This window comes from Allobosea spartocytisi, from assembly GCF_014764685.1.
GTDB classification, from domain to species: domain Bacteria; phylum Pseudomonadota; class Alphaproteobacteria; order Rhizobiales; family Beijerinckiaceae; genus Allobosea; species Allobosea spartocytisi.
The window spans coordinates 1-57,671 of the sequence record NZ_JACXWY010000018.1 but is presented as its reverse complement, the minus strand read 5'-3'; the positions used below and the strand labels follow the sequence as shown (position 1 = coordinate 57,671).

Annotated in this window: 48 protein-coding genes (1 of these 48 running past the window's edge); 17 read left to right on the top strand and 31 right to left on the bottom strand. The window is 65.5% G+C overall.

The window, feature by feature from the left end; translation table 11 throughout:
* Positions 1-821, bottom strand: the 5' portion of a protein-coding gene (locus IED13_RS22245) for a branched-chain amino acid ABC transporter permease (protein ID WP_191125502.1). It extends 355 nt beyond the left edge of the window; 821 of the gene's 1,176 nt are visible here — the first part of the coding sequence; the start codon lies at positions 819-821; the stop codon falls past the left edge of the window.
* 4 nt (positions 822-825) lie between these two features.
* Positions 826-1,743, bottom strand: coding sequence for a branched-chain amino acid ABC transporter permease (locus IED13_RS22240; protein WP_133562748.1), 918 nt, complete (start codon positions 1,741-1,743; stop codon positions 826-828).
* A gap of 292 nt (positions 1,744-2,035) precedes the next feature.
* Between IED13_RS22240 and IED13_RS22235 the strand changes: the two genes are divergently transcribed.
* From IED13_RS22235 to IED13_RS22225, 3 genes are all read left to right on the top strand, one after another.
* The gene (locus tag IED13_RS22235) at positions 2,036-3,172 is read left to right on the top strand and encodes a branched-chain amino acid ABC transporter substrate-binding protein (protein ID WP_142021618.1); all 1,137 of its coding nucleotides are present in this window, start codon (positions 2,036-2,038) and stop codon (positions 3,170-3,172) included.
* A 337-nt stretch (positions 3,173-3,509) separates the two neighbouring features.
* A complete protein-coding gene (locus IED13_RS22230) occupies positions 3,510-3,764 on the top strand; it encodes a hypothetical protein (RefSeq protein WP_191125501.1) in 255 nt (84 codons plus the stop codon).
* Positions 3,765-3,791: 27 nt separating this feature from the next.
* Positions 3,792-3,950 carry a hypothetical protein gene (locus IED13_RS22225; protein WP_191125500.1) on the top strand — a complete coding sequence of 53 codons (159 nt, stop codon included), beginning with the start codon at positions 3,792-3,794 and terminating at the stop codon, positions 3,948-3,950.
* Positions 3,951-4,059: 109 nt separating this feature from the next.
* Here IED13_RS22225 and pgm read toward each other — a convergent pair whose 3' ends face one another.
* Both pgm and IED13_RS22215 read right to left on the bottom strand, forming a co-directional pair.
* Positions 4,060-5,709, bottom strand: a complete 1,650-nt coding sequence (gene pgm / locus IED13_RS22220; protein ID WP_191125499.1) for a phosphoglucomutase (alpha-D-glucose-1,6-bisphosphate-dependent) — start codon at positions 5,707-5,709, stop codon at positions 4,060-4,062.
* 153 nt (positions 5,710-5,862) lie between these two features.
* The gene (locus tag IED13_RS22215; protein ID WP_210323720.1) at positions 5,863-6,024 is read right to left on the bottom strand and encodes a hypothetical protein; all 162 of its coding nucleotides are present in this window, start codon (positions 6,022-6,024) and stop codon (positions 5,863-5,865) included.
* A 144-nt stretch (positions 6,025-6,168) separates the two neighbouring features.
* On the opposite strand from IED13_RS22215, the gene IED13_RS22210 reads away from it, so the two are divergent.
* From IED13_RS22210 to IED13_RS22200, 3 genes are all read left to right on the top strand, one after another.
* On the top strand, positions 6,169-7,515 hold the full coding sequence (locus IED13_RS22210) for a UDP-glucose dehydrogenase family protein (RefSeq protein ID WP_191125497.1): 1,347 nt from the start codon (positions 6,169-6,171) through the stop codon (positions 7,513-7,515).
* Between the two features lie 104 nt (positions 7,516-7,619).
* Positions 7,620-9,038, top strand: a complete 1,419-nt coding sequence (locus IED13_RS22205; protein WP_191125496.1) for a mannose-1-phosphate guanylyltransferase/mannose-6-phosphate isomerase — start codon at positions 7,620-7,622, stop codon at positions 9,036-9,038.
* A 462-nt stretch (positions 9,039-9,500) separates the two neighbouring features.
* Positions 9,501-10,928, top strand: a complete 1,428-nt coding sequence (locus IED13_RS22200) for a phosphomannomutase (protein WP_404801906.1) — start codon at positions 9,501-9,503, stop codon at positions 10,926-10,928.
* Positions 10,929-10,950: 22 nt separating this feature from the next.
* On the opposite strand, the gene IED13_RS22195 is transcribed toward IED13_RS22200, so the two are convergent.
* Positions 10,951-11,922, bottom strand: coding sequence for a Bug family tripartite tricarboxylate transporter substrate binding protein (locus IED13_RS22195; RefSeq protein ID WP_191125494.1), 972 nt, complete (start codon positions 11,920-11,922; stop codon positions 10,951-10,953).
* A 200-nt stretch (positions 11,923-12,122) separates the two neighbouring features.
* Between IED13_RS22195 and IED13_RS22190 the strand changes: the two genes are divergently transcribed.
* Both IED13_RS22190 and IED13_RS22185 read left to right on the top strand, forming a co-directional pair.
* Positions 12,123-12,824: a GntR family transcriptional regulator gene (locus tag IED13_RS22190; protein ID WP_191125493.1), complete on the top strand. Its 702-nt coding sequence runs from the start codon at positions 12,123-12,125 to the stop codon at positions 12,822-12,824.
* Positions 12,814-13,731: a dihydrodipicolinate synthase family protein gene (locus IED13_RS22185; protein WP_112762819.1), complete on the top strand. Its 918-nt coding sequence runs from the start codon at positions 12,814-12,816 to the stop codon at positions 13,729-13,731. The genes IED13_RS22190 and IED13_RS22185 overlap by 11 nt, the downstream gene beginning before the upstream one ends.
* A 6-nt stretch (positions 13,732-13,737) precedes the next feature.
* On the opposite strand, the gene IED13_RS22180 is transcribed toward IED13_RS22185, so the two are convergent.
* Both IED13_RS22180 and IED13_RS22175 read right to left on the bottom strand, forming a co-directional pair.
* Positions 13,738-15,132, bottom strand: a complete 1,395-nt coding sequence (locus IED13_RS22180; RefSeq protein WP_191125492.1) for a DUF2793 domain-containing protein — start codon at positions 15,130-15,132, stop codon at positions 13,738-13,740.
* Positions 15,133-15,229: 97 nt separating this feature from the next.
* The gene (locus IED13_RS22175) at positions 15,230-15,979 is read right to left on the bottom strand and encodes an aspartate/glutamate racemase family protein (protein ID WP_191125491.1); all 750 of its coding nucleotides are present in this window, start codon (positions 15,977-15,979) and stop codon (positions 15,230-15,232) included.
* A gap of 211 nt (positions 15,980-16,190) precedes the next feature.
* On the opposite strand from IED13_RS22175, the gene IED13_RS22170 reads away from it, so the two are divergent.
* Both IED13_RS22170 and IED13_RS22165 read left to right on the top strand, forming a co-directional pair.
* Entirely contained in the window at positions 16,191-16,565 is a 375-nt protein-coding gene (locus tag IED13_RS22170; protein WP_038359386.1) for a hypothetical protein, read from the top strand.
* A 208-nt stretch (positions 16,566-16,773) separates the two neighbouring features.
* Positions 16,774-18,222, top strand: coding sequence for an undecaprenyl-phosphate glucose phosphotransferase (locus tag IED13_RS22165; protein ID WP_191125490.1), 1,449 nt, complete (start codon positions 16,774-16,776; stop codon positions 18,220-18,222).
* A 73-nt stretch (positions 18,223-18,295) separates the two neighbouring features.
* Here the strand turns inward: IED13_RS22165 and IED13_RS22160 are convergent, their stop codons facing one another.
* The 21 genes from IED13_RS22160 to IED13_RS22060 form a co-directional block, all read right to left on the bottom strand.
* The gene (locus IED13_RS22160; protein WP_191125489.1) at positions 18,296-18,871 is read right to left on the bottom strand and encodes a WecB/TagA/CpsF family glycosyltransferase; all 576 of its coding nucleotides are present in this window, start codon (positions 18,869-18,871) and stop codon (positions 18,296-18,298) included.
* A 200-nt stretch (positions 18,872-19,071) separates the two neighbouring features.
* Complete coding sequence (locus tag IED13_RS22155) at positions 19,072-19,296, bottom strand: hypothetical protein (RefSeq protein WP_191125488.1); 225 nt, start codon at positions 19,294-19,296, stop codon at positions 19,072-19,074.
* A gap of 176 nt (positions 19,297-19,472) precedes the next feature.
* The gene (locus IED13_RS22150) at positions 19,473-21,020 is read right to left on the bottom strand and encodes a DHA2 family efflux MFS transporter permease subunit (RefSeq protein ID WP_112762823.1); all 1,548 of its coding nucleotides are present in this window, start codon (positions 21,018-21,020) and stop codon (positions 19,473-19,475) included.
* Positions 21,021-21,075: 55 nt separating this feature from the next.
* On the bottom strand, positions 21,076-22,329 hold the full coding sequence (locus IED13_RS22145; RefSeq protein ID WP_191125487.1) for an HlyD family secretion protein: 1,254 nt from the start codon (positions 22,327-22,329) through the stop codon (positions 21,076-21,078).
* Positions 22,322-22,792 carry a MarR family winged helix-turn-helix transcriptional regulator gene (locus tag IED13_RS22140; RefSeq protein ID WP_038360230.1) on the bottom strand — a complete coding sequence of 157 codons (471 nt, stop codon included), beginning with the start codon at positions 22,790-22,792 and terminating at the stop codon, positions 22,322-22,324. Before IED13_RS22140 ends, IED13_RS22145 begins: the two co-directional genes overlap by 8 nt.
* 129 nt (positions 22,793-22,921) lie before the next feature.
* Entirely contained in the window at positions 22,922-23,884 is a 963-nt protein-coding gene (locus IED13_RS22135) for a carbohydrate kinase family protein (RefSeq protein WP_191125486.1), read from the bottom strand.
* Positions 23,885-24,111: 227 nt separating this feature from the next.
* Positions 24,112-24,900: a LuxR C-terminal-related transcriptional regulator gene (locus tag IED13_RS28960; protein ID WP_185747923.1), complete on the bottom strand. Its 789-nt coding sequence runs from the start codon at positions 24,898-24,900 to the stop codon at positions 24,112-24,114.
* A 595-nt stretch (positions 24,901-25,495) separates the two neighbouring features.
* Positions 25,496-26,518 (bottom strand): glycosyltransferase family 2 protein, encoded by a 1,023-nt coding sequence (locus IED13_RS22125; protein WP_191125485.1) that lies wholly within the window; start codon positions 26,516-26,518, stop codon positions 25,496-25,498.
* On the bottom strand, positions 26,515-27,975 hold the full coding sequence (locus IED13_RS22120) for a polysaccharide pyruvyl transferase family protein (protein ID WP_191125484.1): 1,461 nt from the start codon (positions 27,973-27,975) through the stop codon (positions 26,515-26,517). Before IED13_RS22120 ends, IED13_RS22125 begins: the two co-directional genes overlap by 4 nt.
* Positions 27,972-29,312 carry a protoporphyrinogen/coproporphyrinogen oxidase gene (locus IED13_RS22115; protein ID WP_260368396.1) on the bottom strand — a complete coding sequence of 447 codons (1,341 nt, stop codon included), beginning with the start codon at positions 29,310-29,312 and terminating at the stop codon, positions 27,972-27,974. The genes IED13_RS22120 and IED13_RS22115 overlap by 4 nt, the downstream gene beginning before the upstream one ends.
* 37 nt (positions 29,313-29,349) lie before the next feature.
* Positions 29,350-30,504 carry a CDP-glucose 4,6-dehydratase gene (gene rfbG, locus IED13_RS22110; protein ID WP_191125482.1) on the bottom strand — a complete coding sequence of 385 codons (1,155 nt, stop codon included), beginning with the start codon at positions 30,502-30,504 and terminating at the stop codon, positions 29,350-29,352.
* Positions 30,505-30,597: 93 nt separating this feature from the next.
* On the bottom strand, positions 30,598-31,926 hold the full coding sequence (locus tag IED13_RS22105; RefSeq protein ID WP_191125481.1) for an NAD(P)H-dependent oxidoreductase: 1,329 nt from the start codon (positions 31,924-31,926) through the stop codon (positions 30,598-30,600).
* A 36-nt stretch (positions 31,927-31,962) separates the two neighbouring features.
* The gene (rfbC, locus tag IED13_RS22100) at positions 31,963-32,532 is read right to left on the bottom strand and encodes a dTDP-4-dehydrorhamnose 3,5-epimerase (RefSeq protein WP_191125480.1); all 570 of its coding nucleotides are present in this window, start codon (positions 32,530-32,532) and stop codon (positions 31,963-31,965) included.
* A 188-nt stretch (positions 32,533-32,720) separates the two neighbouring features.
* Positions 32,721-34,175 (bottom strand): lipopolysaccharide biosynthesis protein, encoded by a 1,455-nt coding sequence (locus IED13_RS22095; RefSeq protein WP_185747922.1) that lies wholly within the window; start codon positions 34,173-34,175, stop codon positions 32,721-32,723.
* A gap of 20 nt (positions 34,176-34,195) precedes the next feature.
* On the bottom strand, positions 34,196-34,846 hold the full coding sequence (locus tag IED13_RS22090; RefSeq protein ID WP_038359412.1) for a PIG-L deacetylase family protein: 651 nt from the start codon (positions 34,844-34,846) through the stop codon (positions 34,196-34,198).
* A gap of 2 nt (positions 34,847-34,848) precedes the next feature.
* Complete coding sequence (locus IED13_RS22085) at positions 34,849-35,703, bottom strand: glycosyltransferase family protein (protein ID WP_208112876.1); 855 nt, start codon at positions 35,701-35,703, stop codon at positions 34,849-34,851.
* Between the two features lie 51 nt (positions 35,704-35,754).
* Positions 35,755-37,038: a tyrosine-protein kinase family protein gene (locus IED13_RS22080; protein WP_191125479.1), complete on the bottom strand. Its 1,284-nt coding sequence runs from the start codon at positions 37,036-37,038 to the stop codon at positions 35,755-35,757.
* Positions 37,039-37,629: 591 nt separating this feature from the next.
* Positions 37,630-39,042 carry an O-antigen ligase family protein gene (locus IED13_RS22075; RefSeq protein WP_191125478.1) on the bottom strand — a complete coding sequence of 471 codons (1,413 nt, stop codon included), beginning with the start codon at positions 39,040-39,042 and terminating at the stop codon, positions 37,630-37,632.
* A complete protein-coding gene (locus IED13_RS22070) occupies positions 39,039-40,052 on the bottom strand; it encodes a glycosyltransferase family 2 protein (protein WP_191125477.1) in 1,014 nt (337 codons plus the stop codon). Before IED13_RS22070 ends, IED13_RS22075 begins: the two co-directional genes overlap by 4 nt.
* A gap of 41 nt (positions 40,053-40,093) precedes the next feature.
* Positions 40,094-41,440 (bottom strand): glycosyltransferase family 4 protein, encoded by a 1,347-nt coding sequence (locus tag IED13_RS22065; protein WP_191125476.1) that lies wholly within the window; start codon positions 41,438-41,440, stop codon positions 40,094-40,096.
* A gap of 18 nt (positions 41,441-41,458) precedes the next feature.
* Positions 41,459-42,811: an exopolysaccharide biosynthesis polyprenyl glycosylphosphotransferase gene (locus IED13_RS22060; protein WP_191125475.1), complete on the bottom strand. Its 1,353-nt coding sequence runs from the start codon at positions 42,809-42,811 to the stop codon at positions 41,459-41,461.
* Positions 42,812-43,360: 549 nt separating this feature from the next.
* On the opposite strand from IED13_RS22060, the gene IED13_RS22055 reads away from it, so the two are divergent.
* The 4 genes from IED13_RS22055 to IED13_RS22040 are packed head-to-tail and all read left to right on the top strand — an operon-like array spanning position 43,361 to position 47,671.
* Positions 43,361-44,134, top strand: a complete 774-nt coding sequence (locus IED13_RS22055; protein ID WP_162720046.1) for a WecB/TagA/CpsF family glycosyltransferase — start codon at positions 43,361-43,363, stop codon at positions 44,132-44,134.
* A gap of 12 nt (positions 44,135-44,146) precedes the next feature.
* A complete protein-coding gene (gene wecB, locus IED13_RS22050; protein WP_191125474.1) occupies positions 44,147-45,472 on the top strand; it encodes a non-hydrolyzing UDP-N-acetylglucosamine 2-epimerase in 1,326 nt (441 codons plus the stop codon).
* A gap of 5 nt (positions 45,473-45,477) precedes the next feature.
* Positions 45,478-46,659 (top strand): glycosyltransferase family 2 protein, encoded by a 1,182-nt coding sequence (locus tag IED13_RS22045; RefSeq protein ID WP_133562697.1) that lies wholly within the window; start codon positions 45,478-45,480, stop codon positions 46,657-46,659.
* Between the two features lie 37 nt (positions 46,660-46,696).
* Positions 46,697-47,671 (top strand): hypothetical protein, encoded by a 975-nt coding sequence (locus IED13_RS22040; protein ID WP_142021591.1) that lies wholly within the window; start codon positions 46,697-46,699, stop codon positions 47,669-47,671.
* Between the two features lie 108 nt (positions 47,672-47,779).
* Here IED13_RS22040 and IED13_RS22035 read toward each other — a convergent pair whose 3' ends face one another.
* Positions 47,780-47,932 (bottom strand): hypothetical protein, encoded by a 153-nt coding sequence (locus IED13_RS22035; protein WP_191125472.1) that lies wholly within the window; start codon positions 47,930-47,932, stop codon positions 47,780-47,782.
* A 349-nt stretch (positions 47,933-48,281) separates the two neighbouring features.
* On the opposite strand from IED13_RS22035, the gene IED13_RS22030 reads away from it, so the two are divergent.
* The 3 genes from IED13_RS22030 to IED13_RS22020 all read left to right on the top strand — a co-directional run bounded on the left by IED13_RS22030 (position 48,282) and on the right by IED13_RS22020 (position 55,424).
* The gene (locus IED13_RS22030; RefSeq protein ID WP_191125471.1) at positions 48,282-51,011 is read left to right on the top strand and encodes a hypothetical protein; all 2,730 of its coding nucleotides are present in this window, start codon (positions 48,282-48,284) and stop codon (positions 51,009-51,011) included.
* A 120-nt stretch (positions 51,012-51,131) separates the two neighbouring features.
* Complete coding sequence (locus tag IED13_RS22025; protein WP_248312714.1) at positions 51,132-53,399, top strand: type I secretion system permease/ATPase; 2,268 nt, start codon at positions 51,132-51,134, stop codon at positions 53,397-53,399.
* Between the two features lie 90 nt (positions 53,400-53,489).
* Complete coding sequence (locus IED13_RS22020; protein WP_081925179.1) at positions 53,490-55,424, top strand: HlyD family type I secretion periplasmic adaptor subunit; 1,935 nt, start codon at positions 53,490-53,492, stop codon at positions 55,422-55,424.
* A 218-nt stretch (positions 55,425-55,642) separates the two neighbouring features.
* Here IED13_RS22020 and IED13_RS22015 read toward each other — a convergent pair whose 3' ends face one another.
* Entirely contained in the window at positions 55,643-56,248 is a 606-nt protein-coding gene (locus tag IED13_RS22015) for a sigma-70 family RNA polymerase sigma factor (protein WP_051987556.1), read from the bottom strand.
* A 98-nt stretch (positions 56,249-56,346) separates the two neighbouring features.
* Positions 56,347-57,591, bottom strand: a complete 1,245-nt coding sequence (locus IED13_RS22010; RefSeq protein WP_191125469.1) for a polysaccharide biosynthesis/export family protein — start codon at positions 57,589-57,591, stop codon at positions 56,347-56,349.
* Positions 57,592-57,671: the final 80 nt, after the last annotated feature.

The following is a 57,671-nucleotide window of genomic DNA, read 5'->3' as shown; positions in this document are numbered from 1 at the left end:
TCGTCGGCCCTGAGCGCGTTCCAGGCCAGGCCGATCCGCGAATGGTGCAGGCGCCCGGCGAACAGGATCGAGACGCCGACGAGCAGCGCCGAGAGATAGTAGAAATTCGCCTGCGACGGCAGCGAATGCCCGAAGATGACCAGCGGCGAGGCAAAGGAGTGTCCGAAGAGCTCCGGCGCCGGAATGCCGACCAGCCCGTTGGGACCGCCGGTGAATTCCAGATTGTTGAGGAGCTGGTGGACGACCACGCCGAAGGCGATCGTGACCAGCGCCAGATAGCTGTCGCGCGTGCGCATCGAGGGGATGCCGAGCAGGAAGCCGAAGATGGTCGCGACCACCGCCGAGGCCGGCAAGGCGAGCCAGAAGCTGACGTCCCAGTTCAGGGCAAGCAGCGCCGAGGCATAGGCGCCGATGCCGTAGGAGGCGCCGGTGGCGAAGTTCGGGATGTTGGCGCTGCCGAGCTGGAAGTTCAGCGCCAGCGCCAGCACCGCGTAGAGCTGGGCGATGATCAGGAGGTGCAGCGCATAGCTGCTGTTCTGCAGCACGAAGGGAAAGGCGAGCACGATCGCCGTGCCGAACAGCATCGCGAAACGCCGGTTGGCGCCGAAGGCCTGTTCGATATTGGCCTCGATCACCGGCAGGCGCTGCATCGCGAACAGCGCACCGGCGAACAGGGCGAGCAGAGCGACCACCGCGCGCCAGTCGTCGACCAGCAGGAATTGGCGCAGGAAGGCCGCGCCGGCGATCTCCGTCAGAGCGACCAAAGCGAGGCCGCCGGCGGTGCCGAGCGTCGCGCGGGCGGGAATTGTCATATCCGTCATCGGCTCAGACCTTCTCGACGACGGTGCGGCCGAAGAGGCCGGCCGGCCGGAACACCAGCACGCCGATCACCAGCAGAAAGACGAAGACGAGGCGATAGGCCGCGCCGTTCGGCACCACCGCCTGCACCAGCGTGTCGAGCCCGGCGATCACCAGGCTGCCGATGATCGCACCCGGCATCGAGCCCAGCCCGCCGACGACCGCGGCCGAGAAGCCGATGAGGCCGACATCCACGCTGAAGTCGAACCGCACGATGCCGGCATAGCCTGCGAAGAACAGGCCGCCGATGGCGCCGACCGCCGAAGCGATGAAGAAGGTGATCCGGAAGATCCGACCCGGCGCGATCGAGAGCAGGCGGGCGGCGTCGCGGTCCTGCGAGACGGCCTTGATGTGCAGGCCGAGCCGCGTGCTGCCGAGCAGGTAGAAAAGCCCGGAAACGCAAAGCCCGGAGACCGCGATCGCGACGAGGTTGAAGGCCGGGACCGTCACCCCGAGCAGGTCGACGCTGCCCTGGACGAGGCGTGGCACCGCATGAGGGTTGGAGCCGTTGGGGAAAAGATGGCGGATCAGCTCGCGCAGCACGATGCCGAGCGCAACCGTCGCGACCAGCGCCATCATCGCAGGCGCATTGCGGAAACGCTGGATGACGAGCAAATCGAGCAGGACGCCGAGCAGCCCGGTGAGCGCGATTGCGAGGGCGACCGCCAGCAGCATGACGCCGGGCGAGGCCGCGGCCCCGATCGCGGTCGCGAAGGTCTGCACCAGCGCCAGCGCCAGGAAGGGCGCCATCAGCGCCACGTCGCCATGGGAGAAATGGATAATGTTCAGCACCCCGAAGAGCAGGCTGAAGCCGACCGCGATCAGGGCATAGATCGAGCCGAGCGTGATCCAGTTCAGGATCTGTTGCAGGAGCTGCTCGGTCATTCCGGTCCCTCTCTTTGTCTTGGCGGCCATGTCGTGGCCGCTTCCTGGGCTGTGCACCAGCCCGCAAGCGGACAGGAGTCGTAATTTCGGAATCTCTGCTTTGCTTGTCTTGAGGCAGGGTGCCGGACCTGCTCGCACCCCGTCCGGCCAGCTACTTAGGCAAAGCTAGGCCGGGGCTTCCAAATATCCGATTTGCTTCCCCTTTCGGGAAGGACGGATTGTCCGCCGAGGCATCCTAGGCCCGCCTGCCCGGCTGACCGCGGGAGCTCCAAAATCCGTCCTGGAGGGGATCATGAATTTCAAGTTCGGCGCCGGAAACGGCTCTTTTTCGGCATTGCTGCGCGTATCGGTCGTCAGCACGGCGGTCGTGGTCGGGGCCATGGCCGCCTCGGCCCAGGAGACCGTCAAGATCGGCTTCATCGGCCCGCTCAGCGGCGGCAATGCGCAGCAGGGCCTCTCGGCCCGCAACGGTTTCCAACTCGCCATCGACCAGGCGAACAAGGCCGGCCTGCCCTTCAAGCTCGAGGCCGTGGTCCTCGACGACGCTGCCAACCCGCAGACCGGTGTCGCCGCGGCGCTGAAGCTCACCAACGATCCGCAGGTGCTGGCCGCCACAGGCCACTGGAACAGCGGCGTCGCGCTGGCCACGATCCCCGTCTTCCAGCGCGCCGGCGTGCCGTTCGTCGTCTGGGGCGCGATCTCGCCCAAGATCACCGAGCGCAACAACCCGATGGTGTCGCGCGTCGTGACGACGCTGGTCAACACCAACGAGCCCCTGGCCAAGTGGGCGGTCGAGAGCGTCGGCAAGAAGATCGCCATCGTCTCCGACACCTCCGATTACGGCGTCGCCAACACCCAGAACTTCGAGAAGTTCTACAAGGCCGCCGGCGGCACCATCCTGGCCGCCGAGGCCGCCCCGGTCGGAACCACGGACTTTCGCGCGCTGCTGACCAAGATCAAGGCCGGCGCGCCGGATGCGATCTATTTCGGCGGCGTCGTCACCGAAGCCGGCCTGGTGCGCCAGCAGATGGTCGAACTCGGCATGACCGTGCCGATGATCGGCGTCGACGGCTTCCATGACGCCGACTTCATCAAGATCGCCGGCCCGGCTGCCGAAGGCACCGTCTCCGGCATCGTCAAGGAAAAGGGCAATCCGCAGCTCGAGAAGCTGACCAAGGATTACCAGGCCGCGAACTTCGCCGAACCGGCGACGACCTACACCAAGAATGCCTTCGACGCCGCCAACATCATCGTCGCAGCGATCAAGAAGGCCGGCACCAAGGACAAGGCCGCCATCGCCAAGGCGATCCGCGAGACCCAGTACGACGGCGCCATGGGCCATACCAGCTTCGACGAGAACGGCCAGACCAAGCTGCCGGTCGAACTCGAGCTTCGCACGGTCAAGAACGGCGCCTGGACGACACGCTGACGCCGATGTCCGGCCGCGCTTTGGCGGCCGCTTTCTCCAGGCAATGGGCTCGCGCAAAGCGCGGGCCCATTTTTCTTTGCGACGTTCCTGGCCTTCTCTCACGGAGGCGCCGGCGATTGGCGTAGCCTGCCATCCGGCGATGCCTTGCTTGCCGTGATCGAGCGCGCCGTCTCGGCCGCCAGCCGTCCCCACAGAAGCACGGCATTCGACATGGCCGCCGCAGCCCGCCCGTCCATCGCACCAGCCTCCTCGGTCCCGCCCCGCCTCGGTGCTCGCAAGGAGGAGGGCGCGCCACGGATCGGAGCGTTCAGGCGCCAGTCATCTGCCATGCCGGTTCATGGCGCCGACGAGCCGGCCCGGGCTCGGTGAGTTTGAGGAGATCGTGATGGGGCGGGACGGCTTTCAGTGCGACACCTGCGGATCGGCGAGCATTTCGGTTCCCGGCCGGCTGGAGCAGAACAGCGACGTGACCTGCACCAAATGCGGACGCATCCTTTCTTCGTGGGATGAATACAAGCGCAAGATCGGCTCGATGCTACGCGAGACCACGCCGGGCCGCCGCCCGACGATCTCCGACCCCATCGACTGGTGAGAAGGGCCAATCCTTCGATCGCGGACCATGACCGACCGAACGCCCCTTCCCGTCAACGCCTCGCCTGAGACGCTCACCACCAAGGTCGTTTCGGCCGCCTATCTCGCCCTGGTCGGCATCGTCACGACGGCCTGGATCGCTTTCCTCGTCTGGATCGCCTGGCGCTTGTTCGCCGCGAGCGTCTGAGGCCCGGGCGCGCACCGATTTCAGCCAGCCTTCGCGACGACGGACGAAGGACGGCCGTCAATCGCAACCATTGAGGTTATTGCGCAACCGGAGACACCCCGGCGGCTGGTCAGGCCTCCGTGAAGGCCGCGCCGACGATCTGCCGCGCCTCTTCCTGGATGCGGGCGAGATGCGCCTCGTCGCGGAAGCTCTCGGCGTAGATCTTGTAGACCTCCTCGGTACCGGAGGGGCGCGCGGCGAACCAGCCATCGGCGCTCGTCACCTTGAGGCCCCCGATCGGGGCGCCATTGCCGGGAGCGTCGCTCAGGATCGCCGTGATCGGCTCGCCCGCCAGCTCCTTCGTCGTGATCTGGCTCGGCGAGAGGTTCTTGAGCACCGCCTTCTGGGTCGATGTCGCGGGAGCGTCGACGCGCGCATAGCAGGGCTTGCCGAGCTCGGCCGTCAGCTTGTCGTAGAGCACGCCCGGGTCATTTCCCGTCTTCGCGGTGATCTCGGCGGCGAGCAGGCCGAGGATGAGCCCGTCCTTGTCGGTGGTCCAGACGGTGCCGTCCTTGCGCAGAAAGGAGGCGCCGGCGCTTTCCTCGCCCGCGAAGCCGAAATCGCCCGAGATCAGCCCCTCCACGAACCATTTGAACCCGACCGGAACCTCGACCAGCCGGCGCCCGAGCTTGCCCGCGACGCGGTCGATGATCGCGCTCGACACCACCGTCTTGCCGATGGCCGCGTCGGCACGCCAGCCGGGGCGGTTGGCGAAGAGATAGGCGCTCGCCGCGGCGAGGTAGTGGTTCGGGTTCATCAGCCCGCTGCTGCGGGTGACGATGCCGTGCCGGTCGGCGTCCGTGTCGTTGGCGAAGGCGACGTCGAAGCGGTCGCGCATGCCGATCAGGCTCGCCATCGCATAGGGCGAGGAGCAGTCCATCCGGATCTTGCCGTCCCAATCGGCGGTCATGAAGCCGAAGGTCGGATCGACCGCCTTGCTGACGATGGTCCCCTTCAGGCCGTAGCGGTCGATGATCGGCTGATAATAGTCGAGCCCGGCACCGCCGAGCGGGTCGATCCCGATCGAGACGCCCGCCCGCGCGATCGCCTCCATATCGACGACATCGGCGAGATCGGCGACGTAACCGCTGATGTAGTCGTACCGCCGGACATGCTCGCTCTTCAGCGCCTTGTCATAGGGAATGCGGGCGATGCCGGCGAGCTTGTCGGCAAGAAAGGCATTCGCCTTCTTCTCGATCCATCCGGTGGCATCGGTATCGGCCGGCCCGCCATGAGGGGGGTTGTACTTCAGCCCGCCATCGGCGGGAGGATTATGCGAGGGCGAGATGACGACGCCGTCCGCCTTCCCGGAGGAGCGGCCGCGGTTATAGGTCAGGATGGCATGGGAGATGACGGGCGTCGGCGTGAAGCCGAGCTTCTCGTCGATCATCGTGGTCACGCCATTGGCGGCGAAGACCTCCAGCACCGTCTCGAAGGCGTTGCGCGAGAGCGCATGGGTGTCGATGCCGACGAAAAGCGGCCCGTCGGTGCCCTGTTCGCGGCGATAAAGGCAGAGCGCCTGGGCGATGGCGAGAATATGCGCCTCGTTGAACGATCCGGAGAAGGCCGAACCGCGATGGCCCGACGTGCCGAACGCCACCTGCTGCGAACGCTGCGACGGATCAGGCTGGTCGAAATAGGCCCTTTGCAGTGCCGCGACATCGACGAGCATGGAGGGGTCGAGCCGCTTTCCGGCGTAGGGGCTCACGGTATCGGTCATTGAGTATCTCGGTTGCAGGCCAGCCAATGCGCCGCCCGTTATAGACGGCAGGTCCGCAAAGTCGCGAGCGAAAAAGGCCGGAGCACGGCAGCTCGCGAGCGCGCTTCTGCCAAGCGCCCGGGAGCGAAACCCGCGCCGGGCCGATCGGCCGCGTCAGCCTTCGATTACCGGAGCGCGGTCGGCGAGTTCGAGAAAGATGGCGGCGCAGCCGAGCCAGACGATGCCGAGATAGATGAGCACGAGACCAGACCCCGAGAAACTGATCTCGGTGTAGCCCCTCCGGATTTGCACTTCGGTGCAGGCAATCGCTCGCATTTGAGCGATGTGTGGGAATTCCGACCGGTCCCCGCGGTCGGCAGGACAGGCTGCGCCCCGCGACGAGATACGGTTGGCCCTCGTACTGACGTCCAAGGCAATATATGTGTCGCAGGCGCGAAATAGGTTTCTTTGGAGTTGGCGATGAAGATCGTGATGGTCGGATCGGGTTATGTCGGCTTGGTATCCGGCGCCTGCTTCGCGGATTTCGGCCATGAGGTCGTCTGCGTCGACAAGCAGGAGAGCAAGATCGCAGCGCTGAAGCGCGGCGAGATTCCGATCTTCGAACCTGGCCTGACGGAACTGGTGCGCAGCAACGCCGCCGCTGGCCGGCTGTCCTTCACGACCGACCTCGCCGGCCCCGTGAGCGCAGCGGACGCGGTCTTCATCGCGGTCGGCACCCCCTCCCGCCGCGGCGACGGTTTCGCGGATCTGTCCTATGTCTATGCCGCCTCCCGCGAGATCGCGCAGGCGCTGGGCCGCTACACGGTGATCGTCACCAAGTCGACGGTCCCGGTCGGCACCGGCGACGAGGTCGAGCGGATCGTGCGCGAATTGCGGCCGGACGCCGAGTTCGCCGTGGTCTCGAACCCGGAGTTCCTGCGCGAGGGCGCCGCGATCGAGGACTTCAAGCGCCCCGACCGCATCGTCATCGGGACCGAGGACGCCCGCGCCCGGCAGGTGATGGCGGATGTCTATCGTCCGCTCTATCTCAACAGCGCGCCCATTCTGAACACCAGCCGCCGCACCGCCGAGCTGACGAAATACGCCGCCAACGCCTTCCTGGCGACGAAGATCACCTTCATCAACGAGATGGCGGATCTGTGCGAGCAGGTCGGCGCCAACGTCCAGGACGTGGCGCGGGGCATGGGCCTCGACAACCGCATCGGCGGCAAGTTCCTGCATGCCGGGCCGGGCTATGGCGGGTCCTGCTTCCCCAAGGATACGCTGGCCCTGATCAAGACGGCTCAGGATTACGGCACTCCCGCGCGCATCGTCGAGACGGTCGCCGCGGTGAACGAGCAGCGCAAGCGCGCCATGGGCCGCAAGGTCGTGGCGGCCTGCGGCGGCTCGGTTCGGGGCAAGACCGTCGCGGTGCTCGGCCTCACCTTCAAGCCGAACACCGACGACATGCGCGATTCCCCCTCGATCTCGGTCATCACCGCGCTGCAGGACGCAGGCGCGACGATCCGCGCCTTCGATCCCGAAGGCATGGAGCAGGCGAAGGCAGTCCTGCCCGGCGCCGTCACCTATTGCGGCAATGCTTATGAATGCGTCGAAGACGCCGATGCGGCCGTGATCGTCACCGAATGGAACATCTTCAGGGCGCTGGATCTCGATCGGGTCAGGACGCTCATGAGGTCGCCGGTCCTGATCGATCTGCGCAACATCTATCGTGGCGAGCAAGTCCGCGAGAAGGGCTTCGTCTACGCCGATATCGGCCGCGGCATTTCCGACCCGGTCTCCTCCCACGCCATCGACGCAGCCTGATCGAAATCTGAACAGTCTGTAGGTCCTTGCCGGCATATGGCATGAAACATGCCCCTGCCCTGAGGCCGACGCGGCTAAAACCTGATTTGGAGTCCGATACTCTGATGACCTCCCGCCTCATCACCCCCTTGATCATGGCCGGCGGCGCTGGCACGCGGCTTTGGCCATTGTCGCGGGATTCCATGCCCAAGCAGTTCATCACGCTGCTCGATGACGGGCTTTCCACGTTCCAGGCGACCTTGCTCAGGGTCAAAGGAGACGGTTTCGCCAATCCCATCGTGGTGACCAACAACGAATTCCGCTTCGTCGTCGCCGAGCAGATGCGGGCCGTCGGCGTCGTCGGCGACATCGTGCTGGAGCCCGAACGTCGCGATTCCGCTCCTGCGATCGCGATCGGCGCGCTGCTGGTCTCGCAGAAGGACGAGAAGGGGCTTTGCCTTGCGCTCGCGGCCGATCACGTCATTCCCGATGTCGAGGCCTTCCGCCGCGACTGCGGGCGCGCCGCGAGTCTTGCCGCGGACGGCCCGATCATGACCTTCGGCATCGTCCCGACCGAGCCTGCCACCGGCTATGGCTATATCGAGCCCGGCAAGCCGCTGAAGAGCGAGGGCGCCAACACCGTCGCCCGCTTCGTCGAGAAACCCGACGCCGCAACCGCGCGCGGCTATGTCGAGCAGGGCTTCCTCTGGAACAGCGGCAACTTCATCTTCTCGGCCGAGCGGATGCTCGCAGAGCTCGAGGCTTTCGTGCCCGAGGTGCTGTCCGGCGCAACCCGGGCATTGGCGGCGGCCACCAAGGATCTCGACTTCCTGCGGCTGGACCCGAAAGGCTTCGCCGAGGCCACCAAGGTTTCGATCGACTATGCCGTGATGGAGAAGACGCGCCATGCCGGCGTGCTGCGTGCGACCTTCGGCTGGTCCGATGTCGGCAGCTGGGATTCGCTGCAGGCGATCCGCCCGCAGGACGAGGGCGGCAATGTGCTGGAGGGTCCGGTCGTCGCCATCGGCACCCGCAACTCGCTGATCCGCAGCGACGAGATCTTGACGGCGGTCATCGGCCTCGATGATGCCGTGGTCGTCACGACGCGGGACGCCGTCCTGGTCACGACCAAGGCGCGCGCCGCCGAGGTCAAGGGGCTGGTGGAGCGGTTGAAGAAAGAGGGCCGCCGCGAGGCGACCGAGCATCTGCGCATGTACCGGCCCTGGGGCTGGTATCAGCGTATCGACCTCGGCGGCCGCTTCCAGGTGAAGCGCATCAACGTCAAGCCCGGCGGCCTGCTGAGCCTGCAGAAGCACTTCCACCGGGCCGAGCACTGGGTCGTCGTCTCGGGGACGGCCGAGGTGACGCTGGATGGCACCGTCTCCTACATCCACGAGAACGAATCGATCTACCTGCCGATCGGCTGCACGCACCGCCTGGCCAACCCCGGCAAGATTCCGCTCGAACTGATCGAGGTCCAGGTCGGCTCCTACACCGGCGAGGACGACATCATCCGGATCGAGGACATCTACGCACGCGCCTGAGCAAGACGCGCCGGAGCGCCACCACCGCGACGTTGTCGCCCGCCCTCAAGCGCGTGCGACGCAAGCCTTTCCGTCGCCGCGATGCGCTAGCGACGGACGACTCAGTCGTGCCAACCCAGCTCCGGAGCAGAATCGGCGAGCTGCAGGAAGATCGCCAGGCAACCCAACCAAATCGTCGCGATCGTGAGCATCGATGCCGTCTCCCTGGCAGCAGGCGCGACATCTGCCGCGCCACGATGTTCTGCACGATCAGGCCCTAAAGCCGGGTGAATCGATATTTCAATTTTAACGGACCTCTCCGAGGCCCTGTAGCAGCCATTGCGGCGCCGAGGCGTACGGCGAATATCTTAAGGCCGGAACCGCTCTAGCCCTTGTTCCGTGGCATTTTCTTCACCCGAACCGGTATCCTCCCCACTCGAAGATGCTCTACCCTGCAGCCGCGAACCGCGAGATCTTGGTATCCTGTCCATGACCAGCCTGAAATTCGGAACCTCCGGCCTGCGCGGCCTGGTGAGCGAGCTCATCGGCTTGCCGGCCTACAGCCATGTCCGCGCCTTCTGCGCCATGATCCGCGAGGACGATGCAGCGGGGCCGGCCGGCGAGGTCCTGATCGGGCGGGATCTGCGCTCGTCGAGCCCGCTCATCGCCGCCCAATGCGCGCAGGCCGTTTCCGACGCCGGCCTGGTTCCGGTCGATTGCGGCGCCCTACCGACCCCGGCCTTGGCGCTCGCCGCCATCCAGCGCCGCGCCCCCGCCATCATGGTGACGGGCAGCCACATCCCGGACGACCGCAACGGGCTGAAGTTCTATCGCGCTGCCGGTGAGATCGACAAAGCCGACGAGGGACGCATCCTGGACTGGCAGGCCCGCCTCGCCCTCTCCTCCGTGCCCGAAGCAACAGTGGCGACGGACACATATGAAGCTCTGGCGGCCTACAAGGCGCGCTATCTCGACGTCTTCGGGCCCTCACCGCTGGGCGGCATGGTCGTCGGCGTCTATCAGCACTCTTCCGTCGGCCGCGACGTCATCTGCGACGTGCTCGCGGGGCTCGGCGCCACGCCCGTTCCGCTCGGGCGCAGCGAGCACTTCATCCCGGTCGATACCGAGGCGCTGCGGCCGGAGGACGAGGAGCTCGCGCGTCGATGGGCGGGCGAGCGGGCGCTCGATGCGATCGTCTCGACCGACGGCGATGCGGACCGGCCGCTCGTCGCCGATGAGAACGGCCGCTTCCTGCGCGGCGATCTCGTCGGAGCCCTGACCGCGCGCTTCCTCGGCGCCGATGCGATCGTCACGCCGGTCACCTCCAACTCGGCGCTCGACCGTCCCGGCCTGTTCGACAAGGTCGTCCGCACCCGCGTCGGCTCGCCCTATGTCATTGCGGGCATGGAGCAGGCCCGGGCCGAGGGTGCCACGACGATCATCGGCTTCGAGGCCAATGGCGGCGTGCTGCTCGGCTCGGATGTCGAGCGTGACGGCCGCCGCCTACCCGCCCTGCCGACGCGCGACGCCATGCTGCCCATCCTGGCGACGCTCGCGCTCGCCCGGCAATCCGGTCAGGCCCTGAGCGCCATCGCCGCCGAAGCCCGCTTCGCCATCGCCCTGTCGAACCGCCTGCAGGAGATTCCGCAGGACAGGACCGCGGCGCTCATCGCCCGGCTCGACGCGGAGGATCCCGCCTTCCGCGATGCGGCCTTTGCGAGCCGCGGCGGTGTCGCGGCGCGCGACCGGCGCGATGGCCTGCGCCTGACGCTGGGCAATGGTGCCACGGCTCATTTCCGCGCTTCCGGCAACGCGCCTGAGCTGCGCGTCTATGTCGAGGCGCCGACGCAGGAGGCTGCCGAGGCGCTCCTCGCCGAAAACCTCGCCTTCGCGGCGGCACAGACCCGCTGACAGCAAGGCGGCGGGCGCCGCCTCACTCGATCTTCACATTCGCCTTCTGCGCGACCTCGGCCCAGCGCGTCGTCTCCGCGGCGATATGGGCGGCGAATGCGTCCTGCGACGACCCGACCGGATCGACGCCGAGCTTCCTGAGCTGCTCGATCACCGCCGGCTCCTTCATGATCGCCTGCGTCTCCGCCGAGAGCTTCGCGACGATCTCCTTCGGCACGCCGGCGGGCGCGAAGAAACCGTGCCAGGAACTGGCGTCGTAACCCGGAATGAACTCGGCCAGCGCCGGCAGATCCTTGGCCACTTCGAGTCGCTTCGGCGTCGCCGTCGCCAGGGCCCGGATCTTGCCCTCCTGCACATGCGGCCAGGCGATGGTGATGTTGTCGAAGCTGACCTGGATCTGGCCGGAGAGCAGGTCCTGCGTCACCTGCCCGCTCGAGCGATAGGGCACATGGGCCATGTCGGTACCGGTCGCCACCTTGAACATCTCCGCCGCCATATGGGTCGAGGTGCCGGCGCCCGAGGAGCCGAAGGAGTACTTGCCCGGATTCTTTTTCAGCAGGTCGATCAGCTCCGGCACGCTCTTCGCCGGCAGGTCGACATTGACCATCAGGATGTTGGGAGCACTCGCGACCTGCGAGATCGGCGCGAAATCCTTGACATGGTCGAAAGGCAGCCTGGAATAAACAGCCGGATTGATCGCATGGGTCGAGACCGTGCCCATCGTCAGCGTGTAGCCGTCCGCCGGAGCCCGCGCCACGGCGGCGACACCGGTATTGCCGCCCGCCCCGGCCCTGTTCTCGACGATGAACCTGCCGCCGAGGCGTGCGCCGAGCCGGTCGGCGAGGATGCGCCCGAGCATGTCGGTGGTGCCGCCGGCCGCAAAGGGCACGACGATGGTGACGACCCTGCTGCCGGGATACTCGCCCTGCGCGAAAGCAGGCCCGGCCACGGCAAGGCAAGCCGCGGCGATGATGGTTCTGCGGGTGATGCTCATCGGTTTCATTCCTCCCTGATGCGGAGAATCCGCCTTGCGCCTCGTGAGCGGGCGCTTGCGCCAAGGGATAACACAGGGCCGGAGATTTGAAATCTGAAATTTCAGATTGCCGAGACAACTGGATTGTGGTGTCTGGTGACCGACGCCGCCATGGGGAATCCGGCAGCGGCTTCCTCATTTCCACCGCCCCGAAAGAGTGAATGTTGCAGCCCGCCGTCGAACCCGTTGCGCCCGACCTGCTGCGTTCCCTGCGCGAGCATGTCCATGAGCGCCTGCGCCGGGCCATCGTCGCTGGGCGTTTCCGCAATGGCGAGCGGCTGAATGAGCGCCATCTCGCCGAGATGCTCGGCGTCAGCACCACCCCCGTGAAGGACGCGATCCGCAAGCTCGAGAGCGAGGGGCTGGTGCGGACCGAGGCGCGGCGCGGCGTCTTCGTCGAGTTCTCTGCCCGGCAAGCGCTGGAGATGGCGCTCGGACGCGCCGCACTCGAAAGCGTCATGGCCCATATCGCCGCCAACCGCCTGACCGAAGCCGGCGGACGCGAGCTCTCCCGATTGATCGCGGAGATGGAGCAGGCGACGGAGCACGGCGAGCTGGAGGATCTCGTCGCGCTCAACGGCGCCTATCATCAGGCGATCCACCGCATCTCGGGCTGCACCTATCTGGAGCGCCGCCTCGACGGGCAGCGGATGTACGACCATGCCCAGCGCATCGCGCTTCATGCGGAGCTGGCGGAGCGCCGCCGGGGTTTCGCGGAGCATCGCGGCATCTGCGAGGCGCTGCTGGCGCGCGATCCCGCGCTCGCCGAACGCAGGATGCGCCAACACATCGTCCGTTCGGGGAAAGCCCATGTGCGGCTCGTCTTCGGCGCGGATGCGGAGGGACTGGACTATGACGAATGACAAGGTGCGTCGCGCGCTGCGCGGCATTTCCGGCGTCCATGTCACCGCCTGGAAGGCGGATGGCGAGGCCGACTGGGCGCTGACGGGCAGGATCGTGCGCGGAATCGCCGAGGCCGGCATCCACAACATCGTCTCGGCCGGCAACACTGGCGAATTCTACCCGATGACGACGGCGGAGGTGGAACGCTCCCACGCCGTCGCGGCCGAAGCCGCCGCCGGCAAGGCGCTCGTCACGGCCGGCATCGGGCGGTCTTTGCGCGAAGCTGTCGCGACCGGCAGGCTCGCGGCCAGGGCCGGCTGCGACGCGGCGATGGTGCATCACCCGCTCGACCCCTTCGCCGCGCCGCAATCCCAGGCCGACTACATCCTCGCCATCGCCGAGGCGCTGACGATCCCGCTCGTCGCCTATATCCGCTCCGACGCCATCGGCGTGACCGACCTGATCCGCGTCGCGACCCATCCCAATGTCGCGGGCGTGAAATTCGCCTCCACCAACATGATGCTGCTGGCCGATTGCGTGCGCGAGACGCAAGGCACTTCCGCCAATTGGATCTGCGGTCTCGCCGAGGGCTGGGCCGCGCCCTTCCATGCGCTGGGCGCGCGCGGCTTCACCTCGGGGCTCGTCAATGTCGTCCCCGCGCGCTCGCTCGCCGTCTGGCGCGCGCTGGAAGCGGGCGACTACGACGCCGCGCGCCGCGAGGTCGACGCCATCGCCGGCTTCGAGAAGCTGCGCACCAAATACGGCAACGGCGCCAATGTCACCGTGGTGAAGGAAGCGCTGGGATTGCTCGGCATCGATGTCGGCCCGGTCCGCCTGCCCGGCCTGCCGGAACTCAACGCGGCCGAGCGGGCGGAACTGCGCGCCATCGTGTCGGGTTGGGGGGCTGCGAAAGCTGCGGCGGAGTAGCCGGCCTCACAGCTCCGCGTCGAAGGCGATCGTGTCGAAGGCCGCCCGCACCCGGCCCAGCGCCTGCGCCGTGACATAGGCCTGGGCCCATTCCGGCGACGAAGCGACGATGCCGCGGTCGGAGCCCTGCACGTTGATGTCCTGCGAGATGCCATAGCTCACCGTCGGCGTCGTCCGCATCGGCACGGGCAGCGGCAGCGTCTGGCGCGCAGCGGCGCCGGCCGCCTGATAGGCGTCGATCAGCACCGTCCCGCCCGGCCGCCAGTGATAGCGCCGGCAGAGCTGCTGTTCGGCGCCGATCGGACGCGGCGACCAATGGGTCGCGATGCGGCCGATCTCCAGCTTGACGCGCGCGAAGCTCACCGCCCCGGCCACTGGCGCCAAGCTCACCGCGAGCGGGCCGCTATCCCCCGGCGCCGGCGTCAGCGCGACGAAGCGCCGCCCGGCCCCGGCGCTGATCGTACCGGACTGGCTGCCGACCCTGACGCTGAGATCGCCGCCGCTCAGCCCCTCCACCGAAACCGCGAGCGTCATGCCCGCGAAGGACGAAATCCCCCACGCCGCCGGCTCGACCGGTTGCAGGATCGCGCCCGTATTCAAACTCACCGTGAAGCCGCTGAGCGACAGGTTCGCTCCGCTGGCACCCGCCTTCCAGCGGTCGAAGCCATAGGCGCCCGCCGCCAGCGCCCCGCCGGCAAAGCCGCGCTGATTGATCTGGATGTCGCCATTGATCAGCAGGTTTTGCCCTGCCGCCCAGGGCGAGCCCGGCAGCGCGACCCCTCCGCCGGCCCGGTCGATGGCGAGCGCATCGTGCCAGGCCGAGCCATCGGGGCTGACCTTGACCCGGAAATCGTCGTCGCCCGCGAGACCGAACTCCGCCCTCCCCGACCAGTTGGACTGAAACAGCACGCTCGCCGTCGCCCCGGCATTCGCCTTGTTGAGCTTGAGCCGATGGTCGCCGCCGGCATGGTTGAACAGGCTCGCCTCCGACGACACCACCAACCGGTTGCTGTCGTCGGCCGTGGCGTTGACGCCCCATTTCTCGGCGCCAAGGCCGCTGAGCGGGCTGGCCCTGCGCCATTCCGTGCCCGTCCAGAGAGTGTGCTCGGCCTCGTCGGCGATCCAGGCCTGCCAGCCGACCCGCGGCGTGAGGAAGATCCAGCCGCCATCCTCGAACAACGCCACCTGACCCGCGCGCCCGGCAAAGATGCCGGTGCCGCCGGCCGGCACGATATAGGCCGACAATTCGCTCGGGCTGCCTGGCGGCTCGGACTGGCTGCGGCTGTCGACGACCAGATGGATCAGGGCGTCGAGGCGCACCAGCGCGTCGTTGTGCGTGACATGTTTCTGCGCCTGGCCGGCGGCAAGCAGCGGCAGCGAGAGACGGGGCGTGACGGTCATGAGGCCTCGCGGGATCGGACGATGCGAGGCTGGATGATGCAGGCGCCCGAAGCGCCGGGGATAAGTTCCGGGGTTCGGCGGATGCCCGGCGCCGATCTTAACCGAAGCTCCGGGGCCGCAAGCCGGCATGGAACCAGGTGATCAGCGAATAGATGTCGTAGACCGGCAGCCCCGTCGCCTGCTGCACGGCCGCCGCATAAGGCGGCATGTTGGTGCATTCCAGCACGATCGCGCCGACATCGGGATGCCGCGCCACGAGATCGAGCGCAGCCTCGACCACATCCTGCCGGGCAAGCTCGACATCCATGTCGTCCTTCTCGGCCTTGATCAGCACGCGGAAGAATTCGCGGCCATTTTCGGTGCCGGCGACCGGCGTGTCGAGCGGCACGCGGGCAGCTTCGAGATGGGCCGGCGTCAGCGTCGCGGCCGAGACGGTGACGAGACCAACGCGCTTTCCGGGCGGCAGCGTCGCCTGCACCCACGGCACCTGCATCAGCGACGATGTCGCGACCGGAACGTTCACCGCGGCCGCGAGCTCGCGCTGGAACAGGGATAGAAAGCCGCAATTGGTGGTGATCGCTTCCGCGCCGAGCCTGACCAGCTCTCGCGCTGCCGCCACGAAATCCGGCAAAAGCCCGGCGGCTCCCTTCAGGACCACCTTTTCCGGGCTCGCTCCCGTGACGACATGGTAGAGCACTGGAAAGGGCCAGGTCGTGCCGTTGCCCATGTCGCCGGGAATCCGCGGGAAACGCGCTTCCAGCATCAGGATGCCCAGCGGCACCCCATAGATCGCCCTCCCGCCGCGAGCGATGCGGGAGGCGGGTCCGGAACGGGCTTCGTCTGTCATCGGCATTCCGTTGCGATCGTTGCGCCCGCGCCGGGCGATTGTTCCAAATGGCGGCGATAGCATGATGGTGACCGCGAAGTCCCGTTGCGCCATTGCTTTGCCGTGTTCGCAAGATCATAAAGCACGTCGCTCGCCAAAAAAATCGGTTGCGTAACCTGCATCTGGCCCGTTGTTTGCGTAGCCGCGATTCGCACCTCTGGATTCTGATTCCTTGACCGATCCCTTCGACCATCTGCGCCGCCTCGCGACCTTCCTCGGCTGGTGCGCGCTGGCCGTCATCCTCGTCTCGACGCTGTCGCCGATCGAGCTGCGTCCGCATCTCCCGGATGTGGGGGCGGATGTCGAACGCTTCATGGCCTATCTCGCGGCCGGCGGCGCGCTGGCCTTCGCCTATCCGCGCCAGCGCTGGTTCGTGCTGGGCGGCATCGTGCTTCTCGCGCTCGGGCTCGAATGGGCCCAGACCTGGGAGGCGACGCGCCATGGCCGGCCCCACGATGCCGTGGTCAAGATTCTGGGGACCCTGACCGGCGGCGGCCTTGCCGTCTCCCTCGATTATCTGGCACGGCGCCTGCGCAGCCTGGCCTGAAGAGGCTGTGCCGTAACGGAACACGCCGTCGCCTTTTCGGCGTGATCTCGCGTCGTTTTCGCCGGCAACCACACGCACTGATTGAAATTCGCACCGATCCGGTGCAATGCCGCGCGGCATGGCGCTTGCGGTTGCGTCGCCGACTGCTCCCGCCTATCTCGGTCCTCGCGCCGAAAGCGGGAGACAAAGCGGCAAGGACTGGGCGAATATGAGCGTCGACCATCTCAGGCAGGCACCGTTGGCGCTGCCCCGAGGCCCTGCGAGAAGCTGGCGGCACTGGCTCGGCCTGCTGACGGCGGCGTGCGACGGCGTCCTCGTCGTGGCCCTGGTCTACGCCATGGACTGGTCGACCGATCTTGCGATGCAGGGCTCTTTCCAGGTGGACGAGCGGACTCCGGAACTCGCCGGCACGCTGGCGGCGCTGTTCGTCTTCGTCAACCTGATGCGCGGACGCTACCAGATCGGCAATTACCTCTCGACGAAAGGCCAGGTCGCGGCGGCCTTCTCGGCCTGGAACATCGCGTTCGTCGCGTTCCTGGTGCTGCTTGTCCTCGCCAAGATCGCCGATCACTATTCGCGGGCCGTCCTCCTGACGAGCTATCTCGCTGGCATTCCCGCCATCGTGCTGACCCGTTCGGCCATCGTCCGCCTGATCTCGGCGGGAAGCCGCACCGGCCGGATCACCTCCGAGCGCGTCTTCCTGATCGGCCGGGAGAAGGAAGTCATGTCCTTCGTCGACCGCTGCAAGCCATGGAATGCCGGCAGCGCCATCGTCGACGTGGCCTTCCTCAACCCGCAGCAACCGCGCCGCGATCCGCGCGAAGCCCTTGCGGCCGATCTCGCGGCGGCCGCCGCCAGCTGCCGGGCGAAGCGGCCCGACGCGGTCTTCATCGCCGTGCCCTGGTCGGACCATGAGACGATCGAGGCCTGCGTCGACGCATTCATGAACATGCCGGTCGCGATCCATCTCGCGCCCGAGAAGATCATGAGCCGCTTCGAGCAGCCGCATTTCGTCAGCGCCGGCGCGCTTTCGAGCCTGCGCCTGACGCGTGCTCCGCTGTCGCCGGTCGAAATCGCCTGCAAGCGGGCTTTCGATCTTACCGCCGCGGCGCTGGCCGGGCTGTTGCTGCTGCCGCTGCTGTTGCTGATCGCGCTGGCGATCCGGCTCGATTCACCCGGCCCGGTGCTGTTCCGCCAGCGCCGCCATGGCTTCAATCAGGCGGCGTTCCGCATCTTCAAGTTCCGCACCATGACGACGACCGACGACGGCGCCGTGATCGTGCAGGCGCGGCGCGACGATCCCCGCATTACCCGCATCGGCCGGGTGCTGCGCCGCTATAATCTCGACGAATTGCCGCAATTGCTGAACGTCATGGCCGGCCATATGTCGCTGGTCGGCCCGCGCCCCCATGCCCTGGCGCATGACCGGGAGTTCGAGCGCAAGATCGCGCTCTACGCCCGCCGCCACAACGTCAAGCCCGGCATCACCGGCTGGGCGCAGGTCAACGGCTTGCGCGGCGAGACCGACACCGACGAGAAGATGGCGGCGCGCGTCGCCCATGACCTCTGGTATATCGACCACTGGTCGTTCACGCTCGACCTCGCCATCCTGTTCCGGACGGTGTTCAGCTCCAAGGCGTTCCGGAACGCGGTGTGACGGTCATCGCAGCATCGGCCGAGAAGCGGATTCCGCTTCTCGGGAAAATCAGATGTTGCGGAGAAAAGCCGGCTCAGCCGTCGCGGCGGAGCGCGTGATAGGCCTGCGACACCGGGCGCGGGGCGACGTCATGAACGAGCTGGCGGGCGATGATGCCGGAAAAGCGCATGGCTGCGGCGAAACCGCTCATGAGCTGGCCGATCCGGGAGGGCCGCCGGGCAGCGAGGCTTGCCGCCGTGGCACCGGTCTGCGGCTGCGCGGCCGCGTGGCGCGCGAAGGTGCCGGGCAGGTTGACGAGGCCCGTATGCAGCCCATGGGCCGCGAATTCCGCGATCAGCGCCCGGTGGCGCTTCGGAGCCACGTCGACGATGACCACGTCCGGCGCGCAGGCGGCAATATGGTCGAGGATCGCGCGGCCGGCCGGGCCGGAGAAATCGGCGTCGCAGATGCCCGCAAGGCGCAGGCCGGGAAAGGCCGAGCGGATGCGGGCGCGCAGCGCATGGATCGTCGCGCTGTCACCACCGAACAGGAACACCGCCTCGCCCGCGCTCTCGCAGCGGCGCAGCGCGTCTTCCAAACCCGTTTCGCGCCGGGCGGCATCGGCCCGCACGGCCTGTTCAATCTGCTGTTCGATCGAGTCCGACGTCACGCTGTCCCCATTTCGCTCGAGACGGGCATCCGGCAGCGATATGGCCTTGCATTGCTGCCTGGGCTTGCCCGCTGCCGTCAGAGACAGGAAGCGGCTACTTCCTTAAAAATTTAGATATCCGTTCAAATGTGTCGCAACCAAAGGTGACCGATTTTGGGTCAGCGTCCTCGGGCCTCAGGCGGCCGGAGGACGCCCCGGCATCAATGCAGCGTTCGCCAGACGGCTCGCCCCAGCCACCCGGCCCAGCCGAGCATGAGCCCGGCCGCGACCAGAACGCCGATAATCAGCAGCGAACGGCCGATCAGAAGGCTCGCCACCGTCTCCTGCTCGACGGGGCGGTTGTCGTTGGCAGGCGGCGGGATGTCCCGTACGGAGGGCATCCGGATCGGCACCGTCACGGGTGGCCGGACACGCATCGAACGCATAAAACGATCTCTTACCGTTAACGAACCGTAAACCTGCTCCTCGCATCTCTGATCCAATGCGAGACGCAGGCAAAGTGCAAGCCGAGAAATGACCTAAGGTGAATTTGTCCGCGACATTGCCTGATGGACCGCGGCTCCCACTGAATAAAACGGCCATCGGCCGCTCGGCAGCAGCGTTATTCCATCACCATCGCGTGATCGTCGGACGGGGCCGCCTGCTGGCGCGGCGTGCGCAGCAGCGCGAGGAACGGCAAGGCTGCCAGGCACAGGATCATCAGTAGCTTGAAGTCGTCGACATAGGCGATGATCGTCGCCTGCCGCGTCACCACCTCGTCCAGCGCCGCGCGGCCGGCCAGCGTCGTCGGGTCCCAGGCATGCCTGATCGCCGGCATGTCGAAGATGCGGTTGAACGGGGTCACATAGTTGGCGATCTCGGCGTGGTTCACCTGCACGTTGCGGGTCAAGAGGTAACTGACCAGCGAGATGCCGACGCTGGAGCCGATATTGCGCGAGAGATTGTAGAGCCCGGTGCCGTCCCCGCGATACTCCGCCGGCAGCGTCGCGAAGGTGATCGTCGTCAACGGCACGAAGAGCAGGCCGAGCCCGGCGCCCTGGATGAAGCCGGTCACGATGATCGTCTGCTGCGAGACATCCGGCGTCCAGCCGGTCATGTCGTACATCGCCCAGGCGCTGACCAGGAGCCCGGCGCCGAGCAGGATGCGGATGTCGACCTTTCCGATCAATCGCCCGACCAGGAACATGCAGGCCATGGTGCCAAGGCCCCGCGGCCCCATGACGATGCCGGCCGTCACCACCGGATAGCCCAGCAGCGTCTGCAGGAAAGGCGTGAGCAACGCGAGCGACGCCAGGTAGCAGATGCCGACGACGAAGATGAAGATCAGCCCGACATTGAAGTTCCGGTCGAGGAACATGCGCGGCTTGATGAAGGAGTTCTCCGCCGTGAAGGTGTGCACCGCCAGGACGTAGACCGCCGCGACGCAGACCGTCGCCTCCACGATGATCTCCAGCGAGTCGAACCAGTCGAGCTGCGCTCCGCGGTCGAGGAAGAGCTGCAGCGCCGCGATCGCGAGGCTGAGCGAGCCGAAGCCGATCCAGTCGAGCTTGGCAAGGGCGCTGGACTTGGTCTCGGTGACGAAGATCGAAACGCCCGCCAGCGCCAGGATGCCGAGCGGCAGATTGATGTAGAAGACCCAGCGCCAGGAAATGTTCTCGGTCAGCCAGCCGCCGAGCACGGGGCCGAGCACCGGCCCGACCATGACCGAGACGCCGAACAGCGCCATCGCCGAGCCGCGCTCCTCCGGCGTGTAAATATCGAGCAGGATGCTCTGCGAGAGCGGCACCAGCGCGGCGCCAAAAAAGCCCTGCAACAAACGAAATCCGACGATCTGCGTCAGCGACTGGGCCGCGCCGCACAGGATCGAGGCCACGACGAAGCCGACGATCGCGACGGAGAGCACGCGCTTGCGGCCGAAACGCGCGGCGAGGAAGCCCGAGGGCGGGGTCATGATCGCCGCGGCGACGATATAGGAGGTCAGGACCCAGTTGATCTGGTCGGCGCTCGCCGAGACGCTGCCTTGGATATAGGGCAGCGCGACATTGGCGATGGTGGTGTCCAGCGCCTGCATGATGACCGCGAGGATCACGCAGGCGGTGATGGCGCCGCGATTGGCAACCGGGGTCGTCGCGGCGGCTGAGCTGGCCATGGCAGGCCTCTTCTGTTTGCTGGTCTTGCTCTATTGGGCGCTCTACCCGGCCGCTCTACTTGGCGCTCTTGCCGAAGGCGCCCGAGATGAAGCTCGGCAGACCGCGCTCATGGCCGGTGTCGACGTCGAGCGTCACGCTCATGCCGGCACGCAGTTGGGGCTGGTCCGCGGGGGTGTCGATCTTCACGCGCATGGCGATGCGCTGCACCACCTTGACCCAGTTGCCGCTGGTGTTCTGCGCCGGCAGCAACGAGAAGCTCGCCGCCGAGGCCGGGCTGATGCTGTCGACCGTGCCCTTCCAGGCAGCGCCTGGATAGGTATCGACATAGACTTCCGCCGATTGCCCGGGCTTCACCCAGGTGAGCTCGGTCTCCTTCGGATTGGCCTGGATCCAGACATGGTCGGTCGAGACGAGGCTGAACGCGCTGGTCGCCGCCTCCAGATACTGGCCCTTCTGCAGCGAAGGCACATTGGTGACGACGCCGCTCATCGGCGCACGAACCGTCGTATGGTCGAACTGGCGCTGCGCCTCGGCCCGGGCCGCGACGGCGTCCTTGTAGCGCGGATGCTCCTCGACCGGCGCATCGGGCGTGCCGTTGAGGTTGGCGGCGATGCCGGCAAGCTGGCTTTCGAGCTGCGCCAGCTTGAGCCTTGCGCCATCGAGATCATGCTTGGCCTGGTCGTAGGTCGCCTGGGAGGCGACGGATTTGGTGGCGAGGTCCTGCTGGCGCTTGAAGGCGGTCTCGTAGAAGGCGATGTCGGTGCGAGCCTGCTCGATCTGGCTCTGCATGGTCTTGTAGCTGGCCTTCAGCGCTTCGAGATCGTTGCGGACCACGCCGATCTGCGCATCGGCCCGCTCCAGCGCGAAGCGGAACGGCTTGTCGTCGAGCCGGAACAGCACGTCGCCCGCCTTCACGGTCTGGTTGTCCCGGACGTCGATCTCGCTGACGATGCCGGCGACATCGGTCGAGATGCCGAGGATGTCCGCCTGCACATAGGCGTTGTCGGTCGACATCACCTGTCCGCCGACGACGTAGTAATAGCCACCAGCGACGAGCGCGATCGGCAGAAGCGCGAAGAGCAAGCGTCGCGTGCGGCTGCGTCGGGCCGGCGGCGCGGGGGCCGTCGCAGCCTGGGGAGGAGCGGTCGGCGTGGTAGTTTCCGGCGCCTTCGCCGCCGGCTGTGGCTGAGCGGGCGCCTTGGGCTCGATGCGCCTGATCTCGGTCACATTGCCTGGGGAGCCGGGCTCGGCCTCCTCGTCACGGACGGCTTGGGCGGCCGCCTCGGTCTTTCTGGCTGCGTCATCCATTTTGGACCTGCCTTTCGGCCACCCGCATCTGGCAGGCGGCCGTGAGATTGGTTCTCATCTGTCCCAGCGTCGCGAGAAGCTGTTCGCGCTCGGGCTGCGGAATGTCGCCGAACGCCTCTGCCCGCGTGATTTCACCGAGCGCGCGCAGCTCCGTCAGCTTCGGTCCGGCCTTCTGCGTCAGATAAAGCTGCCAGACGCGCCGGTCGGTCGCGTGCGGCCGGCGTTCCGCCAGCCCACAACCTTCGAGCTTGTCGACGATGCGCCCGACCGTGATGGGCTCGACATCCATGAGCTCGGCCAGCGCACCCTGCTGAATGCCGGCATTCTGATCGATATAGGCGAGCACCTGCCATTGCGAACGGGTCAGCCCGGAATCGCGCGCATGCTGCTCGAAACGCTTGCGCAAAAGGCGCGCGACATCATGGAGCAGAAAACCCACGGTCGGCGGCGGTTTTGTAGGCATGCTGGTCATAAGCATCTATATAATATTGGCGCTTAGTCTCGCCAAGCGACGTTCGAACGAGTCTGAGGGCGGAGGCTGTGGCGCGATGTCGCGGCTAACAATCGAAGCCGCGTACGGCTTCGCATCGCCTCATCGGCAACCAGAACCTTCCGCGCGAGCCGCCTGCACCTCGGCATCGGTCGGCAGGTCGGCGCCGCGTCGCGTGACCGTCACGGCGGCCGCCGCCGTAGCATAATCGAGCAATTCGGCAAGCGCGGGCAGATCGAGTGCCGCGATGGCGGCCGGGCTCAGCCGCCCTGCCCTTGCGAGCTGCGCCAGCAGCGCCGCATGGAAGCTGTCTCCGGCCGCGACGGTATCGACGACCCGCACCGGGCGCCCCCGCACCGAAACCTGCCCAGCGGCGTTGAAAGCGGTCGCTCCGCGCTGCCCTTCTGTGATGACGACCAGGCCGGCACCGCGCTCGAGCCAATAGGATGCAGCCTCGCCAATCGAGAGCTGCCCTTGCCAGGCGATGCGGATATCCTCTTCGCTCGCCTTGATGATGGTCGCCACGCGGTAGAAGCGCTCGGCCGCCTCGGCCCAGCGGGCCATGTCGCCGACGATCATCGGCCGCAGATTGGGATCGACGCTGATGACCCGCCGGCCCGCCTCGCGCTCGGCCAGGGCCGCGAGCGTCGAAGCGACCGGCTCGACCGCCATCGTATAGGAGCCGAAGATCAGCGCCGTGATCTCCGGCGGCAGCACGGCCGGCAGATCGGCCGGCATGAGCAGGCGATCGGCAGCGCCCTCGCCGTGGAAGGAATAGCCCGGCTGGCCGTCCTGCGCGGTGACGATGGCGGAGATCGTCGTCGGCCCGTCGCTCATCGCCAGAAAGCGCCCGTCGACTCCTTCCTTCGTCAGCCGCTCCGCGAGAAATGCGCCGAAGCGGTCACGCGAAAGACCGCCCAGGAAAGCCGCCGGCATGCCGAGCCGCGCGAGGCCGACGGCAAGGTTGAAGGGCGAACCGCCCGCGACGACCCGCGCCGGCATCTCGTTCCCGTCCGCCGGAGCGACGAAAAGATCGATCAGGGCTTCGCCGCAAACCAGGAACATAACGAATCGCTGCTTTCCCTGCAGGGGCGGCAAGGTTTCGGCCGCCGGGCAAACCGATCGAATGCCATGCCGCCAGCCGGCTGGCCATGGCATTCGAGCATTTTCGACGGGATGCCGAAACTACGGGAGATGGCGCGAGAACGGCAAGCGCCTTGCACCAATCCGAAGGGCGCGACGATGTCGAGCCGGGCAAGGCCGATGTCACATCGCCCCGTCCGGCCTTTTCGCTATTGATAGGCGCCGACACCCGCAGCGGAATCCGGAAGTCTCTTGCCGGCGCTGGCGGAGGCCGCCCGGGCATTGTTGTTGGCCGGTTGCAGCAGCAGCGCGTTGTTCATTCCCCAGATCGCGGCCTGGGTTCGATTCTGGACCCGGATCTTGCGCAGGATCGCTTTGACATGGGCCTTCACCGTGGCTTCGGCGATGCCGATCTTGCGCGCGATGGATTTGTTGGAATCCCCATCGACCAGGCAGCTGACGATCCCCATTTCCCGTGGTGACAGCAGCGATGCGACCGTCTCATCCGGGGGAGAGCTGGGAGACGCCCTGTCATCCTCGCCCGCGGCGGGACCGGCCTTAGGGCGGCGGGGCTTTTTTGCGGCGGGAACCGCGGAAGGAAATGTCGGCGGGAAGACCGTTTCGCCCAGCATCACCAGTTCGATGGATTTGACGAAGGCATCGCAGGAATTGGTGTTGACGAGGTAACCGCTGGCGCCGGCCTTGAAGACCGCCGCGAGCTCAGCCGGTCCATAGCGATCGGCGACGACCGCGATATGCGCATCCGGATATCGATCCCTCACAAGCTCGATTTCTCCGATGATGAGATCGAAAGCGTCGTTGGTGTAGACGACAAGAAAAAGGCTGTTCTGGACACGAGACTTACCGCTCAGCTGGTCGATTCCAGAGAGCGAGTCGATGATACGAAAGTTGTTTTCTTGAAGAACGCGATGAACCCCCTCTCGCATCAGAGAATATTTCCCTATGAGAACGATCCCGAAGGCTTTGCTCTCCCTCATTTGAAACCTCCCGCCGAAAGGGCAAACACAACTCAAACTGACGCCCCCGGTAAATCTGCTTACTATTCTTGTTTCTCGTTAAGATGATGAGACCGAAGTCTCATTTGGAACTTATCTCGAAACCTCCTCTCGTCACATATCGCCGACCACACTGCATTCATTTACGCAGAAATATCACGCAGAAACCCCAAGAAAGAAGCCTTTTAATACCAGTTAATACGATCGGAATCAGAGTAAAAAATGATACAACTCCGCGAGATACGGAGACATAATACGCCAGATACGAGCATGAAAGATCGTCAGACATAGCGATTAGCGCAGGCATGAGGCGCGGCATCTCATCAGCGCGCCATAAGGCAGACTAGGCAACGGATCGACAGGCGATCCATCCATCGGCATCTACGTAAGGGATTGTTATCCAAAAAAGTCTCGCCGGCAAGTCAATTAACGATCCGTTAGCCATTCCAGAACGGTTTCCGGCCTGCCATCCTTAACGTCAGCTGGCGACAGCCAGCGACGTCGGCTCGATCTCAGCGAACGGGGTGGACTTAAAGCGCGACCGAATACGAAGAAAGTATCGCTGAGTCCTGTCGATTTACGGCGCACGAACTCCCTTGAACATGTAATGCAGGCGAATTCGTTTGCTCAGAATCTGAACCGTTCCCTTTGGGTTCAGGATCAGATCCATCGCCTTTCTGGCAATTCCCATCGAAAGCTTCCGCCCGTCGAACCGGTGTCCGAGGTCCCGCAGCCGTCCGGCGTGGTAATTCCAGAATTTCCTGTCCCGGAACTTGAACGCGCTGGAGGAGAGATAGGCGTAATACTGGTCGAGCAGCTCGTCGACCCGTGTTTCGAGCTCTTGCTTGGTCAGATACCAGCCGCCATATTCTTGGCAGTCGCTGATTTCCGCCGAGACATAGGCATTGTTTTCGAGCGAAACAGCCGTCGCGGTCTGGCGATGAATCCGTTCATGGCCCAGGATCTGGTGCACGAAGCCGAAATCCTCATAGCGCAAATGCTTGAGGCACGCGCTGATATCCGCCTCATGCGTCGGATTCGGAAAGAATTCGTCGGAATTTCGGATCAGATCGGATCGATACATGACCGATGACGGGTTTCCCAATACCCTCAGCGTACCGAGCAAATGGGCCCGACAGACCTCTCGCCCTGGGACGACCGTCTGCGCGTAGGGCAGGCCGACATTCCGAACGTACCAGATGCCCGCGCCGCCGCTGAGCTGGTATGCGCCGACGATACCGACGGATGGATGGGCTTCGGCGAGAGCGACCATCTTCTCGAGGCATTCCGGATAGATCCAGTCGTCGCCCGAAACGACCTTGCAATATTTGCTCTGCTTCGAGATGAGGCCGAAAGCCCTGTTGTGATTGGCGATGATCGGCAGCAGCGTCTCGTTGCTGACGACGCGGATGCGGCTGTCCCGCCGGCAATACTCCTCGGCGATTTCGAGAGTGCCGTCAGTGCTGGCGTTGTTGACGATGATGTATTCCCAATTCCGATAGTTTTGGGACAGCACGCTTTCGATGCATTCCCTGAGGAATTCCGCGCCATTGTAGACGGGTGTCACGACGCTGACCAACGGACCGGTTTGCGCGTTCATCTCAGGGCCCCCTCTTGAGAATATCTCGTTCCCTCAGCGCAAGTTTTCTCATTCGCCAGGAACAAGGCGTTGAACTGCAGATTGAGCTGCGACTTGAACTGTGCGGCGCGCACACCGATGCGCGCCTTGATTCCGTCCCTGTCGGCAATCAGCCGATCGGCTCTTGCGACCAGATCCGCCGCGTCGCAGCGGGCAATGTCGACGCAGTAATCCGACAAGCCCAGGCTTTCCATCAGGGTGGTGACCTTGGGATGGGGTGCAAGCGCGATGGTCGGCACGGTCTGCAACGACGCGAACACGACACCGTGAAAGCGGCAGGTGACGTAAAAATCTACATGGGAGAGCGCCGCCAGCATGTCGGCGATGCTCTCGACCGTTTCCCGCGTAACACGATCCGGCGCCAGCGCGGGAAAGCTCTGCCGGATGGCGGCGTCGAGATCGGCGATCGCCTGGGAATCGAACCAGATATCGCTGCTGAAGAGCCTGATCCGATGCCCGCGCGCCAGCATCTGGCCGCAGAACGCAGCGAGGTTGTCGATCAGCCGTCGATAGCCCTGATCGTCATTGACCCAGTGCCGCTTTGAATCGCCATAGGCCATCGGCCCGACGCCGATCACGAGCTGAGTGCTCGGCATGACCGGCTCCTTCGCCGGCCGCTCCGGCAGCCGAAGGCCCCACACCGCGTCGGCAACGACCTTCATCTTGCCGCGAAAGCCGATCTTCCGCAGCAAGTCGCCCGACGCGCCGTCGCGCAGGGACACATAGTCGGCCATGGCAAGCGTGCGCCGGATGAACCAGCGACTCAGGGAGGAATCCAGCGGGCCCGCGCCATTGTTCACGAAGATGCATTTGACGTTGGCGCATTTGGCGAGAAGGACCCATTTGAACAGCGTGTAGGGAAACGCCCAGGGGCCGCCCCAGTCCAGAAGCTGTCCGCCCCCGGCGATGATGAGCATGTCGAGCTCCCAGACCAGAAGCAGCGAACGCAGCAGAAACATGATTTCGCGGAAGAACTGCGAGGGCCATACGACCAGCGCATGCCTCAGCGCATTGGCGATGTGGAACAGCGGCCCCGTTTTCTTGACGGTCGCCTTCAGCCGCCACGCGAACCCGCCCGGGCCGGCGGGATGCGATGCCGACGACCATTCCCGCTGGAACGGGAAAACCCGCTGACGCATCGCATAGCAGGGAATTCCGAGCCGGCGCGTGGTGTCTTCGGGGTCCATCGACAGGCCGACGACCGACACTCCGGGCGACCGGAGCGTGATGTTGTCGAGCACCGCTGTGATGGAGGCCTCGTCGCCCAGATTGCCCGTGCCGCAATGGGCCAGGAGCCCGACCCGGCTGGGCTTGGAGGAGCCGGTGGCCACCGAACTGACACAAAACTCCTGCAGCCCGGACCCGGACAGATCGACGGGCTCGCCGGCGCGAACATCGATGTCGATCTTGCCGCTCATGCAATACGCGCCCTCTGGCGGACGTCGAGCGCCGCGGAACGCGACAGGACGGCCTCCGCCGCCGCCTCGCCGCTCTTGAAGCTCTCGTCGGTCCACATGTAGCCCCAATCGCCATAGCGGCCGCAGTAGGCGATCCCGATCTCGTCGAGATAGCCGTGAACCGTCTTGAGGGCGGCGGCGCGATCGAGATCGAAGATGATATTGGCGTAGGGCAGATACATTGCCGTCTTGAACACGACCTGGTCGCCGTCGTGCAGCAGCCCGCAGCGGCGCAAATCGTCGATGACCGGCTGGATCCAGTCCTCGGGCTTGCCCGTGAAGGGCTTGTACTTGTCGGAGAAATAGACTTCCGCCTGGATGCTTCCCATACCCTTCGGGGCATTGTCCTCGGAGAGCATGTGCGGGAAGCCGAGGCGCGTGAAGCAGATGTCCTCGTCGTAGAAATACGACATATGCGCGCTGGAGATATCCGCGCGGTCCACCCCGAGATTGACCAGCACGCAGGACGAGCAGGCGAGCTTGCGCGAGGCTTCCAGCACATCGGCCGGCACGCCCTTGATCATGCGGATGAGATCCGGGAGCGGCACGGACGATATCAGCGCGTCGTAGCGGGTCCGGACGCCGTTCGAGAATTCGATCTCGTTGATCCTGGGATCGATCGATGTCAGCTCGTGATCGAGCTTGATGTTTCCCTTCGGCACGAAGTCCCGCAGATAGGACACGAAGCCGCCCTGCTTCGGGTAGCGGAAATGCGTGATGTAATGGATGTTCGGCGACGAGGCGGAAATCGCGCCCCGCAGCACTTCCTCCAGCGTCGGCCGGTAGATTCTCGGCCCCAACCAGTCGGTGCTCATGTTCTCGGCCGTCGTGAGATGGTATTTGCGCGTGTACTGCTTCGGGAAGAGCTCGGCGAAGGTCGAGCCGAAGCTGGCGACCAGCCAGTCATTGTAGTTGTTGATCGGCCCCTCCGGTTTTTGCCGCTCCTCGACGAAGTCGGCGATCACCTTCACGATCACCTCTTCCGGCAGGCCATGCAGATGAAGCTGGACCGGATGCTGCGGCCAGTAGCCCCGCCAGTAGTTGTTCAGGTTGATCTGGATGGTTTCGTAAAGCTGATCGACGCTGTCGGCGAACAACTCCTGGATGCGCTCGTCCTTGGTGAAGGAGATGTGCGGCCCGATATCGAAGGTTAAGCCCGGCTCGTGACGAAACGACATCGTATGGCCGCCATAATACGAATTCTTGTCGTACATGACGGGCGTGATGCCCTCCTCCCGGAGTCGGTGCGCCGCACCGAAGCCAGCCATTCCAGTTCCAAGTACGACGACGTTCGACATGGATGCGCGTTCCCTGAGCTGTGGCACCGTTGCGGAATCAGCCTTCGGCCATCGGGAGCAGAGGCGCCGGAGCAGCCGCCTTCGGCCGCGCTCCTGAAGCGTTCCGCTCCGCATGGTCCTGCAGCAGATATTCGTAGCGCTCGATCTGTCGCCGCGTGAGGGACTGGAGATCGTTCCCCGCCTGGAAGGCGTGATACCATTCGACGATCCAGGCCAGGCTCTGGTCGAGCTGCAGAACCGGGTGCCAGTCGAGGCCCGCCCTCGCCTTGGAGGTGTCGAGGCGCAGCAATTGCGCCTCGGCCGGATGCGCTGCGCCATCCAGCGTCCAGGATGCGCCTTCGCCCCACAGCGACACGAGCTTGTCGACGATCCACGACACCGGCCTGGCATCCGTCTCCGCCGGCCCGAAATTCCAGCCCGAGGCGAAGCGGGCTCCGTCCTCCGCGAGCCGCTCGCACAGCAGCAGATAGCCGTGCAGCGGCATCAGCACGAACTGCCAGGGCCTGATCGCGGCGGGGCTGCGGATGCGGCAGGGCCGGCGGCCCAGGAAGGCGCGGACCAGATCCGGAATGAGCTGGTTGGCGGTCCAGTCGCCGCCCCCGATGGCGTTGCCCGCACGCACGCTCGCCAGCGCGACGCCATGCTTGGACAGCGCGTCCGGCGGGAAATAGGAGTCGCGATAGGCGCCGGTCACCAGCTCCGCGCAGCCCTTGGAGTTGGAATACGGGTCATGCCCGCCCATCGGGTCGCTCTCGCGATAGCCCCAGACCCACTCCTGGTTCTCGTAGCATTTGTCGCTGGTGACATTGACCACGACGCAGGGGCGCCCGAGCTGGCGCACCGCCTCGAACAGATGGACGGTCCCCATCACATTGGTCGCATAGGTCTCGACCGGCTCGTCATAGCCGTAGCGGACCACGGACTGGGCGGCCATGTGGATGACCACGTCGGGATTGCATGCGGCGAGCGCGGACTTCAGGTGCGCGAAGTCCCGGACGTCGCCGCGGATCGAGCGGACGCACTCGCCGACCCTCGCCTGCTCGAAAAGGCTCGGCTCCGACGGCGGATCGAGCGCATAGCCCGTCACATCGGCGCCGAGCGCGTGCAGCCACAGCGACAGCCAGCTGCCCTTGAAGCCGGTATGGCCGGTGACGAAGACCTTGCGGTTCTGCCAGAAGGAACGGTTCAGCATGGCCGACCTAGCCCCATATCGATGAAATGACCCGGCTGTTCCGGAATGCACCGGGCCGCGCGTGAAAGCCTGTTTCCGCCGCGGCTGTGCATGTCAGGAGACCGCCTCGACGAGGACGCGCTGCGGCGAAGCTTCCGCTTCGCGCATCGGCCACCGCAGTTGCTGCTCGCGCCAGAGCACATCCGCCCGCCGCCCCGCCGGCAGCACGACGTCGTCAAACGAGACGACCTCGTCCTTCTTCTTGTCGCGCCGCAGGACACAGTTCTCGGACAGGCCGATCGGCAAGGCGTCGGCGGCGCGCGCATCGACCGCGTTCTCGATCAGGCCGTAGGCGCAGAACCCGCCGATGCCGTCGAGACGCTCGCCGGCCTTGAGATCGCGCTTCGCCATCGTGACGACCTCGCAGACCGGCCCCGCCAGCGGCGCCACGGTCGGATCGTGCTGGATGACCGCGCGTCCGATGGTCGAGGCGATCTGCAGATGCGGCAGGTGGAACGGCGTGTAGAAGACGTAGAACGGCCCGTCTCCGAGCTTGTAATAGGCGAGCTGCGCCTGCTTCAGCGGCGCCTCCTCATGGATGATGACGAAGGCTCCGGTGTGGGGCGCAGCGCCCAAGGCATAGTCCACCAGCCCCGTTTCGAGCATCGCCTGCGCCGGCAGGCGCTCCGCGATCTCCCGAACATCCTTGCAAGCCGGCCCGTACATGCCGCGACGGCCCGCATGGAAGCCCGTCGCATTGGCCAGTACCGTCGTTTCCATCGACAGCTTCGTGGCATCGGCGAAGGACGTGACCTTGCGCGGGTCCTGGTCGTTCTTCTCGGCGAATGCCCTCTGCGTGTCGGGATTGCGGTAGTAATCGACCATGCCCTTGATGTTGCCGGCGGCGACGGGCTTGAGCCCCAGCGTCCGCAGATAGCGCAGCAGCGTCATGGCGACGCCGGGCTCGTCGCCGTCGGTATTGGTTAGCACGACGCCGGCCTCGCGGGCCCGCTCGTTCAGGATGGGCCCGATCAGCGAGTCGAGCTCGGCATTGACCATCACCACATGCTTGCGATGTGCGATCGCATCGAGAACGACCGCGGCGCCCGCCTCGACCGTCCCGGTCACCTCCAGGATGATGTCGATGGCCCTGCAAGCGGTCAGAACGGCCGGGTCGTCCGTCAGAACGGGGACGTCGTCCCCGATGGCCCGGTCGGCCTCCCGCACCGTCGAGACGCGGGTCCAGCCGTGAATATTCGCCTCGCGAAAGGCCCGCTCGCCATTCTCGAGCGTCCGGTTGGCGATCGCGACGAGCCGCATTCCAGGCACCGGCGTGCCGAGCTGGAGAGCGATCGCGCGCCCTGTGGCACCCGCTCCGACCATTCCCACGCGGATCGGACGACCCGCCGCCTCGCGCTCCCGCAACACGGTATCGACAGCCATAGCCTGGTTCCCTTCCGATAACGCCTGCGAAGACGATCACGCCATCAGGCGCGCATCTGCCTCGACACGGTCGGGCACGATCCGCACCGGCGGCCAGTTGCGGTCCTGTTCGGAAATTTCGGTCACGGCCAAAGGCCACACGATGCCGAAGGCCGGGTCGTCGAAGCGAACGCCCCTGGCGGCGCCGGGCGTGTAGAAGGCCGAGGTCATGTAGTGCATCTCGGTATCCGGCTCGAGCGTCTGGTAGCCATGCGCGCAGCCCTCGGGCAAATAGAGCATGCGGCCATTGTCGCCGCTGAGCTTCACGCCGCACCAGGCCCCGTAGCTCGGTGAATCCCGCCGCATGTCGAGGACGACGTCGAACATCGCTCCACGCGTGCAGCGCACCAGCTTCGCCTCCCCGTCGGGCGCTTCCTGGAAATGCATGCCGCGGATCGTGCCGCGCTTCGTGCTGATCCCCATGTTCGCCTGAACGGGCTCGAACGCGATGCCCTGCTCGGCGAATTCCTGGAGGCACCAGGCCCGCATGAAGCGGCCCCGCGCATCGACATGTGGGGCGGGGTCGATGACCATGGCTCCCTCGACGCTGGTCTTGGAGAAGTGCATCCCCCACCTCTGAAATTCGTGACCCTATACCTGAACAATGCTCGTCGGAGCGCCCGAGTTCCGGCGCAAGATCGCGGCAAACCAGAATATTGCTTTGAATATCAGGTAGATGCCGCAACGGCATCAGGCCGACCTGCGGGCTCTATGCTTCACGGCATTGGGGGCGGGTGGATTTCGCGGGGCGCGCGTCAGGCGGAAGGCGCGGTTCTCAATGCGCGGAAGAGGTCGAGATACAAAGCCTTCTCGCCCGCGATCAGGAGCAGCGCCGCGACATAGGCCACGCCGAACGAGCCCACATCCAGCATGAGGCGCAGCACCGGCGACAGCGCCGGCGCCGTGAGAGCATGCACCGCATAGGCGAACCCGCCCGCGACCACGCTTGCGGCCAGAGGGTTCGCCAGCGCCCCGACGAACTCGCGGTATCGAATCCCGGTCCCGCGCAGCGCCCAGATCGTGATCGGGATGACCTTGAGCACCATGACGGTCGAATAGGCCAATGCGACGCCATGCGGCCCGTAAGGAAGCCCGATCAGCACGCCCGCGATCATCAGCGGGGCAGAGAACAACCCGATATACACCCCACGCCGGACCAGCCCGAGCGCGTTGAGCAGCCAGCCCAGCGGATTCGAGATCGCGAACACCAGGATCGTCGGAGCGAGGATCCTGAAGATCTCGACGGCGCCGATCCATTTCGGGCCCAGGACCACCAGGATCAGGTCGTCGGCGAAGAGCCCGCACACGACCGTCAACGGCAAGGTCAGCGTCACCACCAGCGAATAGCCTTTCAGGAAGTAGCGCCGGAAGCGATCGAGATCGCCCTTGGTCCGCGACAGCGCCGCGAAGGCGACCTCTCCGATCGTCACATTCAGATTCTCGGTCGGGAAATTGATCAGATAGAAGCTGCGGCTGTAGAGACCGGTCGCTTCCGTGCCCCAGACACGCCCGAGCAGAAGCTTGTCGATGTTGTTCGTGACGTAGGACAGGAAGCCGGTCGCTGTCGTTCCGACGCCGAAGCGCAGCATGGAGCGGATACCGGGAGCGATCCGTGGCCGGCCCGGAATCCAGCCGGTCGCCAGCCACAGGCCGATGGTGGTGGCCAGCGGCAGCGTGATCGTCATCGAGACGATCGACCAATAGCCATAGCCGGCCATGGCCATCCCGATCGACACCACAGTCGCGATCAGCAGCGAGCTGATCTCGATCTTCGCCGAGGTCCCGAATGCCATGCGACGCTGAAGCAGCACGCCCTGCTGGACGCCGGCGGCGGTGATGATGAAGGTGAAGGCGATCACGTCCATGATCTCGAGCAGGCGCGGCTCGTGGTAGAACGCGCTGACCAGCGGCGCGGCGGCGATGGCGATCAGCGTCAGCAAGGCGCCGAAGATCAGGTTCAGCCAGAACAGCGACGACGACTCGACCTCGCTCAGCTCCTCGCGCTGGATCGCGGCCTGGAACAGGCCGAAGCAACCGAACATGTTCAGCACGCCGGTGAACGCCGTCACCATGGTGACGAGGCCATAATCCTCGGGCGTCAGCAGCCGGCCCAGGATCATGAGCGAGGCGATGCGGACCGTGAAGCCGATCCCGCGCGAGCCCACATTGATGAGCCCGGCGCGAACAGTCCTGCCCTTCAGATCATGCATGACGTTTCTCGATTGCCGGTTCAGAGCATCAGCTTCCGGGCATAGAAAGCCTCGGCGTATCCGCTCGGCGCATTGCATTCCATTCCGCGCAACCGCATCAGCGCCATGAAGGTCGAGCGGTCGAACCAATGCTTGTTGCCTTGGGACTTGAACGTATCGAGGATCAGATCGACCTTCTTTTCGCAGATTTCATCTGAAAGAGCGTTGAAGACGATCGGCTGTCCAAGATCCCCGTCATATTTCGGAATCTCGTATTCCAGGATCAGATGGCTGCGAAACGTGTTCCAGGTCAGCTCGGCGATCAGCCGGTGGTCCTGATGCGAATCGTGACGGTTGTGGGTGAAGATGATGTCCGGCGAGACCTCTCGCTTCAGCTCCTCGAAGACGTTCTTGATGTCAGCTCCGACGAACGGCATGTAACCGTCCTGGAAATCCTTCAGGATGACCCGCTTCATGCGGGCGGGGTCGACGAATTGCCTTGCCCCGTTCTCCGCTTCCGCGGCGCGGGTTCCGTTGGCGCTGAAGACGACCCAATGGAACACCGCCTCGCGCTCCGCCGCGATCTGCAGCACCGTTCCACCGCAGCCGATCTCGATGTCGTCGGAATGACATCCCAGACACAGGATCTGCAGCGGCGACGCAGCGCCGCCATCCGGCTTCAGGCGCAGCATGGTCACGCCACCTGCGTCATCGTGGGAGCAACCGGCGTGATCGCAGGAGCCACCGGCGCCATCGCGGGATACGAGATGGTGGCGCAGTCCTTCCACACCTTCCAAGGCGGGTTGGTATCGTTGAGCTCCTCGAGGCGCTGCTTGTCCTTGAAGGTGTCCATGCACTGCCAGAATCCGGTGCATTTATGCGCCAGCAGGGCCTGGCGCTGGATCAGCCGCGCGAACGGCTCCCGCACCAGCTCGTCGCCGGGATTGATGTAGTCGAAGATCTCGTTGCGGAAGACGAAGAAGCCGCCATTGATCCAGATGTCGGAATGGCTCAACGCCGCCACCTCGGCGATCTTGCCCTCGGGCGTCGTCCTGACGATGTCGAAGCTCGCCGTCGGCTGCACCAGCAGCAGCGAGGCCACGGCATCGCTCCGCTGCAGCTCGCCGATCATCGTCGGAAGGTGCAGGTCGCTGAGACCGTCGCCGTAATTCGCAAGGAAGTACTCCTCGCCGCGCAGATAGGGCTGGACCGCTTTCAGGCGTTCGCCGATCGTCGCATGCAGACCGGTTTCCACGAAGGTGATCGTCCAGTCGTCGCTGTCCCGGTTGATGAAGTCGATCTTCTGGCCGCCGCGGGACCAGACGAAGTCGTTCGAGATCGACTCGTCGTACTTCAGGAAATAGTCCTTGATGGCGTAGCCCTTGTGGCCCAGGCAGAGGATGAAATCCTTATGCCCGAAATGGGCATAGTATTTCATCAGATGCCAGAGGATGGGGCGCGACCCGATCTGCACCATCGGCTTCGGGACATCGTCGACATAGCCCCGCAGCCGCATGCCCATGCCACCGCAAAAGAGTACGACCTTCATGATACTCTCCTTCAGTAAATGCTCGCGGCCCAGCCCCGGCATTTGTTTAAGTCAGGAAGCGATCACGACTTTCAGTTCTTCAGAACGCTTGTATCCATAACGTTTCATCGTCGCTTCATCGGCCATGTTGAGCATCGTCCCGATAAACTTGGGCTCGGCCTGACCGGCGGACCGGAAAGCCTGCCGGACCAGTTCGGATTTGGTCGCGCCCCATTTCACGACGAGCAGGAAGCCATCCAGCGATTGAGCGGCGGCGCGCACCTGCGGTCCGGATGCGAGCGAGGGCATGTCGACGATCACCATGTCGTAGGACGCTTCCGCGGCGTTCAGGATGTCGTCCAGCAGGCCGCGAGGCATCAGGCGGGACGCCTCGCCGTATCCTTCGGCGAGCGACAGGACATGCAGCCCGGCCTGCACCTTGACGACGTCGCCGATGACCGCGGGCTCCGGATTGGCTCCCGGCCGGGGCGGAGCGCATGAGAGGCTCGCAACCCAGCGCGAGATCGCGGGATTGTCCAGCACGGCGTCGATCAGCAGGACACGTTTTCCCGACGCGGCCGACGCCATGGCCAGCCCGATCGCGAGCGTCGTCGCGCCCTCGCCCGGCAGGACCGAGGTCACGCCGATCGTCCGGGGCTCGCCGGTCGAAGCGTCCTGCACCGTCGCGGCCGCGCGTCGCAGCACCGGCCCTTCCACCGCGAGCAGACGCCGCGCCGCGGCATCCTCGCTCCCGTTGTCGACATTCGCGAAGCGGGGCACGACGCCCAGGCATTCCAGGCCGAGGACATATTCCATCTGGTGCGCGTCGTGGATCGTATCATCGAGCGCATCGAGCAGGAGGGCGACGGCCGCCGTGGTACCCAGGCCGAACAATGCGGCGGCGACGAGGATCAATGCCGCCGGCGGCCCATCAGACTTGACCGGCGGCTCAGCCTCCGAAATCACCTGAGCGCTCGGTCCGAGGCTTTGATAGATCTCGCGCAGCGTCGGCGCCTTGGACGAGGCCGCGTCCGAGGCCCGTCCCCGCTCCTGCAGATAGATGCGGATCACGCTGTTGACGATGCGCGCGGCCTTCTCGGGGGTAGAGGCTTGGAAGCTCACCGTGACCAGATGGCTCGTGCCGACCTGGCGGATGCTGAGCTTGCTGTTCAGTGCCACCAAGGCCGCGCGGAACGCGGCGGCGTCGGTATCCGTGGCAACCGGATCGCGCTTCTGCGCCTCGGGCGGCGAGCGGAGGCTACGGAGGAATTCGGGATCCTTCGTCAGCTGCAGCGTCTCGACGACCTTCGCCAGCACGTTTCCGGAGCGCAGCAGCTCGATCTGGTTCTGGACCATCGGCAGGTCGGCCCGGCCCGGAAGGATCGCCTGGTCGGGGCCGGTCAGGACCTGCCTGATATAGATCAGCAATTGGCTGGATGCCGTGTAGGTCGTCGGACGTACCCCGACATAGAGCGCGGCGAGCGCCAGGCAGGCCAGCGCGCCGATGCCCAGCAGCCGCTTGCGGCTCCGGAGGCTTCCCAGGCCGAAGGACGGTCGTGGCCGCACGTTGATCCGGCTCTCGAGCCTCTCCGTGCTATGGACGACCTGCGGATGGCTTATCGTGTCCAGCATGTCTTTCAATCGAAAAGGGGCCCGTTTCCGGCGCCCGGTTCGGGATGGCAGACACGAGGATGAGGAGAGGCATCTGGCCGGCGCGGTCGCGTCGTCACGGGGCCGGATCGCCGGCCTTCCGTCCCCCTCCCCACCCGGCGCGCTGCGCCTGCAGTGACCTACACAGAGAAAACGCCGGGTACCCCGCCCCGTTCCTGCGTCTAAGCATTCGATCGGGACGCAAAATCGCCGGATGGATGGCCGCGAAATCCGATGGGGCCGCGAGCCCGCCATTCACAGGCGGGCGAAGCGGAATCCACTGCCGTGGCGAGATGCTTAGGCGACGTGGTCGGTTCGTCCGGTCGCGCCGGTCCCATGCCGGCCTTCCCGCCGCCAGGCGACCCCGTGGCCGGGACGGACGGGCGTCGCGACAGCCTCGTCCTTGTAGAGCCAGGCACAGATCGTTCCCATGACGAACCAGAAGTACCAGTTGAACGACAGGTAGAAGTGCATGTTGTCCGAATAGGACTCGAGCAGATAGGTCGCCAGGATGCACAGCATGACCAGGAGTCCGGGCGGATCGCGCCGCAGCCCCTTGACGAGGCGATAAGCCACGCAGCCGAGCAGCCAGATGAGCGCGAGCAGGCCGAGCAGCCCCATCTCGAAACTGGCCTGCAGATAGAAGTTATGGCCGTCGATGCCTTGCGGGCCGATCAGCGAAAAGAAGCTCGGCGTCGCCGGCTTGAACGACTCCAGCCCGTGGCCCAGCAGCGGTCGTTCCAGCACGACCGGAATGGCGGACTCCCACAACGCCTGCCGCCAGACATAGGAGTTCAGCCGGTTGTCATCATTCAGCTGCGAGAAGTTGTCGACTTCCGTCGCCGCGGTGACGTCCGCCAGCCTTTCCCTGAGGCTCGGATTCCCGACGAACAGCACCGGCACCAGCAACAGGGCCAGAAGAAAACGGCGATCGATCTTGACCGCGTACACCAGGCACATCAGCCCGCACGCTCCCCAGGCGCTGCGCGTCTTGGTCAGCAGCAGGAAGAAGATCAGGGCCGGGATGTAGAGCGTCACCAGCGTGCGAATGAGCGGCGGCACGCGCAGGATCCGGGAGGACCGGACATAGAGCGCAAGGCCCACCTGCAGCACGAGATAGAACGCGTAGATGTTCGGATGCGAGAACGTGCTCTGCAAACGAAACTCGCTGAAATTGGACAATCCGCGCGTGATATCCACGAAGGCATAGAGCGAGGGCGGTATCGACGAGGCGATCACCACGAGGACGAACCGCGTGACGTCCAGCGACGAACGCAACAGGAAGAACGGCATCGCGAAGAACGCCCAATAGGTCAGCAGGACGGAGGCGAGCCGCACCGCTGCCTTGAAATCCGGCGCGTAGAGCGTCGAGCCGAAGGCGATCAGCAGGAACGGGCCCCAGATCGCGAGGACGGGGAACGGCGCCCGCAGCGGCGTCTGCGCGAGAAGCACAACCGCGACCGCGATCGCGACCACGTTGAAGAGCGCTCCGACCCCCATCGAGGCGGCGCCGGAATCGCCTCCCAGCAGGTTGAAGATCGGGTCGGAAGAGGCCCGGACCAGCAGGACGCCGAACACGACGGCGCGCAGCAGCCGCCAGATCGCCTCGTTATTGGCCTCGCGGACCGACATTGTCGGCCAGGAGCGCTCGATATCGTGCTGGAGCACGCCGCCATGGATGGCATCGACGGGGCTGGATACCGGCTTCATGCCTCCATCTCCCTGGCTCCGGTCCAAATCGGGTTGCGTTGCTCGCCTGCCCGGCCTGCCTCGCGGATCGGCCGCAACCAGAGCTCGACCTCCTGGCGCCACAACGCCGGAACCGCGGCGGCGGCCCGGACCTGTCCGATCCGGTCCGTCGCGCGCGGCGCCATCAGCGCGGCGGCCGCGCGCGGCAGCTCCCGCCACCGCCCATGCCTGACGGCGAGCGAGGTGAAGATGGACGCTGCCCGCCACCGTGCCCCCGCGCGCAGGAGCTGCTTGGCGAGATAGCGTTCATGTCCCGCTTCGTCTGATGTGACGCCATGTCTTGCCGCCAGCGCCGCGTATCGCTCCGCGATGACCAGGCGGCCAGCGCGCATGGGACCGACATCCATCGACAGCGATTGCCGGCTCAGGCGATAGGCGACGAGGGGGCGATCGACTGCGGCCAGCGGCGAGTGCTGAGCCAGCCTGATCCACAGATCCCAGTCCTCGGAGCCGCGCAGCGCCGGATCGAACCCACCGACATCCCGGACGAGATCGTGTTCCGCGATCACCGTCGACCCTGTCGGGATTCCGTTGCTTTCCAGCAGGCCCGCCAGAACGTCCCCGCCCTTGACGTGACCATGCCCGATCACCGCGAGATCCTCGTCCACCGCGACGATGCCGGTGCAGGCCCATCGCGCCGAACTGGCCCGCATGGCGGCAAGCTGCGTCGCCAGCTTGTCCGGCGCCCAGAGATCGTCATCGTCGCAGAAAGCGACCCAGCGCCCGGCCGCCTGGGCGATGCCGGCGTTGCGCGCGCCCGAGATGAAACGCGGCTGCGCGTGGTGCACGACCCTCACTCTGGCATCGCCGGCGGCGAGCCGATCCAGCCAGGCGCCCGTTTCGTCGGTCGAGCCATCGTCGACCGCGATGAGCTCGATCGAGACGCCCTGCTGGCGCAGAATGGAATGGACCGCTTGAGGCAGGATGCGCCGGCGGTTATGCGTCGGAACGATGACGGTGACGTCGATCATTCAGGCACTCCTTATCCAGCCGATGGCAGAGCAGGTCGGGATCATCGCTTCACCCAGCCCGAATGCCCGGACCGAAGCGTCACCACTTCGCCCAGCCTCATCGCATGGCTGCCGGCGAACGCCGGGTCATAGGCGTCTGGGAGATCCTCCACCCGTTCGGCGCTGTCGAAGGGGATCGTCCTCTCGAACGCGCCTGCCTTGAACAACGCCGCCAGCTTCCGGCATTCCCGAACGATGTCGTGCTGCTCCAGCACCTGCTCGCGCCCGGCCTCCCCCATCGCCTGGACGAGCGAGTCCGGGGCGTCCAGGCACTCGCCGATGGCACGGGCGAGGCGATCGACGCTTCCCGCCGGAACGAGCCAGCCGCAGACCTGATCCGTGACCAGCTCCGGGATGCCCGCAACATAGGTCGTCACGACCGGGCGGCCGAGCGCCAGCGCCTCCATCAGGACGACCGGCAGCCCCTCGGCGAAGCTCGGCAGGACCAGGGCCCGCGCCTCGCGTATCGCGGCGCGCACCTGCGCATTGCTCATCCAGCCCGCCATCTCGACATGCTGTTCGAGCCCCAATTCCCGGATGCTCCGCTCGAGCTGCGGCCGCAGCGGGCCGTCTCCAACCACGGTCAGCCTGAACGGCATGCCCTCACGCGCAAGGACGGCGAGCGCCTGGAGCAGGATCAGGTGCCCCTTCTGCTCGCTGAGCCGACCGACGGTCACGAGCTGGTTCTTCGGGACGGTCCGGGGAGGCCGCGTGGCCAGGAAATCGGCATCCAGCCCGCAACGTACCAGCTTGATCTTCGCCCACTCCTCCGTGGGGATCCAGCGGCAGAGCTGGCTTCCGGTGAACTCGCTGATGACGCAGACGAAAGCGGCATGCTTCACCTTGGCCGGGAAGCCAAGATATTCGGGCCTGTCGAATTCATCCGGGCCGTGCACGGTGAAGCTGTAGGGCACGCCGGTCAGGATATGGCAGAGCATGGCGACTTCAGCGCCATTCGTCCCGAAATGCGCGTGGATATGCCGGATGTCCTGCTCGCTGACCCAGCGCGCGAGGACAAGCGCTTCCGCGAGATAGGCGAGATGGAGCGGCGCCGGGCGGCTCGAGCGCCGCATCATCCCGAAGGCGGCGACGGTCGCGCGCATCAGGGCTGCGGGCCTTCGCACGAGCGCGCTGGCGAGAGCCGTCACGAACTTGGCCATGCCGCCGTCCAGCATGTAGCGGGTGCGGGCTTTCTCGCCGATATCGGCCGGGTCCACCAGCTTGCGGTCCCCGCCCCGGAGCGAGACGCGGAGAACCGAGATTCCGTTCCGCTCGAGCTCGACGATCTCCCGCCGCATGAAGGTGTGGGAAACGGCGGGATATTCGGACACGAAGTAGCAGACACGCATCGCCTCTTCCCCTCTCGCTCAATAGGCGTCGATATGCGCGCGCTTCGATATGACCGTCATGATCATGATCTTCAGGTCGAAGAAGAACGACCAGTTGTCGACGTAGTAGAGATCGTGCTCGATCCGCTTCTGCATTTTCTCGAAGGTATCGGTTTCGCCGCGCAGGCCGTTGACCTGGGCCCAGCCGGTAATCCCCGGCTTGACGTTGTGGCGCCTGAACATCCGGCGGATCTGGTCGGCGAACATGTGATTATGGGCAACCGCATGCGGCCGTGGCCCGACCAGGGACATCTCGCCCCTCAGCACATTCATCAACTGAGGTAGCTCGTCGATATTGGTCCGCCGCAGCACCCGCCCGACGCGCGTGACGCGCGGATCGTTCCGGACCGCCTGCCGAAATTCGTCATGCGCGTCGTCGAACGTCGTCATGCTGCGGAATTTCAGGACCTGGATCGGCTCGTTGTTGAAGCCGTGGCGCGTCTGCCGGAAGAGCACGGGACCGCGCGTTTCAAGCTTGATCAAGGCAGCGACGACGGCGAAGAGCGGCCACAACATCACCAGCAGCGCCGAGGCGACGACGATATCGAAGCTGCGCTTCAGGAACCGGTCGCGCAGCGAGCAGGGCCCGCAGAACAATTCGAGCACCCGCAGATGGCCATAGGTTCCGACGCGACTGCGCCGCATCAGCTCGGCCAGCTCGACCGGCAGCAGCTGGATCCGGACCGGAAGTTCCGACAGCTCCTCGACCGCGTTCGAGACGACCTCCATGTTGTCTGAGCCGAACAGGATCAGCACGGCGTCGATGGGCAAGGCCCGGCATTCACCCCGGATCGCCGAAAGTTGTACCTCCAACGAGGCCCCCCCATCGGCCAGATCGGTCACTGACGGGAAATCGTACCAGCGCACGATATGTTCGTGCCGCGCCGCCAGCCGTGCGCGAACATGTCTGACGCCCCGCGCGCCGGGCATGACCAGCACGACCATGCTTTCCCGGCGCCAATGTCCGCGCCAGCGAACCTGATCGATGACTTGCCGGAGACAGGATCTGATGGCGACCTGTCCCAGCAGCGTGGCCAGGAATTGCACCAGGAACGTGCCGCGGGAATAGCCGCCGAGACTGTTGGTCACGTAACCGATCGTCAGCAGGATGACGCATGAAAGGGCGATGGCGACACCGCCCCGGGTCCGGCTGCGCTCGTTCCATTCCGGGCCGAGCAGATCGTATTGATTGTCGGCGATGCACAAGGCGACATAGAGCGCCCCCACCGACACGGAGGCCAGGGCATAGTCGATCCGGAAGAAAATCACCCCGTACGCAGCCGCCGAATACGCGACAAACGCGCCATAGGCGCAGGTGACGATCACGATCATCTCGAGGGCGGCCACGACGACGGTCCAGAACAACTGTGTTCTATGCGTCAGCGCGGTCGCGGAGAGATGCTGGACCCGATGATAAACAGCGTTGGTTGACATTGCTTCGCCAAATGCTCCGGCCGCCCATCAAACGCTCGACATCCGCAGAGCCTTAATGCGGCCGACAGGGCGCAAGTTCTTCGCGCCGGCAAAATTAGATTTCCTTACGGCAGGTACTCCGGCTCCGGAGAGCAAAAGCGCAACCTGTTGCGCTTTTGACATTCGCACCGAGCGTGTCGGCGTAGATTACATTGTCTCGTTAACGCGCAGATCGCTCAGTTAAGACATCAAGAGAACGATGAAACCGCGTTTTGCGCGAACAAATCCACCGCATCGACCATTATCTTACCAAACGGCATGCAGCACGGCCTGCGGCAACCTCCGCCGCGCGGCCTAAGTCAATTTGCCGTGTTCGCTTAGCGGCTCTTGCCTGAGGGATTTGTGATGCCATCAGACGCTGCACGGCTTTCCGTATCCGAGGCCACCGGGCTCCTCCCATCTGAAGCGATGCCACCGGCTCAGGTCCAGATCCTGAACGGCCGCTTCGACAAGCTCTCGGCCGACCAGACCGTCGAGGAGCTCATGCGGGCCATCCGGGCCGGAGAGCGCGGCATCCTCTCGACGGTGAACGTCGCGATCCTGATGATGATGCGGTCCAACCCGCGCCTGCAACGCTTCGTCGATTCGTCGCGATGGATCGTGGCCGATGGACAGCCGCTCGTCTGGGCCTCGCATCTCCGGCAGCAGCCCTTGCCCGAGCGTGTCGCCGGCATCGATCTGATCGACCAGCTCTGCGCCCGCGCCGTCCAGGAGGGGGTCGGCGTCTATTTTCTCGGCGCCGAGAGCAGCACGGTGCGCGAGGCCGTCAACGTGCTCCAGGACCGGCATCGCGGGCTCGATGTCCGCGGCTATGCCGATGGCTATTTCGGCCCCGAGCAGGCTGAAGCCCGCGCGCGGGCCGTGGCGGAAAGCGGCGCCGAACTCCTCTTCGTCGCGATGGGCGTGCCGCGGCAGGAATATTTCATCGAGGAGCAGTGGGACAATCTCGGCGCGCGGGTCGTCATCGGCGTCGGCGGCAGCTTCGATGTCATCGCGGGACGGCGCAAGCGGGCCCCCGCCTTCATCCAGCGCGCCGGGCTCGAATGGGCTTACCGTCTCATCCAGGAACCGCGCCGGCTGTTCAGGCGCTACCTGATCACGAACTCCCAGTTCCTCGGCCTGATTTCCTGGAGCGCCATCGCCCAGGTCTCCCATCCCCGGCGCGTCGTCCCGCGACCCTGAACGAGGATTGAGATGGCAACCCGCAAGCGAATTCTCGTCGTGATGGGCACGCGGCCCGAGGCCATCAAGCTCGCGCCGCTCATCCTGAAGGCGAATGCCGACCCCGAACGTTTCGAGGTGCTGGCGGTGCGCACCAGCCAGCACCGGGAAATGCTCGACCAGGTCGTGACCTATTTCGACCTGCCGATCCTCGCCGACCTCAACATCATGCGCAAAGACCAGAACCTCGCCCATGTCACGATGGCGGCGCTGGGAGGCCTGCAGCGGGTGATCGCCAAGGCCCGGCCCGATGTCGTCGTCGTGCAGGGCGACACCACGACGAGCTTCGTCGGGGCGCTGGCGGCATTCTACGAAAACATCCCCGTCGCCCATGTCGAAGCCGGGCTGAGGACCTATGACAAGCGCGCGCCCTTTCCGGAGGAGGTCTATCGCCGCCTGACGAGCGTCATCGCGGACTATCATTTCGCGCCGACCGAAACGTCGCGATACAACCTGCTCAAGGAGAATGTGCCGGCGGAGACGATCTGGGTCACCGGGAACACCGCGATCGACGCGCTGTTCCTCACGCTGGCGAAGGCAGCCCCCAAGCCGGTGCGCCGCGCGGCAGCGCAGACACTCCTTCTCACCACCCATCGCCGGGAGAACCATGGCGAGCCGATGCAGCGCATCTGCGAAGCGATCCTGATCCTGTTGCAGGGTTTCCCGAACCTGCGGGTGGTCTGCCCCGTCCATCTCAGCCCGCGCGTCCGCCAGGTCGTCGGCCCGATGCTGGGCTCGCATCCGCGCGTGTCGCTGATCGAGCCGCTCGGCTACGAGCAATTCGTGCTGGCGATGAATGGAGCCCACATCATCCTTTCGGATTCCGGCGGCGTCCAGGAAGAGGCGCCTGCGCTCGGCAAGCCGGTTCTCGTCCTGCGCGATACGACCGAACGGCCGGAAGCCGTCGAAGCCGGCACCGCCCGCCTCGTCGGAACGGAAGTCGACTCGATCGTCTCGGCCTGCAAGGAGCTGCTCACGGACCCCGAAGCCTATCGCGCCATGGCCCAGGCCAGGAATCCGTTCGGCGACGGCCATGCTTCCGAACAGATCCTCGACGTCCTGGCCCGGTCGCTCGGCAGCACGGATCGCCGCGAGCGGACCGACCCCGCCAAGGCGCTCGAAACCTTCCCGCATGCAGCCCGTTCGTCGGTCGCAGCCGTCCTCAACGCCGGCCCATCCGCAACGCCGCAAGGCTTCGCCACCGCCGCCAAACCGCGCCGCGCGCGCCGTGAGACGGCGCTCGCGGCCGACACGGTTGCGCTGATGCCATCGGGACTTCAGGGACCGGGATCGTCGTGATCGCCATGGTCGACGCAGTCACCCACGCTCTGCTCGCTCTTGGTCTCCTGACGGCGATCCCGGTCGCCTTCCTCGTCGTCCAGATCGGCGCGGCGCTCCTGCCCGCGAGGCGATCCGTGTCGGTCATCTCCATGCCCTGTCCGCGTTTCGTGGCGGTCATGCCCGCCCATGACGAAGAAGCCGTCATCGCGCGCAGCATTGCCTCGATCATGGCTCAATTGCCCGCCGCGGGGCACTTGCTCGTGGTGGCCGACAACTGCTCCGACGACACCGCGCGCATCGCTTCGAGCGCGGGGGCGGAGGTCGTCATCCGTCAGGACACGACACGGCTCGGGAAGGGCTACGCGCTGGATCACGGCATCCGCGCCCTCGCGGCCGATCCGCCGCAAGTCGTCATCGTCGTCGACGCCGATTGCGAGGTCGCGCCCGGGACGCTCGAGTTTCTAGCGAAGCGTTGCGTCGCGACGGGGCGCCCGGTCCAGGCGCGCTATACGATGCTGGCGCCTCCCTTGCCGAGCTCGGCCGACAAGGTTTCCCGGCTGGCCTGGACGATCAAGACCTTCGTGCGGCCGCTGGGCTCCGCGCGTCTCGGCTGGCCTTGCCAGTTGATGGGCTCCGGCATGGCGCTGCCCTTCGCCCTCGTCACCCGGCTCGATCTCGCAACCGGCCATCTCGCGGAAGATCAGAAATTCGGTGCCGAGCTTGCGCTCGCCGGGTCATCGCCGCTCTTCTGCCCGGACGCGCAGGTCGTCAGCCAGCTTCCCCAGGGGGAAACGGGCAAGCGCCAGCAGCGCACGCGGTGGGAGCATGGACATCTGGCGGTCATCGGGCAGTTCTTCCTGCCATTGATCCGGCGTGTGGTCTCGAAACCGAGCCTGCACCTCCTCGCATTCACGCTCGACCTGTGCATTCCGCCCCTGACGCTTCTGGCCCTGTCCCTGATGCTGATAGGCGGCCTGAACCTCTCCTGGTTCGCCGCGACGGGTGCGGCGAGCCCGCTCGTCGCCTCCTCGGTCGTGCTGGCCGGCTTCGCCGGAGCGATCGTCGTCGCGTGGCGGCGTTTCGGCCAGGAGATCATTTCCGGGCGCGAGCTGGCGGCGGGCCCGGCCTATTGCCTGCTCAAGATCCCCTCCTTCATCCGCTTCTTCATTCATCGCCAGGTCGATTGGATCCGGACGGAGCGGTGATGACGGATGCGGATCGATCGCTCTGGAACTCGGCCGGATGAGATCACGCCGCGCACCGCCTGTCCTTCATGCCCCGCCGGTCCGGGCGCTGGCCCGGCTCGCCATTTCCCTCGCGATCGCGATGGGGTGCTGCTCACCCGCCCTGGCGAATAATGCGTGCGGCGCCGGCAGCGGCAGGCAGCCCTGCACATTCACGCTCGGCCAGCGGCCCTTCGCGGCGAGCTCCTCCTGGAACAGGCCGATCGCGCCGGATGCGACCTTCGAAAAGCTCGCCTGGCCACCCGGCGCCCTCTTCGGCGTGGCCTGGGACAGCTACTCGCCCGCAATTCACGTCAGCTCGGCCTCGGACCCCGTCGTATCCGTCGAACACCCGGCAAGCTGGGGGCGTCCCGCCGGTGTCGCCAGCATTCGCATCCCGGTCGGGGTCGATGGCGCCCAGGGGACCGACGGCGAACTGCTGGTCATCGATGGCGGCACCGTCCATAATCTCTGGCAGTTCAAGCGGTTGAGCGCCGACAGGGCCACCGCGCGGTCCTACGCTGCGGCGGACATCGTCACCGGCGACGGTTGGGGTCGCACATCGCCCTTTCTCGGCGCGGGCATCGTGGCGGCCGGCTCGAGCCAGCTTGCCGGCCTGCTGGTTCAGGCCGAGACCGATCGGGGTGAAATAACGCACGCCTTGCAGATCGCGATCGATGCGGCCCTGGCGCGGCCGGGCCGCATCGGTGAGGCGATCAACGGTGACGGCAGAAATCCGGAGGGCCTCGTCCAGGAAGGCGAACGTCTGGCCATCCCGGCCACCATGCCGATGCCGCCGGGGCTATCGCCGCTCGGGCAGAAGGTCTTTCGCGCCTACCGGACCTACGGCGCCTTCGTGATCGACGTGGCCGGGGGCATCACGAACCTGCGCGCCCAGGCCAATGCCTATGACGAGGCAACGATCACGGCGCTCCAGCAGGACCTGACACGGATATCGCCGCTGCTTCAGCGTGTGAGGCGGCCGGCCGACTGAACAGCCGACAACACGGCCGTGAGGGTCTCCCGATCACCGCGCCTGTCTCGCCGGCAACGCAAGATCGCCCCCGCGATACCGGGATCAGCCACAATGCCCCTGTGAGGCTCATCCGTTCATCTCGACGAAGCTCGGCGCCTTCGCCTGCGTCGGATCGAAAAGCGCCGAAATCGGCTCAATCGTGGCAACTTTGCGGCAACCGAGCCTATTGACTCGAACCAGGTCGCGCCTGCACAGCGCATCGGGCATGGCGTTTGCCATGCGTCAGGTCTAGGCGGCGGTATATGGCACGCATACGCGACGCGTTAACCATATTATACATGATGTCAACATCCGCATCCACAGAGACCGGTGGGATATCCACAAAAATCGACGTCGCGACATTTTCTCTTTGGCATCATATTCCAAACACGATATCTGGCCACGTTCGTTAGTGGATGGGAATATGATTCGCCGCCTGTGATATGGCGATGACCCGTCATCCACCCGCCGATCTCGCAGCATGCCTGGCTAATCGCTGCGTTGTCTCCTCGGAACGGCGTTAAATACCTGCCTGGCCTATCCATACCCGCACGCCGTTCCTCCTGGATAAGCTAAGGAATATAGGCATATGACCTCACTCGAAACTCGCCCATTTTCTGCGTCTTCGAGTTGGAATACTCCAGTATCAAGCAATGCAACCTTCACTAAACTTGGATGGCCCGCCTCGACTGGATACAACTACAGTGTAGCATGGGATAGTTACTCTCCTTCGGTTTACGTTGCTTCCGCCTCTGACCCGCTGGTTCAAGTCACCTACCCCCCGGGATGGGGTTATCCTGGCGGCACCGTCAGTGTTCACATGCCGGCAGCGGCGAACGGCGCCGCGGGTACTGACGGCGAACTGATCGTCATCGATGGCGACATCGCGTACAACTTCTGGCAATTCAACCGGACCAGCAACACGACAGCATCGGCTGCGTCGTTCGGGTCCGAAAACATCGTCACCGGCGATGGCTGGGGCACCAAGTCGCCCTTCCTCAGCGCGGGCATCACGGCTGCCGGCGCAAGCCAGCTCGGCGGTCTGCTCGTCAAGGCGGAAACGGATGACGGCGTGATCGATCACGCGCTGCAGCTCGCCGTCGATTTCTCGCTCGCCAAGCCCGGCGCCGTCGGCCAGGCCATCTCCAGCGACGGCAGCAACGCGTCGGGTATCGTCCAGGAAGGGCAGCTCCTCGCGTTTCCGCCGGGCACCCCGATGCCTGCCGGCCTCTCTCCGCTGGGCCAGCAGGTCTTCAAGGCCATGCAGACCTATGGCGCCTATGTCATCGATGTGGCGGGCGGCACGACCAATATTCGCGCGCAGGCCAACGCCTACGACGACGCGACGATGACCGCGTTGTGGCACGACATGGGAAACATCACCCCCCTGCTGCAGGGTGTGTCCAATAACTCGGGCTCCGGAAGCACGGGCGGTACGGGAGGCACGGTCACCGATCCGCCGCCGGTCATCACCAACCCGCCACCGGTCACGACCCAGCCGACCACCGACACCACCAAGCCGACCGTGCAGTGGGTTGCGGCCAACGGCCCCGGCGTCGTCAACGGCACCGGCACCGTCAAGGCCGGCGACACCGTGCGCCTGACGCTGAAGTTCAGCGAGGCGGTCGATGTCAGCGGCACCGCGCTCCTGTCGCTGAACGACAAGGGCACCGCGAAATATGTGAGCGGTACCGGCACCGACACCTTGCAGTTCGACTACAAGGTCGCCGCCGGCGAGAACACCGCCGATCTCGCGATCAGCGGCTACGACCTCTCCGGCGTGAAGGACAAGGCCGGCAACGCTGTCGACCTCAATGGCGCTCCGACGCTGCCGGCGGGAACACTGGTCGTCGATACTTCGACCTCGACCGGCACCACGACGCCGAAGGATACCACGGCGCCGACGGTGCAATGGATCGCCGCGACCGGTGCCGGCATCACCAACGGCACGGGCACCGTCAAGGCCGGCGACACCGTCCGGCTGTCGGTCAACTTCAACGAGGGAGTGACCGTCAACGGTACGCCGACCCTGTCGTTGAACACCGGCGGCACCGCCAAATATGTCGGCGGCGCGGGCACCAGCACCCTGCAGTTCGACTATGTGGTGAAGGCCGGCGAGAAAGCCTCCGACCTCGCGGTCGCCGGCTACAATCTGAAGGGTGTGACGGACCTGGCGGGCAATGCCGCCAATGCTGCCGGCGCGCCGCTTCAGCCGGCCGGAGTGCTGGCCGTCGGCGGCTCCGCGGCGAAAGTCCAGTGGATCGCCGCGACCGGAACCGAGCTCAGCAACGGCACCGGCACCGTCAAGGCCGGCAACACCGTTCGGCTCTCGGTCAACTTCAATGACGTGATGACCGTCAGCGGGACTCCGACCCTGTCGCTGAACAGCGGCGGCACCGCCAAATATGTCGGCGGCGCGGGGACCAGCACCTTGCAGTTCGACTACAAGGTGCAGGCCGGCGAAAAGGCCTCCGACCTCGAAGTCGCCCGCTATAATCTGGGCGGCGTCAAGGATCGGGCTGGCAATGCCGTCGATATTGCCGGTGCGCCACATCAGCCGGCCGGGGTTCTGGCCGTCGGCGCCACGACGGCGAGCGACCCCACGGCGCCCAAGGTGCAATGGATCGCCGCGAGCGGTTCCGGCATCAGCGACGGCAGCGGCACCGTCAAGGCGGGCGACACCGTCTGGCTGTCCGTCAACTTCAAGGACGCGATGACCGTCAACGGCGCGCCGTCCCTGTCGTTGAGCAGCGGCGGCACCGCCAAATACGTCAGCGGTTCCGGCACCAACACCCTGCAGTTCAAATATGTGGTGGGAGCCGGCGAAAGCGCGCCCGATCTCGAAGTCTCGGGATACGATCTGAAGGGCGTGACGGACCGCGCGGGCAAGAGCGTCAACATTGCCGGCGCGCCGCATCAGCCGGCTGGCGTGCTGACCATCGCCGCCGATGCGTCGGCGGGTACGGCGTCGGTCAATCCGTTGGCCAAGACTGTCGCCTCCGCGGCGTCCGACCTCGCGGCCCCCGCGACGGTGACGTCCGGCACCTCCGCGCAGACGGCGTCGCAGCAGTGGTTCGGCGGCCATGGCGGCAGCGTGACGGATGCCGCCTTCGGCAGCGGCAGGACGCTCGGCTACTCCGGTTCCCAGGATGGAGGCGCGAGCGCCGATCCGTCCCAGGGGTCGGCGATGTCGAAGCTCGCTTTGCTCAATCAGTACGCGGCGTCGAGTTTCGCCACGCCCGCGCCGACGTCCTTCGGGGCGATGACGCAGGCCTGGTTGAACTCCTCCACCCAGACGCTCGCGAAGCCGCGCGGGTGACTTAAAGCGGAGGCGCCGGGTCCGGCGCCTCCGCACCGACACGAATTCGAAAAAATGTCCCGTGCGCGCGAGGCCTTCCTCGCGCGCACGCCTCAAACAGCATGTATGCGGGGCCACCACTTGGAAAATCCCGATAACGATACCCATCCGCGATCTGACGACGGCCTGACTGCGCTCATCTTCATCCTGCGCAGCCAGGGCGTGAGCGTCCTTCCGGAACAGATCCAGCATCAATTTCCCGGTCGGCCGATCGGGGTCTCGGAAATGATCCGCTGCGCCAAGGGCCTGGGCCTCAAGGCCCGCTCTGTGACGACGAGCTGGGAGCGGCTGGCGCGCACGCCGCTGCCGGTGATCGCCGCGATGCGCGACGGCAGCTTCCTGGTCCTGGGCCGCTGCGGCGAGGACCAGATCCTCGTCCAGGCGCCGAACGCCCCGCGGCCGAGTGTGATGTCGCGGGCCGAGCTCGAAGCGATCTGGGACGGCCGGCTCGTCCTGATGACGAAGCGCGCGACGCTGACCGACCTCGCCCGCCGTTTCGACATCACCTGGTTCATGGGCGCGATCCACAAATATCGCTGGCTCCTCGGCGAAGTCCTGATCGCGTCCTTCTTCCTCCAGTTCTTCGGCCTGATCTCGCCCCTGTTCTTCCAGGTCGTCATCGACAAGGTGCTCGTGCATCGCAGCATGAGCACGCTGGACGTGCTGGTCATCGGGCTGGTCGCCATTGCCGTATTCGAAGTCGTCCTCGGCGCGCTCAGGACCTATCTGTTCTCGCATACCACCAACCGGATCGACGTCGAGCTCGGCGCGCGCCTGTTCCGCCATCTGCTGGCGCTGCCGATCGGCTATTTCCAGGCACGTCGCGTCGGCGATTCCGTCGCCCGCGTGCGTGAGCTCGAGAACATCCGCAACTTCCTCACGAGTTCGGGGCTGACGCTCGTCATCGACCTGTTCTTCACGATCGTCTTCGTGGCCGCGCTGTTCTTCTATTCGCCGCTGCTGACCTGGATCGTCCTGGCGTCGCTGCCGCTCTACATCGCGATATCCGTGGGCGTCACCCCGCTCTTCCGCCGCTATCTCGACGACAAGTTCGCCCGCGGCGCCGAGAACCAGGCCTTCCTGGTCGAGAGCGTGACGGCGGTCGAAACGCTCAAGGCCATGGCGATCGAACCCCAGATGCAGCAGCGCTGGGAGGAGCAGCTCGCCGCCTATATCGCCGCGAGCTTCCGCGTGCTGAGCCTGGGCAACGTCGCCAGTCAGGCCGTTCAGCTCATCAGCAAGCTGGTGACCGCGGCGATCCTCTATGTCGGTGCTAAGCTGGTCATCGCCGGCAACCTTTCGGTGGGCGAGCTCGTCGCGTTCAACCTGCTCGCCGGCCGCGTCAGCGGACCCGTTCTGCGACTGGCCCAGATCTGGCAGGACTTCCATCAGGCGCGGCTGTCGATCGCCCGCCTCGGCGATATTCTGAACACCACCCCCGAGCCTGCCTATAATCCCTCCCGGACGGCCCTTCCCGCCATCCGCGGCGACATCAGCTTCGAGCATGTGACGTTCCGCTACCGGATCGACGGCCCGGAGATCCTCCACAAGGTCAGCCTGAGCATTCCGGCCGGGCAGATGATCGGGATCGTGGGCCCCTCAGGCTCCGGCAAGAGCACGCTGGCCAAGCTCGCCCAGAGGCTCTACGTGCCGGAAAGCGGCCGGGTTCTGGTCGACGGCATCGACGTCGCCCAAATCGACCCGTCCTGGCTGCGTCGCCAGATCGGCGTCGTCCTGCAGGACAATATCCTGTTCAACCGCTCGGTGCGCGACAACATCGCCCTGGCCGACCCCGCCCTCCCGGCGGATAAGGTGATCGAAGTCGCGAAACTGGCGGGCGCGCACGACTTCATCCTCAAATTGCCGGAGGGCTACGACACGATCGTCGGTGAGCGCGGCGGCAGCCTGTCGGGCGGGCAGCGGCAGCGTATCGCCATCGCCCGGGCCCTGGCGACCGATCCCCGCGTCCTGATCTTCGATGAAGCGACGAGCGCGCTCGACTACGAGAGCGAGCACATCATCCAGCAGAACATGACGCAGATCGCGCGTTCCCGGACCGTGCTCGTCATCGCGCACCGTCTCTCCACCCTGCGGATGGCCGATCGCATCGTCACCATCGAAGGCGGCCGCCTGATCGAGGACGGCACTCACGAGCAACTGATGCGCACCGGCGGCCGCTACGCCACCTTGCATCGGCTTCAGTCCGGATTGCCGGAGGCCGCAAACACGCAGGCCGCGGCGAGTCAGGCCGCGTCCCGATCCGGGGCGTGGGGGCCCTCCCCACTGACAACGCTCGCGGGGCATCAGCCGTCCAACCTGGCCACCGCCCGTACCCACAAGCATCTTTGAGACGTCGGATGACCGCATCCTCCACAACCCCGGGAGCCTCTACGCCGCGCTGATTTCCCTCGGGAAAGCAGCGGCGACGAGAAAAAAGCCATGCACGCGCTCACGAACGATCAATCGGGACTTTTCGCACTGGAGATGCTGCTGCGCCTGCGCGGCGCCATCGCCACGAAGGAAGACCTTCGCAACCATCTCGGTGACGGCGCCGTCGGCGTCACCGAGATCCTGAAGGGCGCACGGGCCTATGGCTTTGTCGCCCGCTCCTTCTCCGCGACATGGGACAAGCTGGCCGAGCTTCCGCTGCCTTGCATTGCGGCGCTTCGCAACGGCGGCTTCCTCCTGCTCGGAAAGGTCAATCACGAGAACGCGGTCGTCGTCGCGTCCAACATCACGCAGCCGACCTTGATGACGCGGGCCGAATTCGAAGACCAATGGGGCGGGCGTCTGGTCCTGCTGAAGCAGGCGAAGACGGCTGCCGAGAACATGCCGCGCCTCGACAGGGCCGTGGCGATCAGGGCGCGTCAGGCTCTGACATCGACGGCGGAATGGGGCGCTCGCAACACCCGCGCCGCCGTGACGAGCCTCGCCACGCGCTCGCAGGCCCTTCAGCAGGCCGTCATCGCCCGATCGACCGATGAGAAGCACCTGCGCTCCCTGGAGCTCGCATTTCTGCCGGCCGCGCTCGAAATCGTCGAGACGCCGCCCTCCCCGCTCGGGCGCATCATCGGCCTGAGCATCGTCTCCATCTTCGCCGCCGCCTTGCTCTGGGCCTGCATCGGCACCGTCGACATCGTCGCCGTCGCGCCCGGAAAGATCATCCCCAGCGACCGGACCAAGATGGTCCAGCCCTTCGAGACCGGTGTCGTGCGCGAGATCAAGGTCCGCGACGGCCAGAGCGTCAAGGCAGGCGACGTGTTGGTCGATCTCGACTCGACGACCGCCGATGCCGAGGTCGGTCATCTGCAGAGCGATCTGATGGCCGCTCGCCTCGATATCGCGAGGCTGCGGGCGGCGATCGCCAACAAGGAAGACCCCCTTTCGGCGTTTACTCCACCCAAGGACGCGTCTGCTGACCTGGTGCAGATGTATCGCGGCCTCCTCCTCAGCCAGAGCAGCGAGCAGAAGGCCAAGCTCGCGAGCATCGATGGACAGCTGGCGCAGAAGGCGGCGGAGCGCGACACGATTCAGGCCTCCGTCGACAAGCTGAAGAACACGCTCGTGCCGCTCCAGCAGCGGGTCGAGATTCGCGAGCAGCTTTTCCAGAAGGAGCTCGGCTCCAAGGTCACCTATCTCACCGAATTGCAGGATCTCGTCGGCCAGCGTCAGGACATCCTCGTTCAGGAGAAGCGCGGCAGCGAAACCAATGCCGCGGTCACCGCCTTGACCGAGACGCGCGCGAAGACCGTGGCGGAGTACGAGCGAACCCTGTTCGACGACCTGACCAAGGCCCAGCAGAAGGAGGCCGGCTTCAGGCGGGACATCGTCAAGGCCGAGCAGCGCAGGAACCTGCAGAGGCTGACGGCCCCGGTCGACGGCATCGTGCAGCAGCTCGCGATTCATACGATCGGCGGCGTCGTCACGCCGGCGCAGACGCTGATGTACATCGTTCCGGCAGACAGCCGGCTGGAAATCGAGGCGATGATCTCGAACCGCGACATCGGCTTCGTCAGCGCCGGCCAGGAAGCCGCCGTCAAGATCGACACCTTCAATTTCACCCGCTACGGCCTGCTGCGCGGCACCATCCTCAGCATCTCGCAGGATGCCATCCCGCGCGACAAGATTCCCGACACCGCCGGTGACAAAACCTCGGGAGCGGGAAATGACAGCAGCGAACCGCGCGGGCAGGAACTCCTCTACGCCGCGCGCATCTCGCTCGACCGCACGCAGCTCGCGATCGAGGACAAGCAGGTCAACCTGTCGCCCGGCATGGCCGTGACGGCGGAGGTCAAGACCGGCCGGCGGCGGATCATCAGCTATCTGCTCTCGCCGCTCTCCCGCTACCAGCACGACAGCATGCGGGAACGCTAAGGCATTTTCGAGCGAAACGGACACCGGTTCGCGTAAAGAAAATGCGATAAAACAAAGAGATGGATCATTCCTGCGATTCAGAGAAACGCGGAAATGATCCAGGAGCCGGCTCGGGGGACCCGGACCGAAAGCTTCCTGTCGGGCCGGATTTCGCATTCGGCCCGATGCCGTGGGCGTCCCTCTTTTCGGCGTCTCCGAAGCCGCTCTTCCCGGTGCGTTCAGGCAAGCCGCCGTGTCGCGCCGGCGGCCTGGTGGACCGCCATGACCGCCCGGACCCGGCTGTCGAAACCGATCTCGCTGATGTTGTCGATCCCGAGCAAGGCTGCCAGCCGCGAACGGGCGCGGTTGATCCTGCTCTTGATCGTTCCGGTGGTGGTTCGACAAAGCGTCGCCGTATCCTCGTAGGAAAGCCCCGCCGCGCCGACCAGCATCAGCGCCTCGCGCTGATCGAACGGAATTTCGCGCAGGGCCGCACAGAACTCCTTGTATTCCAGCAGGCCCTCCTGCTCCGGCGCCGCGCGCAGCGACTCGGAATAGCAGCCATCGGCGTCCTCGACCTCGTGGCGCCGCCGGCGCAGATCGGAGAGGTAGCAGTTTCGCAAGATCGTCGTCAGCCAGGCACCGAGATTGGTGCCGGGCCGGAAGGTGTGGATCTTGCTGATCGCGCGCATCAGCGTTTCCTGCACGAGATCGTCTGACCTGTCCGCGCTTCGGCTGAGGGACATGGCGTAGGCGCGCAATTGCGGCTCGAAAGTCAGCATTTGCTGCTGAAGGGAGAGAGAGCCGGCTTCCAATTTCCCGGAATTATTGTCTCCGCAGGCCATCGTCGATCTCCCACTCACAACCACGAGACAAAACAATCAACCGCTCGCAGGCGAAACGAGCCTGCGTTCCCGGCAGAGCGGACCGCGCAGCCGAACCGTTACTGCTTCACTTTGGCCGGCATCATCATGTTGGTCTGCTCGAGCGGACCGGCGATGCCGAGCCCTCCTCCGGGGATGATGCTCCGCTGGACCCTGAGCACGTCTCCGGGCAGGAGCTCCATGCTCTCCGGCGCGTCGATCGTCTCGGACTTTCCGTCCTGGATGCGGACGACCGTCAGGCTGCGGGTCTCGACAGGGCCGTCGGAGTTTCCGATCAGCGTCGGGACGGTCACCTTGGCCTCCACGAGAAGACTCCGGTTGGTGTCGAACTTCACGCTGACCTCGTCGAGATCCATCCGGACCTTCTGCACCTCGGCGGTCAGGGACGCGTTGCGCTCGCTCTTCAGGTCGAAGATCCTCTGGTCGGCCTGCGTGATGTTCTGGCGCGACCGCAGGATCAGCGTCTGGAAGCCCTGCTCGTTCATTTCGAGCTGCGCCTGCATGCGTTCGAGGTTCGCCAGGCGGCTGATCGTCGTCAGGCCACGCTTGACCAGGTCCCGAACCTCCTTGAGCTCCTTCTCGACGCTCGCGACCTGGACCTTGTTGGCCTCGATCTGGCGCTTGATCGCCTCGATCTCGCGCTCATACAGGGCCCGGTTCTGCTCCAGGCTGTCGATCTGGGTCTTCAGGGAGTCGACATGGATGTTCAGGAGCGAACGCTCCTCGTCGATCAGTTGCCTCACCCCGCCATCGCTCTGCGACCGGGCGAGAAGCTCGGGCGGAAACTGGATGTCGCTCCTCATCACCAGCTCGGAGTTCAGGCGGGCCCGGCGCGCCGTCAGCTCGTAATACCGCCTGACGAGATTCCGCATATCGCCGGTGATGTTGATGCTGTCGCGGTCCAGCCGCATCAGGCCGGGGTCACTGAACCGCAGCCACCCGCCGGCCAGGCTGACGACTTGCAGAACGGTCATTCCCGGGCGGAACTGATACTCGCCGGGCTTCTGCACGTCGCCCAGCACATAGACCGGCCGGGTCTCGAGGACCTCGACCGAGGCGCCGGGCTTATCGGAAATGCCGGAGCGCACGAAGCGCTCGGCAATCTGGCCCGCGATTTCCTTGGTCGAAAGGCCGTTGACGGGAATATCCCCGATCGGCGCGATGGAGATCGTTCCATTCGCGCGGACTTTGTATTCACCGCTCAGCTCAGGATACTGAAAGATCTTGATCTTGAGCTTGTCATCGGCCCGAACGACGTAGGCCTCGTGGACAAAGCTTGACCTGAGACACGCGGATTGATTCAAGGCTTCTTTTTGGAGGAAGCCTTGGGCGAGCGGATCGGTCTGACGGACGAGGAATGGGCGTTGATTGGGCCTTTGCTGCC

Coding starts and splice junctions, on each gene's coding strand:
- IED13_RS22240 (WP_133562748.1), bottom strand. CDS start 1,743: ATGACCGAGCAGCTCCTGCAACAGATCCTGAACTGGATCACGCTCGGC.
- IED13_RS22235 (WP_142021618.1), top strand. CDS start 2,036: ATGAATTTCAAGTTCGGCGCCGGAAACGGCTCTTTTTCGGCATTGCTG.
- IED13_RS22230 (WP_191125501.1), top strand. CDS start 3,510: ATGGCGCCGACGAGCCGGCCCGGGCTCGGTGAGTTTGAGGAGATCGTG.
- IED13_RS22225 (WP_191125500.1), top strand. CDS start 3,792: ATGACCGACCGAACGCCCCTTCCCGTCAACGCCTCGCCTGAGACGCTC.
- pgm (WP_191125499.1), bottom strand. CDS start 5,709: ATGACCGATACCGTGAGCCCCTACGCCGGAAAGCGGCTCGACCCCTCC.
- IED13_RS22215 (WP_210323720.1), bottom strand. CDS start 6,024: ATGCGAGCGATTGCCTGCACCGAAGTGCAAATCCGGAGGGGCTACACC.
- IED13_RS22210 (WP_191125497.1), top strand. CDS start 6,169: ATGAAGATCGTGATGGTCGGATCGGGTTATGTCGGCTTGGTATCCGGC.
- IED13_RS22205 (WP_191125496.1), top strand. CDS start 7,620: ATGACCTCCCGCCTCATCACCCCCTTGATCATGGCCGGCGGCGCTGGC.
- IED13_RS22195 (WP_191125494.1), bottom strand. CDS start 11,922: ATGAGCATCACCCGCAGAACCATCATCGCCGCGGCTTGCCTTGCCGTG.
- IED13_RS22190 (WP_191125493.1), top strand. CDS start 12,123: ATGTTGCAGCCCGCCGTCGAACCCGTTGCGCCCGACCTGCTGCGTTCC.
- IED13_RS22185 (WP_112762819.1), top strand. CDS start 12,814: ATGACGAATGACAAGGTGCGTCGCGCGCTGCGCGGCATTTCCGGCGTC.
- IED13_RS22180 (WP_191125492.1), bottom strand. CDS start 15,132: ATGACCGTCACGCCCCGTCTCTCGCTGCCGCTGCTTGCCGCCGGCCAG.
- IED13_RS22175 (WP_191125491.1), bottom strand. CDS start 15,979: ATGACAGACGAAGCCCGTTCCGGACCCGCCTCCCGCATCGCTCGCGGC.
- IED13_RS22165 (WP_191125490.1), top strand. CDS start 16,774: ATGAGCGTCGACCATCTCAGGCAGGCACCGTTGGCGCTGCCCCGAGGC.
- IED13_RS22155 (WP_191125488.1), bottom strand. CDS start 19,296: ATGCGTTCGATGCGTGTCCGGCCACCCGTGACGGTGCCGATCCGGATG.
- IED13_RS22150 (WP_112762823.1), bottom strand. CDS start 21,020: ATGGCCAGCTCAGCCGCCGCGACGACCCCGGTTGCCAATCGCGGCGCC.
- IED13_RS22145 (WP_191125487.1), bottom strand. CDS start 22,329: ATGGATGACGCAGCCAGAAAGACCGAGGCGGCCGCCCAAGCCGTCCGT.
- IED13_RS22140 (WP_038360230.1), bottom strand. CDS start 22,792: ATGCCTACAAAACCGCCGCCGACCGTGGGTTTTCTGCTCCATGATGTC.
- IED13_RS22135 (WP_191125486.1), bottom strand. CDS start 23,884: ATGTTCCTGGTTTGCGGCGAAGCCCTGATCGATCTTTTCGTCGCTCCG.
- IED13_RS28960 (WP_185747923.1), bottom strand. CDS start 24,900: ATGAGGGAGAGCAAAGCCTTCGGGATCGTTCTCATAGGGAAATATTCT.
- IED13_RS22125 (WP_191125485.1), bottom strand. CDS start 26,518: ATGAACGCGCAAACCGGTCCGTTGGTCAGCGTCGTGACACCCGTCTAC.
- IED13_RS22120 (WP_191125484.1), bottom strand. CDS start 27,975: ATGAGCGGCAAGATCGACATCGATGTTCGCGCCGGCGAGCCCGTCGAT.
- IED13_RS22115 (WP_260368396.1), bottom strand. CDS start 29,312: ATGTCGAACGTCGTCGTACTTGGAACTGGAATGGCTGGCTTCGGTGCG.
- rfbG (WP_191125482.1), bottom strand. CDS start 30,504: ATGCTGAACCGTTCCTTCTGGCAGAACCGCAAGGTCTTCGTCACCGGC.
- IED13_RS22105 (WP_191125481.1), bottom strand. CDS start 31,926: ATGGCTGTCGATACCGTGTTGCGGGAGCGCGAGGCGGCGGGTCGTCCG.
- rfbC (WP_191125480.1), bottom strand. CDS start 32,532: ATGCACTTCTCCAAGACCAGCGTCGAGGGAGCCATGGTCATCGACCCC.
- IED13_RS22095 (WP_185747922.1), bottom strand. CDS start 34,175: ATGCATGATCTGAAGGGCAGGACTGTTCGCGCCGGGCTCATCAATGTG.
- IED13_RS22090 (WP_038359412.1), bottom strand. CDS start 34,846: ATGCTGCGCCTGAAGCCGGATGGCGGCGCTGCGTCGCCGCTGCAGATC.
- IED13_RS22085 (WP_208112876.1), bottom strand. CDS start 35,703: ATGAAGGTCGTACTCTTTTGCGGTGGCATGGGCATGCGGCTGCGGGGC.
- IED13_RS22080 (WP_191125479.1), bottom strand. CDS start 37,038: ATGGTCCAGAACCAGATCGAGCTGCTGCGCTCCGGAAACGTGCTGGCG.
- IED13_RS22075 (WP_191125478.1), bottom strand. CDS start 39,042: ATGAAGCCGGTATCCAGCCCCGTCGATGCCATCCATGGCGGCGTGCTC.
- IED13_RS22070 (WP_191125477.1), bottom strand. CDS start 40,052: ATGATCGACGTCACCGTCATCGTTCCGACGCATAACCGCCGGCGCATC.
- IED13_RS22065 (WP_191125476.1), bottom strand. CDS start 41,440: ATGCGTGTCTGCTACTTCGTGTCCGAATATCCCGCCGTTTCCCACACC.
- IED13_RS22060 (WP_191125475.1), bottom strand. CDS start 42,811: ATGATCGTGATCGTCACCTGCGCCTATGGCGCGTTTGTCGCGTATTCG.
- IED13_RS22055 (WP_162720046.1), top strand. CDS start 43,361: ATGCCACCGGCTCAGGTCCAGATCCTGAACGGCCGCTTCGACAAGCTC.
- wecB (WP_191125474.1), top strand. CDS start 44,147: ATGGCAACCCGCAAGCGAATTCTCGTCGTGATGGGCACGCGGCCCGAG.
- IED13_RS22045 (WP_133562697.1), top strand. CDS start 45,478: ATGGTCGACGCAGTCACCCACGCTCTGCTCGCTCTTGGTCTCCTGACG.
- IED13_RS22040 (WP_142021591.1), top strand. CDS start 46,697: ATGAGATCACGCCGCGCACCGCCTGTCCTTCATGCCCCGCCGGTCCGG.
- IED13_RS22035 (WP_191125472.1), bottom strand. CDS start 47,932: ATGGCAAACGCCATGCCCGATGCGCTGTGCAGGCGCGACCTGGTTCGA.
- IED13_RS22030 (WP_191125471.1), top strand. CDS start 48,282: ATGACCTCACTCGAAACTCGCCCATTTTCTGCGTCTTCGAGTTGGAAT.
- IED13_RS22020 (WP_081925179.1), top strand. CDS start 53,490: ATGCACGCGCTCACGAACGATCAATCGGGACTTTTCGCACTGGAGATG.
- IED13_RS22015 (WP_051987556.1), bottom strand. CDS start 56,248: ATGGCCTGCGGAGACAATAATTCCGGGAAATTGGAAGCCGGCTCTCTC.